The organism is Nannocystis bainbridge (genome assembly GCF_028368995.1).
Lineage (GTDB): Bacteria > Myxococcota_A > Polyangia > Nannocystales > Nannocystaceae > Nannocystis > Nannocystis bainbridge.
This window is the reverse complement of sequence record NZ_JAQNDL010000001.1, coordinates 173,014-230,201: the sequence shown is the minus strand read 5'-3', so window position 1 is coordinate 230,201 and position 57,188 is coordinate 173,014. Positions and strand designations below refer to the sequence as shown.

The following is a 57,188-nucleotide window of genomic DNA, read 5'->3' as shown; positions in this document are numbered from 1 at the left end:
GCCGGCGCGCTGCCGCTGGTGGCCCAGGGGTCCAAGTTCCAGGCCATCGTCCTCCGCCGCCACGGCGTCGAGCTCGGCCCGCTGGTGATGGACCCGAAGCTGGCCTCGTACACCCTCGACCCGGCGCGCGCGTCTCACAACCTCACCGAGCTGGCCAAGGACCTGTTCGCCTACACCGCCGGCGTCCAGGAGGACGTGCTCGGCAAGGGCAAGAAGGCCGTCACCTTCACCCGCGCCCCGGTCGATCGCACGATGGCCTACGCCTGCGAGCGCGCCGAGCTGGCCTTGAAGACAGGTGAGCACCTGCGCCCGCAGCTCGACGAGTCGAGCGCCCTGCGGTCCCTGTTCGACGAGCTCGAGATGCCGCTCGTGCGCGTGCTGCAGCGCATCGAGGAGACCGGCGTGCGCGTCGACGCCGAGGTCCTCTCGAAGCAGGGCGAGGCCATGGGCGTCGACATCGCCGCGCTGCGGGCCCAGATCGCCGAGCACGCCGGCTACGACCTCAACCCCGACTCGCCGACCCAGCTGCAGAAGCTGCTGTTCGAGGACCTCGGGCTCGAGGCCGGGCGCAAGACCAAGACCGGCTACTCGACCGACGCCGCAGTGCTCGAAGAGCTCGCCGCCTATCACCCGGTGGTCGGCCTCATCCTCGAGTACCGCGGCCTCACCAAGCTCAAGGGCACCTACCTCGACTCGCTGCCGAACGAGATCAACCCGGTCACCGGTCGCCTCCACACCAACTTCCGCCAGGCCGTGGCCCAGACCGGCCGGCTCTCGAGCAAGGACCCCAACCTGCAGAACATCCCGGTCCGCAGCGAGGTCGGCCGGCGCATCCGCGAGGGCTTCGTCGCCGGCCCCGGCAAGCTGCTGGTGGCGCTCGACTACTCGCAGATCGAGCTGCGGATCCTCGCCCACCTCTCGGGCGACAAGAACCTGGTGTCGTCATTCCACGACGGCGTCGACGTCCACCGCCGCACCGCCGCCGAGGTGTTCGGCGTGCCCGAGCCCGAGGTCACCGGCGAGCAGCGGCGCATCGCCAAGGCCGTCAACTTCGGCGTCATCTACGGCCAGTCGGCGTTCGGCCTCGCGCGCCAGCTCGGCATCCCGCGCGGCAAGGCCGGCAGCTACATCAAGGTCTACTTCGAGAAGATCCCTGGCGTGTCGCGCTACATGGAGGATCTCATCGACCTCGCCAGCGCGCGCGGCTACGCCGAGACCATCTTCGGTCGCAGGCGGCGGATCCCCGAGCTCGCGCGCAAGGGGGCCGCACGCGCCGCCGGCGAGCGGGTCGCTCGCAACACCCCGATCCAGGGCAGCGCCGCCGACATCATGAAGCGGGCCATGATCGCCGTCGACGCCGCGCTGGCCGACAAGCCGTGGGTGCAGATGCTGCTGACCGTGCACGACGAGCTCATCTTCGAGTGCGAGGCCGGCCGCGTCGAAGAGCTCATCGCCCTCGCGCGCCCGCTGATGGAGGGGGCCGCGGGCGACAAGCTGCAGGTGCCGCTGCACGTCGACGCTGGTCAGGGGCCCAACTGGGCCGCCTGCAAGGGCTGAGCGGGCGGCGTCCTATGCCGCGGCCATGTGGGCCTCGGCCTCGACGGTGGCGATGAAGCCGTCGGGGTCGTGGAGGGACAGGTAGAGCTCGCGGCAGCGCCACGGGAACGGCGCGCGGACGCGCTGGGGGCGGTTGAAGTGGACGCAGACCACCCCTTCGAGCGAACCGACGAGGCCCACGCGGCCGCGCGCGCCGAGCCGCAGACCGAGGCCGCTCCACCACGGCCAGGTCGAGCGGCTGACGTGCTCGATCTGCTCGAGCGCGAAGCTGCCGCGGAACAACACCCCGAACTCGACCTCGACCCGTCCGCCGCCGATCCGCACCGCCGCGCGCTCACCCGAGGCCCGGAGCGGGAAGAGCAGGGGTCGGAGGAGGGGCGTGATCCGGATCGGGAAGTCCATGGCCACGGTCAACCATAGCACCCCGGCGTGCGAACCCGGCCGCGTGAGTGATAACGTCGGTGGCATGACCCCCACGCCTTCGCAGGCGGCGGCCCTGCTGCGCGCCGCGCCCATCCCTGCCGCGCTCCGTGAGATCGCCCAGATCCTTCATGACGCCGGACACGAGGCCGTGCTGGTCGGCGGCGCCGTCCGCGACGTGCTCCTCGGCCGCACTCACGGCGACTGGGACCTCGCCAGCAGCGCCACGCCCGAAGAGGTCCAGACGCTGTTCAAGAAGACGATCCCGACCGGCGTCGCGCACGGCACGGTGACCGTCATCCACGGCCGCGGCGACGCCCGGATCCTCGCCGAGATCACGACCTTCCGCGGCGAGGGCCGCTACGACGACGGCCGGCGCCCCTCCGAGGTCCGGTTCCTCCGCGACCTCCGCGAGGACCTCGCGCGCCGCGACTTCACCATCAACGCCTTCGCCTGGAACCCCATCCGCGAGATCTTCACCGACTGCTTCGACGGCCTCGGCGACCTCGGCCGCGGGGTCATCCGCGCCGTCGGCGACCCGGCCCAACGCTTCCAGGAGGACGGCCTCCGGGCCATGCGTGCGGTCCGGCTGTGTGCTGTCCTCGAGTACAGGCTCGACCTCGACACCGCCGCGGCGATCGGCGGCGCGCTCGACGTCCTCGACAAGGTCAGCCGCGAGCGCGTCCACGTCGAGCTGTTCAAGCTGCTGGCGGCCGCGCGCCCGATCCTCGGCCTGCTGCCGATGGCCGAGACCGGCATCTGGGCCCGCGTGCTCGCCCCGCTGAGCTTCGAGGAGCAGTCCGCGGCGATCGAGCATGTGGACCGCATGCCGCGCGACCCGGTGACCCGCCTGGCCCGACTGCTGTGGCCGCTGCGCGGCGAGCGGGGGACGATCGAGAAGATCATCGACGACCTGCGCCCGAGCCGGGACGAGCGGGCGCGGGTCCTCGCGCTCACGAACCCGGCGCTCGAGCCGCTGGCGCGCTCGCACGACCCGCTGCTGCTGCGGCGCACGCTGGCCAAGCTCGGGCGCAAGTACGCCGCCGACGCCGCCGTCGTGCACGCGAGCGAGTGGGCCCAGGCGGTGACGATCGAGGAGGCCATCCGCGGCGCACCGCTGGCCGTCGGCGAGCTGGCCATCGGCGGCGACGACCTCGTGCGCGAGGGGCTGGCTACGCCCGGTCCCAAGCTCGGCAAGACGCTCGTCGATCTGCTCGACTGGGTCCTCGAAGATCCGCGTCGCAACACCGTCGAGCAACTGCTGGCCCACCTGCGCGGCTGAGCGACGACGGCGTCACTCCGACATCGCGCGGTCGGCCGGCGCAGTCACGGCCTGCGGCGACGCGCCGCCGGCTGGCGCCCTCGCGTCACCGGCGGTAGGCTGGTGGGCATGCGCGGTGTCCGGGCGGTCGCCTGTGGGCTCGTGGTGGCGCTGAGCGCCAGTTCCGTCGCGGCGCGGCCGGCCGAGGGCCCAGTCCACGAGAGCGTGCTGTGGAGCGACAACCTCACCGGTTACGCCGACGAGCGCGCCGCCGAGGGGGCCCACGCCAGCGCCGCCGAGTTTTACTTCCGCGCGCACGATCGCCTCACGGGCAGCGCCGCCCCGCAGCGGTTCCTCGGCAGCGCCCACGAGCCGCTCGAGAAGGGCGTGCAGGCGGCCGCCGAGGCCCAGGCCGACGATCCTTCGCGCACCGACCTGCTGTGCGCCGCCGACCTCCGGCTGGTCCGCCACGCGCGGCTGCTCGAGTCTGCCGGCGTGCTCACGCCCGCGGCCGTGGCCCTGCTGCGAGGCGCCCGCGTCCGCGTCGACGCCCGCCTGCGCGCTGCCGGCTCGGTGTGCACCGGCCCCGCGGCCCCGGCCCCCGCCTCGGTCACGCTCAGCGCGGTCATCGCCTATCCCGAAGGACATGTCTTCTCCGACCGGATCCTCGAGCCAGGCGCCCTGGCCCGCGCCGCCCCGCTCGATACTCCGTACGTGCCCGCCATCCCGCCGCGCTCGGGCAAGCGGGGCAAGCTGTGGACCAACCTCGGCGTCGCCTTGATGGCCGGTGGCCTGCTGGTGGTCGGCCTCGGCGTCGGCATGGCCGGCCGCGAGCGCGACGCCTCGGCCGCGCTCAGCATCGTCACCGGGGCGACGGCCTTCACCGCCGGCCTGCCGATGCTCATCATCGGCGACCAGCGCCGCCGCGCCGCCGCCGCGCTGGCGATCGGCGGCCGCGGGCTGTCGGTGGCGTTCTGACGCCCGGGGCGGGCGACGCACGCAGCGCATGTTCTCGAGGACATGTCCACGAGACCATGTGCGAAGCGACATGCTCGATCGAGCATGTCCGTGCGGTCATACGAACGGCGAGCGGTACGGCGGGCGCTTGGGCGTGTTGAGCCCGAGCTCGGCGTAGCTGGCGCGCAGGTAGACCGCGTCGACGGTGGCGACGTCGACCGGCGCCTCGTGCAGCGCCGCGCGGGCGGCCGCGGCCCACAGCCCGGGCGCGTCGGCGCCGGGGACCGCCAGCGAGCGCGCGAGCAGCTCGGAGGGCAGGGCGGAGGCGACCGCTACGCCGGGGCCGACCGCGCGCGCCTCGGCGACGAACGCCGGCGGCAGCTCGGCCAGCACCTGCTCCAAAGGACAGCAGCGATCCTCGCTCAGCCGCTCCGGCCCCGCGTCGCCGAGCTGAAACGCGGCCGCGTAGACATCGCCGCGGCGGGCGTCGAGCAGGGCCAGGACCGACCCGCGGACGCGCTCGGCACCGGCCACGATCGCCAGCGTGCTGAGGCCGAACAGCGGGCAGCCCAGGCCGAGCGCCAGCCCCTTGGCGGTGGCCAGGGCGACGCGGCTGCCGGTGAACATCCCGGGCCCGAGGCCGCAGGCGATCGCCCCGAGCTCGCGCGGCGCCACGCCGGCCGCTGCCAGCAGCGCCGAGATCCGGGTTGCCAGCTCGGCCGAGGCCGGGCGCCCGCGATCGTCATGCGTCGCCTCCGCCACCGCGTGCGCGCTGCCGGTCGCGGCGTCGATGTGACCGACCGCCAGCGCTGTCCGCGGCGTCGAGGTGTCGAGCGCGAGCAGCCAGGTCGTCACTAGTCCATCCAGAAGCGGGTGATGTCGTTGCGCAGGGCGATCAGCAGCAGCACCAGGATGATCACCAGGCCGACGGCGCTGGCCACCTCGCGCGCGCGCTGACCGAGCGGCCGGCGACGCAGCGCCTCGAGCGTGAAGAACATCAGGTGCCCGCCGTCGAGGATCGGGATCGGCAGCAGGTTGACGAAGCCGAGGTTGATGCTGAGCAGCGCCATCAGCAGCAGGAACTGACCCGGCCCTTGCTCGGCCGCGGTGCCGGCGACGTTGAAGATCCCGACCACGGAGCTGAGCTCGTCGACCCCGCGCTCGAGCGTCACCATCTGCCGCAAGCTCGTCCACATCATGCCGAGCATCGACAGCGTCTCGTCGATCGCCGAGCGCACGGCGTAGGTGACGCGGCCGCGGATCGGCTCGGGCGGCGGCACCTCGCGCTTGGCGTACGGATCGGCCCCGAAGAACAGGTAGCTGCGCTCTTGCTTGTAGATCCCGCGGTGGGTGCGGACCTCCTGCTCGACGCGGACCGTGCGCGGCGCCTCACCAGGCGACTGCACGCGCAGGTCGAGCGGCTTGGTGCCCTGACGATCGAGCATCACCGCGACCGTCTCCCAGCGGGTGACCGGGCGATCGTCGACCGCGAGCACGCGATCGCCGGGTGCGATCCCGGCGCGCGCCGCCGGCGAACCGGACGCGACCGTGCGGACGAACGTGTTGGCCGGCAGCAGGCCGGTCGCGCCGCCCTCGTGACGTGGCAGCAGCCGCGCGTGGTGCGACGCGTACCACCAGTACGTCCCGAACTCGCTGCGCACCGGCACCGCGCGCAGGTACGTCAAGCGCAGCAGCGCCGTACCCTGACGCGTCAGCTCGCGCTCGAGATCCTCGACCGTGGCGATCGGCTCGCCGTTGATCGACGTGATGATGTCGCCGGTCTGCAGGCCCTGCTCGTGCGCCGCCGAGCGGGTGTCGACGATGCCGATCTGCGGCGCGTACACCCACGGGAACACGCCCAGCATGCCGCGGGCCTCGGGCTCGTCGACGGCGTTCTTGACCACGCTGCGGCGCGGCGTGACGAAGCGGTCGAAGCGGACCCCGTCGCGCTCGATCTGCAGCTTCACCTCACGGTCGGGCGCCGCTCGCACGTGGTCCTGCATCTCGCCCCACGAGCGGATGTCGGTGCCGTCGATGGCGACGATCCGATCGCCGGACTGCAGCTCGCTGGTGGCCGCGGCCGAGTCGTCGAGCACGGTGCCGATCACCGGCGGCGGGATCACCGTGTGCCCGAGGTAGAACGTGAAGTAGAGCAGCAGCGGCAGCAGCAGGTTGAACAGCGGCCCGGCGCCGAGGACCAGGTAACGCGCCCACAGCGGGCGGTTGCGCAGCGCCCGGTGGGCCTCGTGCGGCGCCAGTGGTTCGTCGGGTGACTGGCCGAGCAGCGTCACGTAGCCGCCGAGCGGGATCGGAGCGATCCGATACTCGGTCTCGCCGAGCTGGACTCGCACCAGCGCCGGGCCGAAGCCGAGCGAGAAGCGCACGACCTTGACGTCGACCAGCTTCGCGGCCAGCAGGTGGCCGAGCTCATGCACGAAGATCAGCGGGCCGATCAGGAGGATGAACGCCAGGAATTGCGTCATCGGCCGCCTCCGCGGCGTTGTCCGGCGCGGTCGCGCCCGGCTGCCTCCGTCCTGGACATGGCTGACTGTGGATACTCGACCCGGGGCTCCTGGCCGAGCACGAGAGCAGTGATGCGGCTCACAGGTCGCACTGCGGCGCTGGGGTCGCGCGGACCCCGAACGTTTTCGCCACCGCGAATCAATACAGGGCCGTACACTCCCGGCGCGCAGACTCCCCGTTCTCGCGGGCCCATACCCGCCTGAATCCCTGCGCCGAAGGCGTCGTCACAGGCGCCACGTTCTGACCTCCAGAGGATTTTCATGCTTCGCACGTCCGTGATCCTGGTGGCGAGTTTTGGGCTGCTCGCTGGTTGTGCCTCTTCTTCGGCGAACGCGCCGCAATCGAACTCTCCCGACGCCGGCAAGGTGGACTACGACGTCGGCACGCCCAGCGGCGGCAACGGTGGCAGCAGCACGCCGGCCGACGGTGACGGCAGCGAGCCGGCCATCAAGGGCCGCGACTCCACCACCACGCGCGGCGCCTCCGTCGGTCCCAAGGTCGTCAAGCGCATCGCGGCGAGCAAGCCGCCCAAGGCCGAGGAGCCCGAGACGCCCGCGCCGGCCAAGCCCAAGCCGGGCCGCGTCGTCAGCCCCAACGGCCTGCTCGGCGAGGCCTTCACCATCCCGGCCACCACCGAGAAGCTGCCGGACTTCGCCGGTCTCTCGCCGTCCAAGCTGTTCATCGCCAACGGCCTCGACGCCTCGGCCGCCGCGCCCGTCGCCGGCCTGCCGAAGACCGTCGCCGCCCCGGTCGCGCTGCGCTTCACCGGCACGGTCAACGTCGTCAACGCCGCCGAGTACAAGCTGTGCACGTCGAGCGACGACGGCAGCCAGCTCTACATCGAGGACACGCTGATCGTCGACAACGACGGCGTCAAGACCGAGGCCGGCGAGGTCTGCGAGCTCGTCAGCCTCGACGCCGGCGAGTACAAGCTCGAGCTGCGCTCGTTCCACACCGCCGCCCCGATCGTGGTCGGCCTCTCGTGGGCCGAGGGCAAGGACGGCACCCCGTCCGCGATCCCGCTCAAGAGCCTCTACAAGCCCGACGGCGCGGACGCCCGCGTCAAGGCCGGCAAGTAGGCAGCCGCTCCGCGCAGGTCCTCGGGGCATGTCCCCGGGGACCTGGAGCGAAGGACATGTTCGAGAGGACATGTCTCCGAGACCATCGAGGCAGTTCAGCGGTCCTCGGCCGGCGCATCGTCGGCGCAGCCGATCTGGACGCGACGGCTCGGCGCCGACTCGGTGACCACGACGACCTGACCGCGTCCGGCGCGGAGGAGCGACGAGTGCTCGCCGACCTCGAGCGTGCCGACGATGTCCTCGTCGACGGTCGCGCCCTCGACCGGCGCGACGTACCAGTGCCGCTTCGGCAGCTGGCCGAGAGCGACCCGGCTGCCGAGCTGCAGCAGGTGCGAGTGAAGATCCTTGTTGAGCAGCGCGATCACGCCGCCCTCGTCGGTCGTGTCCGGGCCGAGCAGGTCGGCGCGGAACAGGTAGTCCGCGGGCGTCGCGTCGGCGCTCGATCCCTCCGGCCCGGGGACGAGCCCCGCGAGCACGTAGATCCCGAGCGGATCGGCGGCGATCTGCGCGGGGGAGGGCAGCACCGGCCCGTCGGTCGACCAGGCCACGTGATCGCGGCGCGTCACCACCGGTCGCTCGGTGGCCGGATCGCGCTGCAAGGTCAGGCTGATGATGTGCGTCTGCAGCATCGCCGGCGGGCTCTCGGGATCGGGCGCCACGTCGGGCAGCGAGGCGATCGAGATCAGCAGCGCGGCCCCGGCGACGCTGCCCGGCTCGGCGACGTCGAGCACCGCGAGCTCGCGCAGATCTTCCCACAGCAACGGGCAGTTGAGCTCGCTGAGCGGCGGGCAGGTCACCGTCGCCGACGACGTCCAGCGCTCGCCGAGCGCCAGCGCCGGGGTCACCGCCGCGATGTGCAAGGGCACCTCGCCGGCCTTCGTCTGCCGCGGCAGCGCCAGCAAGTGCGGGCTCTGGCCGAGGAACACCAGGCGGTAGAACCACTCCGTCGACCCGTCGCCGGGAAAGTCGCCGAGCGGCGGGCCGACCGACACCGCCGCTTCGTCCTCGTCGATGCGCCACAGCTGGGCCCCGTCGCCGCCGTCGAGCGTCAGCCAGATCTGGCCCTCGCTCGGCCCGCGCACCAGCGTGAACTCGTGCGCCGCGCCGACGGTCGTCAGGTCGACGCCGGGGATGTCCTCGGGGACACGTCGCAGCTCCAGCTCGCCCGGGTGCTCGCTGGCCAGCAGCCAGGTCGCGGCCCCGCCGCTGCGCGCGATCGCGGCCGCGTGGATCCGCCAGCCCGGCAGCACGTCGGGGTCGGCGACCACGAGCGCGATGTCCTCGCACGTGCGGCCGACGTCGAGCACCAGCCCGGGCGGCGTCACCGGGTTGCACGCGACGAGCAGCGCCGCGCCGACGAGTCCGCGAGCCCGCATCGCCGCGATCATACCCGCAACCCGCGCCGCCGCGTCACTCGACCACGGCGCGGATGGCCGCGATCGTCGCCGCGGCCAGGCGGTCGAGCTCGTCGTCGTCGATCACCAGCGGCGGGAACCAGTAGATCGTGTCGTGCAGCGGCCGCAGGAGCACCCCCTGGGCCAGCGCGGCCTCGCGCAACAGCAGCCCGATCCGGCCGTCGCGCGCCGCCGGGCTGCCGGCCGCCGGCACCACCTCGAGCGCCGCGATCATGCCCGCCTGGCGATGGGCCACCACCGCCGGGCAGGCCGCCGCGACCGCCCGGCGGCGCGCCGCCATCGCCTCGACGCGGGCCGGCAGGCGCGCCAGCAGGTCGGTCGAGCGAAACAGCTCGAGCCCCGCGATCGCGGCCGCGCAGGCGATCGGGTTGGCCGTGAACGTGTGGCTGTGGAGGAAGCTGCGGGTCGGCGCGCCGCGGAAGTCGACGTCGAAGCCGCCGCGGATCAGCACCGCCGCCAGCGGCAGGATGCCCGCCAGCCCCTTGCTGAGGCACAGGAGGTCCGGCTGAACTTCCGACCATGTACTTGCGAACATGTGACCCGTGCGGCCGAAGCCGACCGCGATCTCGTCGGCGATGACGTGGATCCCGAGGCGCTGGGCCGCGCGCGTCAGCTCGCGGTAGAAGCCCGCGCCGGTCATCGTCATCCGGCCCGCGCACTGCACCTGCGGCTCGATCACCACCGCCGTCAGCTCGTGCGCGTGCTCCTCGAGCGCGGCCACGGCGGCGGCCGTCTCGGGCGCGTCGTGGCCGAGGTCGGACGCCAGGTCGGCGTGCTCGTGCGTGGCGAAGCTCGGGGCCGGCAGCTCGAGCGGCGAGAACAGCAGCGGCGCGAACGTGTCGCGATAAGCGCTGGCGCCGCAGAGGGCCAGCGCGCCGAGGGTCTCGCCGTGGTAGCCGTTGCGCAGGGTGGCGAAGCGGCGGCGCTCGGGTTCGCCGCGCTGCTGGCGGGCCTGGAAGCTGAGCTTGAGCGCCACCTCGATCGCGGCCGAGCCGCAGTCGGCGTAGAACACCCGCTCGTAGCCGGGCGGCGCCGCGGCCACCAGCGCCTCGGCGAGCGCGACCGCGGGCTCGTGGGTGAAGCCGGCGAACATCACGTGGTCGAGGCGCTCGACCTGCTCGCGGACCGCGGCGACGATCGCCGGGTGGCCGTGGCCGTGCACGCACGTCCACCACGACGCGATCGCGTCGAGGATCGCCCGTCCGCCGGCCTCGTAAAGCCAGCACCCGCGGGCCCGCTCGACGGCGATCGGCGGCAGGCGGTCGAGGTCGGCGAAGTGCGTCGCCGGGTGCCAGACGTGCGCGCGATCGCGGTCGATGAGGCTCGCCACGGCGGCGAGGCTGACCTCGGAGGCGCGCGGTCGTCAAGCCCCGGCCGCCGCGCCCGGGCCGGTCGTCGCCGTCCGCGCCGGTTTGGGGCGCGGCAGCCCGCCTCCGTGCGGTCCCCATTGCGTCGGTCGGGCGGCTCGCGCAACCTTGCGGTGGGCGCCGCTCGCACGCCGTCGCGCCGCCTCGGGATTCGCCATGCAGCGCACGCTCTCGACCCTTCGTACCGCCCTCCGTTCGCTCCCCTTGTTCGCCGGGCTGTTCGCCGCCGCCGTCGCCGGCGGATGCGTGCTCTACGGCGAGCCTGACGACTACAAGACCTGCCAGGAGGTCGCCTGCGGCAACAATGCCAGCTGCGGCGACGGCAAGTGCTTCTGCGATCCGGGCTACGAGGGCAACCCGTACACCGGCTGTCAGGACGCGACGCCCGCCGTCGACAAGGAGTGCGCCAAGGACTGCGGGCAGAACGCCTACTGCTCCGAGGGCGAGTGTTACTGCGAGCTCGACCACGTCTACGTCTGCGGCGAGAACGCCGGCTGCATGCCCACCGATCGGCTGTGCGACAAGACGCCCGACTGCCCCAACGGCGCCGACGAGGCCCTCGCGGTCTGCTCGCAGCCGATCTTCCAGGAGTGGCTGCTGACGGACGACTGCGACGACGGCCTCGACATCGAGTGGAAGCTGTTCGCGCAGGACCGCGACTGGGCCTGGCCCGATGTCGACACCAGCTTCCGCACCGCCGGCCGCGGCATCGACGTCTACCAGACCATTCAATGCTTCAAGGACGAACGGATCTGCTTCGCCGGCGCGTCCGGTGACGTCACCTGGGGCTTCAACCTCGACGGCACCGGCCAATGCGACGCGTGCTGTGCTCCCTGCGGCTCGATGGATCTGCTGGATCTCGGGTTCCTCACCTGTGAGGGCTGAAGGCCAGCGAGGGCGCGGGGGTGCGCGGGCCCCTTGCTTTTGCGCCTGATTGCCGCTACGTCTCCCCCGACACGTGTGTGCCCACAAGGCTGCATGCGGCGTTCGTGGTGGGACTTCCATGACAGAGATCGCCCAGCTCTTCGAATCTGCCCTCCGACAGAACCGGGCCACCTTGCTCCGCAAGGCCGCGATCAACACGGTGGCGCGGATGCCGGCCATCACCAAGCTCAGCGAGCTGCTCAGCAGCGAGGCGGGCGCCTCGATCCGCCAGCTCAGCATCAGCGAGCTGCGCGAGGCCCTCGCGGCGCTGGTCCCGGCGCGGGCCGCCCGCCCGGCGCCGGCAGTGAGCGCGGCGAACGTCGAGGCCGAAGGCGCGGCCAACGGCGCCGGCGAGGCGCGCGAGGTCCAGGTCTACAAGCAGATCCTCACCGCCATCGAGGACGAGCCGCTCACCATCGGCCAGCTCGCCAAGCGCATCGACTGCGACATCGCCGAGCTGCGCGGCTACCTCGCGTGGATGAAGAAGATGGGCAAGATCGACAGCACGGGGCGCGCGCGCGCGACCCGCTATCACAAGCCGGCCGGGGCCTGAGCTCCGCGGGCGCTGGCACGCCATGACATTCGCGGTCGCCGACTTCCCCGAACAGGTCGCCGCGCTCAAGCACGACCTCGGCAAGTACGTCGCCTGGATGTCGGCCAACCTCGGCGACGACGCCTGGCACGGCCCGCTGCGCGACGAGCTGATCGAGGCGTTGCGACGCGACCTGCTGCGGACCCGCAGCGGCGGCGACGGCACCGTCGAGACCGCGTGGGAGCTGTGGTCGCGCTTCGCTGCTGCCTGGCCGCGCCCGTTGCCCGCGCCCGAGCTGCTCGAGGTCGAGGCCGCGGTCGAGGTCCTGCGCGCGCACGGGCCTGCGCTCGCCCGCGGCGATCGTGACGCCATCGCCGCCGCGCGCCCGCACGTCCGCGCCGCTCAGCAGACGATCCGCAGCGCGCTGCAGCAGCTGCATCGACGGCTCCAATCCCAGCGCGGGTGATTCGTGCCGTCGATCCTCATCATCGACGACGAGGACAACTACCTCGAGCTGTGCCGGCGCTACATGCCCGAGCACAGCTTCCTGCCGCCGGCCCGCAACTACCGCGAGACCGCGGCCGCGCTGCGGCGCTACGCCGGCCAGGTCGACCTCGTCCTGCTCGACGTCCACTTCGACATCCCCGACGTCGAGCTGCTGCCGCACGACAAGCAGCCGCTGCTGGCCCGCGGCGGTGACCCGGCCAAGGTGTTCGAGCGGCTGCGGCGCAGCCAGGGCCTCTACATCCTCGACCAGATCCGGCAGAGCCACCCCGACTTGCCGGTGATCGTCATGACCTCGCGCGACGACCTCCCGCTCGAGGCCGACGCCGAGCGCCTGCGGGCCGAGGATTACACCTACCTGCTCGCCGACGACTACCTCGACGCGCGCGCGCTCAAGCTGCAGATCGACGGCATCCTCGCCCAGCGCGAGCGGCACGTCGCCGCCGCCAGCGAGCCGTTTTATTGGGGCAACTCCGCCGCCATGATCGGCCTGCGTCGACGCCTCGGGATCCTCGCGCGCGGGCGCCTGCCGGTCATCATCCAGGGCGCCACCGGCACCGGCAAGAGCCTCGTCGCCCGCGAGTTCATCCACCCTCGCTCCGAGCGCGCCGGTCCGTTCGTCGCCGTCGACCTCTCGACCTTGCCGAACGACCTCATGGCCGCGCACCTGTTCGGCGTGGTCAAGGGCGCGTACACCGGCGCCACCAGCTCGCGCGAGGGCGTGCTCGCGCGGGCCAGCGGCGGCACCTTGTTCCTCGACGAGATCGGCAACCTCGGCCTCGAGCTGCAGAAATCGCTGCTGCTCGTGCTGCAGGAGGGCGCCTACCGGCCGATCGGCGCCACCAAGGAGCTGCAGACCGACATCAAGTTGGTCGTCGCCACCAACGAGAACCTCGCCGCCATGGTCCGCGCCGGCCGCTTCCGCGAGGATCTCTACATGCGCCTCAACCCCGCGACCGCGGTCACCTTGCCCGGTCTGCGCGAGCGTCGCGACGACTTTCAGGAGCTGCTCGAGTGGTTCATGCGCCGCGTCACCGGCGAGGCGTACAACCGCGACCTCCTGGCCCAGTACGCCGAGCAGCGCGACCTCCCGATCCCCGGCCCGAGCGACGTCCTCACCGTCACCGTCGGCCGCTCGATCCCCCCGCGCGGCGACGCCCGGCGCATGCACGTCATCTTGCATCCGAGCAGCTTCAAGCTGCTGCAGGAGTTCGACTGGCCCGGCAACTTCCGCCAGTTCGAGATGACCCTCTCGAACCTCCTCACCTTCACCCTCGTCGACCTCGTCGATCGGCCCGAGCGCATCGAGCCGGAAGATCTGGGCGAGGCCGGGCGTCCTGACATCATCCCGATCTTGCCGCGCACCGTCAGCGACCTGCTGCGGCCGATGACCGCCCCGAGCGTCACCGAGGCCCCGGACGACGACATCGCTATCGACGGCGCCGACCTCGCGCGCCTGGCGATCGTCCTCCGGCCTGGCGAGTCGCTCAACGCCGTCTCGTGCGCGGTCGAGCGCCAGTACCTGGAGCACCTCTACGAGCGCTGCGTCGGTGACCTCGGCAAGATGGGCGAGATCCTCCTCAACGACGCCGGCGCCGGGCGCAAGATCCAGCTCCGCATGAACCAGCTCGGCATCAAGCTGCGCCGGCTCAAGCGGCGCGGCGACGCCTGAGGGGGGCCCGCCGACCATGCGTCGCTGCTCGCCCGCGTCTGCTATCCTGACCGGGCCCCGTCACCCGGGCGCGCCAGCGACCATGCGCAAGGGACATGTCCGATCGGCAAGGCTCCTTGGGGCATGTCTCTTCGCACATGTCCTCATCGCCAGCCCGAGCCTCGCCGCGGCCGCGCCCGCCCCGACCGCCAGCAAGGCCGTCAAGAAGCCCGGCAAGGCCGAAGAGAGCACCATCAAGCCGGTCTACGACCCGCTGGCCGAGCTGCCGCTGCCACCCGAGGACGACAGCGCCGGCTTCGACGAGCCCGGCGGGCTGACCCCCGAGCAGCGGATGGAGCAGTTCGACATCAGCATGAGCCGGGCCACCCGGCTCGAGCGCGAGGGGCGGGCGGACGACGCCCTGCGCGAGTACAACAACGCGCTCAAGCTCCAGCCCGGCGACCCCGGGGCGCTGCGCGGGCGGGCCTACTTGCGGGCCCGTCGCGCGCGCGAGAACACCTGCCCGCGGCGGGCGATCGACGACCTCAAGCTGCTGCGCACCTACGACCCGCGCGGCTTGTGGCTGGCCGAGCGGCGCACCCTCGTCGAGTGGATGGGCCGCTGCGAGGAGCGCTACGACGACGAGCGCCTCAACCTCGCGCTCGAGATCGCCGAGCAGGACCCGCGCACCGAGGGTCGGCCGCCGGAGATCCGCTTCACCGTCGCCGCCTTGCTCAACCGCCAGGCCGAGAAGGCCGCCTCGACCCGCGAGCGCGACAGCCAGCGCGAGGCGGCGCTCAAGCAGCTCGACCTCTACCGCCGCGAGTGCGTCGCCGGCGGGCGCAAGCCGGGCGCCGACGCCCTGCGGTTGCAGGCCGACCTGCTGCTCGAGCAGAACGACATCGAGGCCGCGATCGCCATCAACGAGGAGCTCAGCGGCGCCTACCCGGGTACTCCGCTGGCCAAGCGGGCCAAGGAGCAGGTCGACGAGCTGCGGCTGCAGGTCGAGCTCAACAAGCTCGAGAAGGAGCAGGGCGGGCGGCCGAGCGAGTTCGCCGAGCAGAGCTACCGGCGCGCGCTCACCTCGATGCGCGGCGGCGACCTCGACGCCGCCGAGCGCGACCTGCTGGTCGCGATCGAGAACTCGCCGTGGTACCCCAAGGCGCACTACACCCTCGGCGTCATCTACGCCCGCAAGGGCCGGATCCCCAAGGCCGTCGATCAGCTCAAGCTCGCCGTGCGCATGGATCGCTTCGACTACGAGGCGCACATGGCTCTCGGCCTCGTCTACAAGAAGCAGTTCGCCGGCGCCGAGGACGTGCGGGCCATCGAGCACCTCGAGAAGGCGCTGCTGCTGCGGCCCGACCTGCATCACCTCCACATCTTGCTCGGCGAGCTCAACGCCCGCGAGAACCGCGAGGCCGCGCGGCGGCACTATGAGCGGTTCCTCCGCACCGCGCCCGACGACGACCCCGATCGTCCGCAGGCCGAGCGCGCGCTGAAGGACCTCACGCAGGAGGTCAGCCCCGAAGAGCCGCTCTACCTCAACGAGCCGCCCGACAACTTGCAGCGGCTCGATCCCTCGCTGCAGCGCATGATCAACGAGGCCTACCTGCGCGTCTCCGAAGAAGGCGACCTCAACCAGGCCGAGAAGATCCTGCAGCGCGCGCGCGAGCGGTTTCGCAGCGAGCCGGTCGTCTACAACGAGCTCGCCAAGGTCGTGTACGCCCAGGGCCGCACCGGCGACGCGCGTCAGTTCTGGGAGCAGAGCCTCGCGCTCGCCGAGGAGCAGATGGAGGTCCACGAGCGGCTCGGCATCCTGCTCGAGGGCGACCTGCCGGCGCAGTCGACCGTGCACCTGCGCCGCGCCGCCGAGCTCGGATCGGCCACCGCCCGCTTTCGCCTGGCCAAGCGGCTGTGGGACGACTACCACCTGATCGAGGCCTCGGAGCAGCTCGACCAGTTCTTGCGCGAGGCCGACGAGTACAACCTCCACTGGGACGCCGCGCACCGCCTGCGCGATCGCATGGACGCGACCTTCCTGCGCATCTACCTCGGCGCCGGGGCGCTCGCGCTGCTGCTGGTGGCGATCCCGGCGTGGCAGGTCTATCGCCGGCTGCGCGGCGCCTCGCTGACGCAGATGCTCGAGCGGGCGCCGAAGAGCTTCCCCGAGGTCGCGCGGATCTTGAGCCTCATTCGCCACGAGATCCTCAAGCACAACACCTCCTTCCTGGCCGACGTCGGCCGCGCGCTCGAGATGGACGAGCCCGACGCCGAGGCGCGCACCGCCGTCGTCGCCGCCCGCCTGTTCGGCGCCCCGCGCGATCGCAACGAGGCCACCCCGGTTCCGGGCCGCGTCTCGCTGCGCGAGCGCGGGATCCATGGGCGCTTCCTCGGCTACGTCGACGAGCTGCAGAAGGTCGGCCGCAGCCACAACATCAACCTCAACCTCTACCGCAAGGACCCGATCTTCAGCGCCATGATCGCCGCCTTCGAGGACCTGCGCGGGCTCGAGGGCCTGCAGCGGGCGCCGAGCCGCGAGCGTCACGCGCTCAAGCTGGAGTGGGCGCGCCGGCTCGGTCGCAGCGGCCACGTCCTCGGCCGCAAGGCGTTCGAGGAGCTGTCGGGCGTCATCCGTTCGCTGTGCATCGTCGCCGTCGATCCGGCCACGATCCGTGAGATCTTCGCCCAGGTGGTCGCCGAGCCGCAGTTCGCCACGGTCCAGATCGCCGAGCCGCAGATCGACGGCGAGGGCGCCAAGATCCGCGTGTTCCACAGCGACCTCGAGGACATCGTCACCAACGTGCTGCGCAACTCGCTGCAGTCGAGCGTGCTGTACGGGCCGAAGCCGATCGCCCTCGGCATCGACCTCGTCACCGAGATGGACGAGATCACTGGTTTGTCGACGCTGGCGATCCGCATCAAGGATCGCTCGACCGAGCAGCTCAGCAACGAGATGCTCCGCGGTCGCTACGTCGAGCGCGGCATGGGCATCACCGCCGACCTCCTGTCGCGCTACGACGGCTCGATCGCCGTCGAACCCGAGCGCGGCTGGCAGAAGGCCGTCGTGCTGCGGTTCTTCACCGTGGAGGAGGGGCCATGAGCGAGATCAAGGTCCTCGTCGTCGAGGACGGGGACGAATATCTGACCAACCTCTCGACCTTCGTGTCGCGGGGGATCCGCTACACGCAGGCCAAGAGCGGCGAGCAGGCGTGCGCGCTGCTGGCGTCGTTGCAGCCGGACCTCGTGTACCTCGACATGCGCTTCGACCGCACGCCGATCGAGGCGCTGCTCGGCGACCTCGTGGCGCTGACGGCCCGCTTCAACGGCGACGTCGCCCGCGCGCGCGCGTTCCAGCAGGACAACCAGGGCCTGTTCGTGCTCCGGGCCCTGCGCGACGCCGGCTTCCGCGGGCCGGTGATCCTGTCGTACGACTTCGGCGCGGAGGAGCGGCGCTTCCGCGCGCTGTCGGAGCGAGATCCAGCGCTCAGCTACTGCCCCGACTACGCCGACGCCGACACGATCCACGCCGCCATCCAGCGCGCCGTCGGGCGCCCGTCCGCGTGACAATCGGCGCCGTTTGGCGCATCGTCCGCCTCATGCAGCCCGCGATTCGGGTCATGATGATGCCGCGCGACACCAACGCGCACGGCACGATCTTCGGCGGTCACATCCTCAGCTTGCTCGACCAGGCCGGGGCGGTCGCGGCCCACGCCATCGGCGCGCGCAAGGTCGTTACGGTGGCGGTCCGCGAGGTCGTGTTCAAGGAGCCGGTGCACGTCGGCGACATCGTCAGCCTGTTCGCCGAGGTCACCGACGTCGGCTCGAGTTCGCTGACCATCCGCGTACGGGTCGAGGCGCAAGAGCCGATCGGCGGGCGCAGCGTCGAGGTCACCACCGCCGAGCTGGTCTACGTGCAGGTCGACGACCGCGGCCGTCCGGTGCCGATCCAGCGCGTACTTCCGCCGCGTGACGCGGAGTGCTAGCTTGCCGGCATGAAGCGTCTCACCTGGACCCTGTTGGCCCTGTGTCTCGGTTTTACCGCCGCGTGCGCCGAGCAGCCGGGCAAGAAGAAGGAAGAGGACACCAAGTCCGAGGCGAAGACCGTCGACGGCAAGAAGGTCGACGCGAAGCCCGAGGTCAAGCCGGCTGACGCCGCGCCTGCGCCCGCGCCCGAGGCCGCTCCCGCGCCCGCGCCCGCGCCCGAGGCGAAGTAGTCCGGTCCCGGCGATGCGGCTGCCGCTCCGCCACCCGCCGCACGGGCGCGACGCGCCGCTGCTGCGCTGCGCCTACCTCGAGGCGCTGGCCGAGCACGCGCGCGGCCTGGCTTTGGGGCCAGCCGCCGAGTTGGTCGCGCCTCGCGGCTCACGCGGGCGGTTCGGCAGCGCGCTGCAGTGGCACTTCGGCCTCGAGCCGCACGACGGCCTCGATCACCTCGACTGGGAGGACCGCATCGAGCTCAAGCTGGTGTCGGTCTGGCGCGCGCGCGAGGGGCTCGCGTGCGACAAGCTCAAGGTCTGCGACCTCAACATCGACCCCTGGCACAAGCTCAGCAACGTGCTGTGGGTGTTCGCCGACCGCCTCACGCGCGTGGTCGTCGGTCATCGCTTCACGCGCATGGGCGGGCCGATGCGCGAGCGGCTCGAGGCCTCGTGGTCGGTCGACCCGCACTTCGAGCGGCCGTCGCTGTTCGTCGAGGCCCGCGAGCAGGAGCAGCGGCAGGCCCCGGCGTACTACCTCAGCGCCGCGTGGTTCCGGGCCGAGGGGCTGCTCCCGCGCGAGCTGGCGGGCGTGCTGCCGTTCGACTCGCGCTGGTGGTCGGGCGCGCGGCCGGGCGGGCGCGATCCGTTGATCACACTGTGGCGCGGCGAGGCCCAGGGCGAGCTCGTGTGTCCGCGGTGTGGCGGGCCGATCCGGGCCGACCACGAGCGCCTGGCGCGCGACGGCTGGGCGCCCGCGGTCCACGCGATGCCGTTCGGCGAGCGCTGCGGGGTGCGCGGGCATTTCGCGGTCGCGGCTTCACACCTGGCCCTCGGGACAGGTGAACCCGGGCGCGCCGAGCTCGAATCGGCGCTGCAGGGGCTGCTCGGACGCGACCAGGTCGAGCGGCTGGCCGACCACGTGATCGAGCCCGACGACCACCTGCACTGAGCCGCGGGGCTGAGCCTGGCTGGTGCTGAGGTCCGCGAGCCTGGCGTTCGGGGGCTTAAAATCGAGAACCCGAGATGCCGACCAAAGCATCCCGGGTCCCCCCCCAGATCTAAGAAGTTGCTACTGCACCGACCAAGCGAAGCGCGACAAGCTCAAACGACTCGATACGTTAGGAGAAGCGGGTAAGTTGAGCGCGAAGGTTCAAGTCAGAAGAAGCCGAAGCCAAGCGATAAGCGACGTAAGGCAGGAAGCTAAAGAAGGCCAAGCAGAAGAGCTAAGGTAAGTAGGGTCGACGGCGTCATTCCGGCGACACCGACCCTGAGTGCAGGTCACGAGCCAGGTTGGCAAGTCGTCGAGATCATTGATGACAGGTTGTCATGAGCGGGCCCGCACCGCGCCGGTATGACACCGCTGTCAGTCCTGGCCCGCCGGCCGCCGCGACAGGCCATGACAGCGATGTCGTGCGCGGGCGAGGCCGGACATCGCGCGGGTCCCGGGCATCTGCTAGGAAGTCCCGCACAGAGCCCATGTCCACGAATTCGCGGCCACGCGTGACGATTATTGGCGGAACTGGCTACGGCGGCGCCGAGCTGATCCGGTTACTTCGTTGGCACCCCGGCGTCGACCTGGTCCGGGTGACCAGCATCGACCAGGTCGGGGAGCCGCTCGAGGCGGTGCACCGCAACCTGCCGAAGACCGGCCTGGTGTTCGAGAACATCCCCGCGGCCGAGGCCGCCCGCGATGTCGATGTGGTGTTCCTGGCGCTGCCGCACAAGGTCAGCGCGACCATGGCCGGCGAGCTCGCCGACGTGCCGGCGCGGGTGATCGACCTGTCGGGCGACTTTCGCCTGCGCAACAAGGACGACTACAAGACCTTCTACGGCGACGTTCACCCGCACCCCGAGCACCTCGGCACGTGGGCCTACGGCCTGCCGGAGCTGCACAAGGCGGCGATCCGCGAGGCCCGTCGGGTCGCCTCGCCGGGCTGCTTCGCCACCGCGATCGCGCTCGGTCTGCTGCCGCTGGCCCACGCGGGGCTGCTGCGCGGACCCATCCACACCGTGGCGATGACCGGCTCGTCCGGCTCGGGGGCCTACGCGCAGATCGGCACGCACCACCCGCTGCGCGCCGGCAACCTCAAGACGTACAAGGTGTTGAACCACCAGCACACGCCGGAGATCGAGCAGGCCCTGCGCGACGCGGCGGGCGGCCACGGGGAGGCGTTCTCGCTGGCATTCGTGCCAGTCTCGGCGCCGCTGGTGCGCGGGATCCTGGCGACCACCATCATCTCGGTGCCGGGCGACCTCGATGTCAAGGCGCTGTTCGGCGAGTACTACCGCGATGCCCCGTTCGTGCGCGTGCTCGGCAGCAAGGTCGGCGCCGAGGTGGTGGCGATCAAGGGCAGCATGTACGTCGACCTGTCCTGGACTTTGGGACAGGTCGATCCGGCGACCGGTCAGCGCCAGCTGGCGGTGGTCACCGCGCTCGACAACCTCGTCAAGGGCGGGGCAGGGCAGGCGGTGCAGTCGATGAACCTGATGCTCGGGCTCGCGGAGACGGCCGGCATCGACGCCCCGGGGCTGTGGCCATGACGACGGCGGTCCTCAAGTTCGGCGGCGAAGTCATCGCCGACGCGTCCGCCCTCGCGGCGGTGCTCGGCGACGTCGCCCGGCTCACCGCGGCCGGCTGGAAGTTCGCCATCTGCCACGGCGGCGGGCCGCAGGCCAACGCGCTGCAGGAGCGGCTCGGGCTGCAGCCCGTCAAGGTCGGCGGCCGTCGGGTCACCGACGCGGCGACCCTGCAGGTGATGAAGTACGTGCTCGCCGGCGAGCTCTCGGTCGACGTCGTCGCGGCCGCGCTCGCGGCCGGGCTCGGCGGCGCGCTCGGGATCTCGGGCGTGAGCGCGGGGCTGGTGACGGCGCGCCGACGTCCGCCCACGCGCGTCAGCGGCGGCGACGAGGAGCTGGTCGACTTCGGTCTGGTCGGCGACGTCGTCGAGATCCGCACCGCGCTCATCGAGCACCTGTGGGCCGGCGGTTACACGCCGGTGATCAACACGCTCGGCGTCGGGCTCGACACCGAGGGCTCCACCTGCCCGGTCTTCAACATCAACGCCGACACGGTGTCGTCGGCGATCGCGGGCGCGCTGAAGGTCGATCACCTGTTCCTCATGACCGGCGTGCCGGGGGTGCTGCGCGACAAGGACGACCCGAGCACGCGGATCGCCCGCCTCAGCGCGGCCGAGGCCCGCGGCGCGATCGAGATGAAGGGGATCGTCGGCGGCATGATCCCGAAGGTCGAGGAGGCGCTGGCCAACCTGGCCCTCGGGATCGGCGCAGTGCACATCCTCGGCGCCAACGCGGGCGCGCTGCAGGCCGAGGCGGCCGCGCCGGGCAGCGTCGGCACCGTGCTGGTCGGGTGACGCTGCTACACTCGCGGGCCATGCGCGACCCACTCCTCGGCGCCAGCCTGCGCGCTGCCGTCGACGCCGCCTTCGAGACCGACCAGGTGCCGCTGCTGCAGCGCCTGGTCGATCTCCCGAGCCACACCTACGCCCGCGACGATGTCGAGATCGCGGCCGCGGCGCTCGACGAGGCGGCCGCGGCCGTCGGACTCACCTGTACCAAAGTGCAGGACCCTTCGGCCAGGTTCGCCGACCACCGGATCTACGCCGATCCGAGCGTGGGCGACGGCCCGTCGCTGGCGTTGGTCGGGCACATCGACACCGTGTTCCCGCGCTCGCTCGGGTTCCTCAACTTCCGCCGCGACGGCGACGTCGCCCGCGGCCCGGGCGTGCTCGACATGAAGTCGGGGCTGACCTCGGTGATCTTCGCCCTGCGGGCGCTGCGAACGGTCGCACCGGGCCGCGGGGTGCCGGTGCGCTTCATCGTCGTCAGCGACGAGGAGGTCGGCTCGCCCAGCAGCGCGGTGATGTACCGCGAGCTGGCGCCGCGGCTGACGGGCGCGCTGGTGTTCGAGTCGGGTCGCGAGGGCGACACCATCGTCACCCGGCGCAAGGGCGGCGGGCTTTACACGATCACGGTCCGCGGCAAGGCGGCGCACGCGGGCAACAACCATCACAAGGGCGTCAACGCCATCCACGCGCTCGCGCTGCTGGTCGATCGCGTCGAGCGGCTCACCGACTACGCGCGCGGCGTCACCCTCAACGTCGGGCTCATCGAGGGCGGCACGGCCAAGAACACGGTGCCGGCGAGCGCCAAGTGCCAGATCGACGCGCGCTTCGAGACCGTGGCCGACGCCGAGCGCGTGGCGGGGTTCCTGCAGGCGCTGCAGCGCGATCCGTTCGCCGGGTTGGTGGACGTCCCCGAGCGGCTGCGCGGGGTCGTGGTCGAGATCACCGGCGGCATCACGCGCCCGCCGATGGAGGCGACAGCGGCGAGCCAGCGGCTGCGCGGGGTCTACGAGCCCTACGCCGCGGCGTGCGGCCTACGAGTCGGCGAGTGCCCGCTGCAGGGCGGCGGATCCGACGCCAACCTGCTCGCGGCCGACGGCGTGCCGTGCGTCGACGGCCTCGGGCCGTACGGGCAATATTTCCACGAGACCGAGGAGTGGTGCAGCCTCGACAGCTTGCGCCGGCGGACGGCGGCGCTGGCGTGCTTCCTCGCGGAAGAGGCCGGTACGTGCTTCCGTTGACGCCCGCTTGCGCGGCTCTCGCGACTCGTGAGAAATTCGGCGGGACGCGCCGATGAGCGATGCCGATGTCCTGGGGTTGTTGATCGTCGTCCTGTGCCTGGCCGCGAGCATGTTCTTCTCCGGCTCGGAGACCGCGATCACCAGCCTCGACGTGCACAAGGCCAAGCGCCTCGTCGAGGACGGGGGGCGGCAGGGCCGGGTCGCGGCGTTCTGGGTGCGCGAGCCGGTGCGGGTGCTGTCGACCATCCTGGTCGGCAACAACATCGCCAACACGCTGATGGGCGCGGTCGTGACGGCGCTGGCGATCCGTCACCTCGAGGGCGGGCCGTGGGGCGGCTGGGCGGTCGGCGGGGCGGTGTTCGTGACCACCGTGTTGCTGCTGATCCTCGGCGAGATCACCCCCAAGGCGATCGGCCGGATCTACAGCGATCGGCTGGCCCTGCCGGCGCTGTGGGTGCTGCGCGGGCTCAGCAAGCTCATGGCGCCGGCGCTGTGGCTGCTCACCGCGATCACCGGCGCGATCGTCAAGCGACTCGAGCGCAAGGCCGGCGCGGGGAGCAGCAACAAGGTCACGTCGGACGACATCGGCTACCTCGTCCAGGTCGGCCAGCGCGAGGGCTCGATCGATCCGGGGCAGGCCATGCTGCTCGCCGGCATCGTCCGCTTCGAGGCCAAGATCGTCCGCGACATCATGATCCCGGCCACCCGGATCACCGCGGTCAACCTGGCGTGGTCCGTGGCGAAGGTGCGCGAGGTGGCGCTGCGCTCCGGACACAGCCGGCTGCCGGTGTACGAGGGCCAGCTCAACAACATCAAGGGCATCCTGCACATCAAGCAGCTGGTCGACCTGGCCGACGACGAGCGGCTGTCCCGGGTGATCCGGCAGCCGGTGTTCGTCAGCCTGACGATGCGGCTCCATGACCTGCTGCAGCGGTTCAAGGAGCAGCGGGTTCACCTGGCGATCGTGGTCGACGACGCGGGCGATGCGATCGGCATCGTCAGCCTCGAGGACGTGCTCGAGCAGATCGTCGGCCAGATCTTCGACGAGAGCGACCGGGCGCCGCTGACCCCCGTGCCGGACGTGAGCGGCGCGGCGCTCGTCGACGGGCAGGAGAGCCTGACGCGGGTCGAAGAGCGGATGCACGTCGAGCTGCCCGACCTCGAAGGCGTCATCAGCGTCGGCGACCTGCTGACCTACCTGGCCGGCCAGATCCCCATCGCCGGCTCGGTGTTCGTGTGGGAGGGCCTGCGCTTCGGCGTGCTCGAGGCCGACGCGCGCCACGTGATCCGCGTCCGCATCGAGCCGACCGGCAGCGACGAGCCCGACGACGACGACTGAGCCTTCATGCTCGTAGAGGACATGCTCTCGAGGGCATGTTCGAAGGAACATGTCTTGAGTGGCATGTCCTCGAGGTCATGGCCGATCGAGCATGTCCTGGGAGCGGTGGCGGGAGCCCGAACCGGAGCAGGCGGGCTCACGTGAGCGGGCGCAGCTGGAGGATGACCGAGCCGTACTCGCCGCGGACGTCGACCTCGGGGGCCCAGGCGACGACGTCGGCCTCGCCGGCCGACGAGGCGCACCACAAGGCCAGCGTCTCCTTGAGCACGGGGTCGCCGGGGCTGCCGAGGCCCTTGCCGGTGACGATCCGGACGTAGCGGCTGCGGGCGGCGCGTTCGCGGGTGACAAAGGCGATCAGCGCCTCGAGGGCGGGCTCGCGTCGCAGGCCGCGCAGGCGCAGGGTCGGCAGACGACCGCGGCGGGCGCGGGCGACCAACTCGGCGGCCGTGCGGGCGGGATCGTGGGAGCGGCCCGGCTCGTCGCGCCAGCCGGCGCCGGCCCAGGCGCGCTGCTGCAGCGCGGCCACCGGCCGGCTCGGTTGAGGGTCGCGTGGGGCAGGGGCGGCGGGGTCCGTCGCCGTGGACGAGGCGGGGGCGCTCGTGGCGGGGGGCGAGGTCGTGGCAGGGGAGGCGCCGGCGCTCGCGGGGGCACTGTTCGCGGCGAGCGTGGTGGCGCCGGGGCTCGGCGCGCTGCCGGCTCGCGTCGCAGCCTTCGTCGGCTTCGCGGCGACGGACGGGCTGGTCGAAAGGACCTGTCGTTTGGGACCTGTCGCAGCGGCCAGGCTTGCGACCACGCGCATGGCCTCGAAGTCGAGCGCGTCGCCGGTGGCCAGGGCCGCGAACGCCCGCGCCATCAGCTCGCGCTCGCTGACGAGCCGCGGGGGCGGCGGGGCAGGCGGCGGGGGCGGCGGGGGCGAGGGCAGGCCGTCGGGGAACAGCGCGGCCAGCGGGGCGCGCAGCCGGCCCTCCGGCTCCGGCGGCGCGGACCGGGGCGGGGCTCCGGTCCGGCCGGGACGTCGGCGACGCGGCATGGCCGCGGGGTCAGGAGCGGCGCCGGCGAACGAGGCCGAGGCCGGCGAGCGCGAACATCCAAACGGACATGTCGCGAGAGACAGGCGCGGTGACGCAGTTGCAGCCGCTCTCGTCGCCGCCGGGATCGAGCGGCGAGGTGGCGGTGGCGGTGGCCGAGGTGCCGTTGGAGCCGCCCGAGACGTTGCCCTCGGTGTCGGTCTCGCTCGACGGGCCGTCGGTGGTGTCGCCGGTGTCGGAGGTGTCGCCGGTGGTCGGCTCGCCGGTGGTCGGGTCGGCCGGCTCGACGCCGACGTGGATCACGGCCTCGGCGAAGCCGATGTTGCCGTCGTGGTCGAGCGCCTCGACGCGGATCGTGTAGGTGCCCTTCGGCGGCTTGATCGACCACTCCTTCTCGCCGGAGTAGGCGGGCGCCTCGATGTCGGCCTCGGGGATCATCATGCGCCAGCCGTAGCCCTCGAAGTTGTCGCTGATCTCGGCCTCGACGAGGACGTCGGTGCCGGGCTCGATCACAGCGCCGTCGGCGGGCGACAGCAGCGTGACCGTCGGCGGCACGTCGTCGACCGAGTTGGCGCCGAAGAACGCCATCAGCTCGGCGACGTCGTTCTGCGCCCCGCCGTTCTCGCCGCAGAACTCGTCGTGCACGTACTCGCAGCCGATCGGCCCCGTAGCCGCGTTGTACGGCGTGCAGGTGTCGGCCCACACCTTCTTTCCGAAGGTGGCGTACGGGTACATGATGTTGTCCTCGCCGTCGATGTGGTCGAGGCCCCACGCGTGCGCGGCCTCCTGCAGCGCGGTGGTGCCGAGCACCTGGATGTCGCCGGCGACCTCGGTGAAGGCGAAGGTCGTGTCGCGCCACCATGTGTCGCCGCAGTCGAGGTTGCAGGCGACGCCGAGCACGCCGTTCGGCAGGCCGATCACCCCCGGCTTGCCGCCCATCATCACCATGCTGTACGGCAGGTGCTTCGGCGGCGCCTTCTCGTAGGCGATGCGCACGCCGAACGGGGTCATCGCGTCCTGGAACACCTGGATGATCGCCAGCGCCTCCTGCTCCGAGCGCAGGAACTGCGGGTACTGGACCTTGCCGCCCTGAATGCACGGCGACTCCATCAACGCCGAGTTGGTGCCGCCCGTCATCTCGCCGCCGAAGAAGTTGAGGAACACCGTGTGGCGCTTCGGCGGGGTGTCCCAGGCGTAGGTCGGCCGCGGGCCGGCCTGGAGATCGTCCTCGGCCATCGACCGCGGGACCACGAGCCCGCCGGCGTGGATGAGGTCGTTGTCGTCGAGGTACTTCTCGAAGGCGGCCCGCCGCTCCGCGATCTCCTCCTCGGTGAGCTCGGGCGCGGCCTGCACCGGCTGGCCGAACAGCGTCTGTTGACCGGGATCGGCCGCCGCGGCGAGCGGTGCGAGAGCGAGCGCGCAGGGGATCGAGATGTAGGCGATGAGGCGAGTCATGGAGGTCCGACCGCACGCTAACACAGCGGTGCGGCGGCGAACTCGACGGCGGCCAGCGGCGCGCGTGTGGCAGGACATGCGCCGCCGCGTGGGCCACGAGCGACAGGCGTGGGCGCTTTCCCGCGATTGCGGGCCGCGTGAACGCGGGCTCATGATCTCGCGGCGGGCGTCGCTAGATCGGCGGACGCGACGGCGGGTCCGCACCTCGCCGCGCGCCCTCCGCGGGCATGATTCATGCTGTCTCTTGGGCCAGGTCTCTCGGGACTGGTGACATGTCGGTCGCGACGACGGCGGGTGCGGGCTCGGCCGCGGTGGTCCGGCGCAGACGCAGGGGCTCGCGCGGCGGCGCGCCCGGGCCGCGAGCGCGTCCGTGGGCGCGCCCACACGGGAATTTGCTTCCGGCTGGCCCGCGTCGCGGGCGTGCCGTAGCCTGGAGGTTGTGCCTGCTGCGATCCGGATCCTGTCGCTGTGCGCCGCCCTCGTCGCCCTGGGCTGTGCCAGCCGCCCGATCGGCGACGTGAATTTGGAGCGCGGCAAGGCCGGGCGCGCCCTCCAGGACATCGCGGTGGCGCAGAAGGGGGCCGCGGCGGTCGCGGTGATCTCGACCGACGTCGGCCGCGGCCTCGCGTTCGTGGTCGACCCCGACGGCTATCTCATCACCAACCGCCACGTGATCGAGGACGCCGATCACATCGAGGACATCACGTTCCCGGCGCTGAAGCCCCCGCGCAGCTTCGCCGCGGTCCGCATCGTCTACATCGATCCGAGCCGCGACCTCGCGCTGATCAAGGTCGACGTCGACGCGCCGCTGCCGTCCTTGCCGCTTGCGACCGTCGGCTCGGCGCCGATCGAGGACTACCTGCAGGCCAAGGACCGCGTGCTGCTGCTGGCGCGCCCGGGCGAGGACGAGGCCACAGGTCCAGGCGGCAAGCCGACGACCGGGTTCGTGGCCCGCACCGGCGACGTCCGCGAGCTCGCGGTCTACAACCCTGCGGTCGGGCCGGGGGCGTTCTTCGGGCTGTCGCAGGCGGTGCGTCGCGGGCAGAGCGGCGGGCCGGTGCTCGACCGCTTCGGCCGCGTGGTCGGGGTGGTCAGCTGGACGTGGAAGCACCGCGTCGGCGGCTACGCGATCCCGATCTCCGAGGCGGCGCAGATGCTGAGCGAGCTGCCGGACATGGACACGCCGGCCGAGCAGAGCGCGCGCGCGACGGAGCGGGCCCGCGGCTTCCTCAAGGCGCTCGACGGCGGCGACCTCGAGGTCGCGCGGCGCATGATGTCGCCGACCTACAGCCGCAAGATCCGCCAGCGCACCATGACCACCATCGCCGAGCAGCTGCCGGGTGACGGGCGGGCGGCGGTCCAGCAGTTCGTGGCCGCGCTCGAGGACATCGTCGACTCCGAGCCCGAGGGCGCCGAGGAGCTGCCGTTCTCCAAGGTCCAGGACGTCGTCCTCCGCACCGGCACGCGCGGCTTCATGGAGGCGCTCGGGGTCGAGGGCGCGCTGTCCAAGGACCAGGTCATCAGCTTCTTCTTCGAGTTCGCCCAGGCCTACGTCGGCGCCCGCTTCTTCGCCGAGAGCGACGCCGACACGGCCATGAACGCGGCGATGATGCGCCTGCAGACGGTCGACGCCGCCCGCACCTTCGCGTTCGCCGAGGCCACCGGGCGGTTCAAGCGCGGCGCTCGCCTGGCGGTCGAGCGGCTCGAGATCGTGCCCGGGGCCTACGCCCCGCACGCGGTCGTCACCCTGCGCAACCAGGACCCCGACGGCAAGCAGCCGGCCACGCTGGTGATGCAGATGCGGCTCGAGTGGGGCGACTGGTACGTCGCCGAGCTGCAGACGGCCGGCGGGTAGGGCTGGCCCGAAGGACAGGTAGATTCGGGGGCGACGCGAGCGCCTGGTCGAGAGGGCATGTTCGAGACGACATGCCCGTACGGACATGTACCTGAGAGCATGCCCTCACGGGCATGCTCTCACGGACAGGCCGCTCAGCGCTCCATCAGCTGGGCGAGGGTGCGGCGGACCAGGTCGTCGATCGAGGCGGTGACGGGGCCGCCGGCGGTGAGCTTGGCCAGGGCCAGCTCGACCTCCTTGACGCGCCAGCCGAGGTCGACCAGCACCTGCTTGGCCTCCTCGACGATCGCGGGCGACTCCGGCTCGGCCTTGGCGGGGCTCGTGCTGCGCGGGCCGCCCTCGAGCTCGACGGCGAAGGCGGCGACCTTGTCGGCGATCGACAGCAGGATCTGCTCAGCGGTCTTCTTGCCGATGCCGGGGATCTTCGTCAGCATGATCTCGCGGCCCTGGGTGAGGTGGTCGACCAGCTCGGCCAGCGGGAAGCCGCCGAGGACCGCCATGGCGTGCTTGGGGCCGACCTTGGGCACGGCCGTCAGCAGCAAGAACAGCTGCTTCTCGGCCTGGGTGGCGAAGCCGAACAGCATCAGCGCGTCCTCGCGGGCGTGCGTGTGGACCCACAGGGCGCAGTGCTCGTCGGCGTCGCCGACGGCAGCGAGGGTCTGCAGCGAGACGCGCAGCTCGTAGCCGACGCCGCCGACGTTGAGGACGACGACGCCCTGCCTGGGGTCGCGATGGACGACGATGCCCGACAACCAGCCGATCATGGACCTGTCCTCCGGGGCAGCTTGGGCGCGTGCGCGTGGCACAGCGCGATGGCGAGGGCGTCAGCGGCGTCAGCCGTGGGGGCGCGCGCCAGGTTGAAGAGCAGTTGCATGCGCGCCATGACGTCCTGCTTGCTGGCGCGGCCGTGGCCGACGACGGCGCGCTTGACGTAGGCGGGCGGGTACTCGGCGACCTCGAGGCCGCGCTCGGCGGCGACGGCCATGACGGCGCCGCGGGCCTGGCCGAGCTTGAGCGCGGAGCTGGCGTTGACGCCGTGGAAGGCGGCCTCGAGCGAGAGGACGCGCGGGCCGAACTCGACGATGAGCTCGGCGATCGTGCGGGCGAGGACGGACAGGCGAACGGCCATCGGATCTTCTGCGCGCAGGCGGATGACGCCGCACTCGATATAGACGGGGCGCGCCCCGATCTGATGATCGAGGAGGCCGTAGCCGACGATCCGAGTTCCGGGATCGACGCCGAGGATCCGCGTGGCGCCCGTCAACAGGGTCCGCGGCCTACGGGCCGTGCTCCTCCATGACCTCGTCGGGCAAGGTGGCGTTGGTGTAGCAGCTCTGCACGTCGTCGTGCTCGTCGAGCTTGGCCCACAACTTCGCCACCGAGACCGCCACGTCGCCGTCGAGCGCCTTCTCGTTCTCGGGCTTGGCGATCCACTGCACGCCGCCGGCCGGCTCGAGGTCGGCGAGCTCGGTCTGCAGCCCGGCCAGATCGCTCGGCGACGACATGATGGCCCACGACTCGCCCCAGTCCTGGATGTCCTCGCCGCCGGCGCCGAGCGCCCGCTCCATCAGCGCCTCTTCGCTGATCTTGACCTTGGGGACCTCGAGCACGCCGCGGTGATCGAACATCCACGAGACCGCGCCGCTCGACACCATCTCGCCGCCGGACTTGCCGAAGGCGGTGCGGATCTCCGCGACGGTGCGGTTCTTGTTGTCGGTCAACACCTCGACGATGAAGCACGAGCCGCCGGGGCCGCGGCCCTCGTAGAGCACGTTCTCGAAGGTGACGCCGGCGAGCTCGCCGGTGCCCTTCTTGATCGCGCGCTCCTGATTCTCCTTGGGCATGTTGGCAGCCCGGGCGGCCAGCAGCGCGGTGCGCAGGCGCGGGTTGCCGGACGGGTCGCCGCCGCCGTCCTTCGCGGCGACCATGATCTCGCGGGCGATCTTGGTGAAGATCTTGCCGCGCTGGGCGTCGAGCGCCCCCTTCTTGCGCTTAATCGTGGACCATTTGCTGTGGCCGGACATCCTGACCGAGGTCAGTACCACACGCGCCTGGCGGAAAAAAGCACCCTCGCAGCGGGTGCGAGCGTGGGTTTTCGGGCGGGTCCGCGGCGGCCGTCGGGGTGCGCCGGTGGTGACCTCGGGACAGACGTTCGGACCGAGAGCTCCGCGCTTCGTGGGCCGGCGGTGATCGCGGCGGTGGGCGCTGTTTCGTCGCTCTCGCGGTTTCCACCGAGTCACCGGCCAGGCCGGCGCGAGCAGCAGCGGCGGGCCGGGACGAACACCGTGAAGGTCGGGCGGGGCGAGGGCCGAGGCGGCCCAGGCAGTGGTCAGCGGCGGGCACCGTCATGCCCGGCGCTGACGGCGTTCACGGCCGGTACACCGCCGGCGCGGCCTGCCGCAGCTGGTTTGGCGCGAGCTCCCGGCGTTCTCGGCTGCGAGGCGCGTGCGCATGCGTGTGGAGCTGCGCCCACAACGAGGGCCGCCTCGGCGAGCCGGGCGCGACGGCATGGGGCGCGGGGGCGACTGGCCGCCCGGACATGTCCAAGAGAACATGTCGCGAGCCAGCAGCGCTGTCGACCAGGCCTCTCGGACATGTCACCGAGGACATGTCCTGAAGGTCATGCGCCGTCGATGTGGCGGACGGTGCGGCGCTCGCCGAGGCGCTCGCGCAGGGCGGCGAGCAGGCGCTCGCGCAGGCCGGTGAACCGGCGGGCGGCGTCGCTGCGGTGGACGGCCTGGGTCAGCGCGCGCGGGTCGGCGACGAGGACGCACAGCCGGCGGGCGCGGGTGACGGCGGTGTAGAGCAGGTTTCGGCGCAGCATGACGTGGTGCTCGCTGAGCAGCGGCACGACCACGGCCGGGAACTCGCTGCCCTGGCTCTTGTGGATCGAGACGGCGTAGGCGAGCTGCAGCGCGTTGAGCTGCTTGGCGTCGTAAGGGACAGGATCGCCGTCGACCTCGACGGTGAGGGTCTGGCGGTCGGGGTCGACGGCGGTGACGAGGCCGATGTCGCCGTTGAAGACGCCGCGCTCGTGGTCGTTTTTGGTCTGCATCACGCGGTCGCCGACGCGGAAGACCCGCGGCGGACGGCCGGGCAGGACCAACTCGGGCGCGCCGGCGGTGTGGTGGGCCTGCAGCGCGGCGTTGAGGGCCTCGGTGCCGGCCTTGCCCTTGTGCATCGGGCACAGCACCTGGACCTCGGTGCGCGGGTCGAGGCCGTAAGCCTTGGGGATCCGCTCGGTGATGGCCTTGAGCACCAGCTCGTGGGCGCGCTCGCTGTCGCGGGCCTGGACGACGTAGAACTGGCCGCCGTCGCTGCGGTCGGACTCGGGGACCTTGCCGCGCAGGATCGCGTGGGCCGAGGTGACGATCGACGAGCCCTCGGCCTGGCGGAAGATCTGGGTCAGCCGCACCACCGGGATCGGCGAGTCGGCGCGGTCGGTGGCGGCGAGCACGTCGCGCAGGACGTTGCCGGGGCCGACCGAGGGCAGCTGGTCGGCGTCGCCGACGAGCAGCAGCCGGTGCTGGGGCGTGAGCGCGAGCAGCAGCGCCTCGGCCAGCGAGAGGTCGAGCATCGACGCCTCGTCGATCACGACCAGACCCTCGGGCAGCGGGTTGTGGGCGTTGTGGAAGAACTCGCCGGTGCCGCCCTCGATCTCGAGCAGGCGATGGATGGTGGTGGCGCGCTGGCCGGTGGCCTCGGCCAGGCGCTTGGCGGCGCGCCCGGTCGGCGCGGCCAGCAGCACCGGCGACTCGTTGGCGAGCGCGGTGTCGATGATCGCGCGGGTGACGGTGCTCTTGCCGGTGCCGGGGCCGCCGGTGAGGATGACGAGGCCGGCGTCGCGGATGGCCTCGATCGCGGCGAGCTGGCCGGCGGACAGGCCGGAGGGCGGCTCGACGGCGGTCCAGCGCCCGCGGCCCTTGCCGGCCCCGAGAGCGATGTCGGTGAGGATCTCGGCGACGTTGCGCTCGGCGTCGTAGAAGCGCGGCGGGTAGCACAGCGGCGGCATCGGCTCGCCGTCGTCACCCTCGCGCCGGTCGAGGACGAGCGCGCCGGAGTTGACGAGCTTCATCGCCTCGGCCTCGATGCGGACCGGCGGCAGCTCGAGCAGGCGCTCGGCGTTCTGCACGAGGATCGGCATGGGCAGGGCGCAGTGGCCGTTCTGCTCCGACTGCTCGAGGGTGTGGAACAGGCCGGCTTCGATGCGCTCGTCGCTCTCGAGGTCGACGCCGAGCGCGCGGGCGATCTTGTCGGCGGTGATGAAGCCGATGCCGCGGACCTCGCGGGCCAGGCGGTAGGGGTGCTGGCGCAGGACGGTCAGCGCGGTCTCCCCGAACCGCTGGCTGATCGCGTCGGCGAAGTGGGTCGGCAGGCCGAGCTCGAGCAGGTGATTCTCGATCTCCGCCGTCGGGCCGCCGCGCGCGGTGTGATGCGCGACGATCCGCTCGAGCGTCTTGGGGCCGATGCCCTCGACCTCGAGCAGGCGGCGCGGCGTCTTGTCGAGGATCGACAGGGTGTCGAGGCCGAAGCGCTGGACGATCCGCTCGGCCTTCTCGGCGCCGAGGCCGGGGTAGCGCTCGAGCCGGCGCTGGATGCCCGCCGGGGTGGTCGGGGCCTTGGCGGCGATGCGGGCGAAGTTGAATTGCTTGCCGTAGCTCGGGTGGTGCGTCCACTCGCCGGCGGCGGTGACCTGCATGCCCTCCTCGATGCCGGTCGAGCGGCCGACCCACGTCTGCGGCGCGACCTCGCCGGGCCGCACGACCCGCAGCACCGTGTAGCGGGTCTGCGGGTTGTGGTGCACGACGCGGAGCACGGCCCCCTCGATCCGCTCGCCAGCGGCCTCGTTGTCGGGGGTCTCGGGGGCGGCCATGCGGCGGCGGAGCATCGCCGATCGGGCGGCTTTCGGCAATCTCACGGGCCGAGGCCCGGGTTCGCGCGCCCGCTCGGGTGCGGCGCCCAGGCGGCGGGGGTGTCGCAGCCGCCGGGGTCGCGGGCGAGCGAGCGCCCCGGGAGATCGCCCGGGTCGTGCCAGCCGCCGTAGCTGTCCAATGCGACAGGGCCTTTCGCACCTGCCTCGAAGACCAGGAGGAGCGCCTCGCCGGGGCTGTTCTTGAGCCCACCCGCGGCCAGAGAGGCGTCGACGCGCAGGAGCGAGGTGCCCGGCGGCGGGCCCGGATCGTCGCCCTGATCGGGATCGTAAGCGGCCGGGACGATCAGGTGGCGCTGACCGGGGGCGCTGGTGAACGGGGGCAGCGGATCGCCGCCATCCAGCTCGACGGCGCCCGCGGGGCCGTCGACGAGGCGCAGGCCGCTGACGAGCAGCGGATCGCCGGTGGTGCGCAGATCGGCCAGCTCGACGAACTCCTGCGCGGGCTCGCGGCCGCGCGGGTTGGCCAGCACCTCGGCGAGCGCGAGCGGCGGGGCGCCGCGATCGAAGCTGTCCCCGAGGACATGTTCTTCGCTGCGCTCGGCGGTGCGACCGGCGAGGTCCCAGGCCTGCAAGGTGGCGGTGACGCGGGCGCCGGCGGGGGCGTCGAGGCGGAGGCCGAGGTCGACGGGGCCGGCCGGGGCGACGAGCTCGCGCGCTTCGGGGCCGACGACCAGGCGCAGGCGCAGCGGCTCGCGGGCGTGCAGGCGGGCGTGCAGGCAGCGGCCGATCTGGACGAAGGCGAGGCTCGCGAGATCGGGCGGGCTGAGGTCGGGGCCAGGGCCGGTGCGGAAGGCGGCGAACTCGCGCGGCGGGACCAACAGACGGCCGGCGCGGTCGCGCAGGCTGCCGCCGCCGAGCTCGTAGACGACGCCGGGGGCGAGCGGCTCGGATGTCCTGAAGGACAGGCAGAGGCCAGGCACCCAGCCGGGGCACGGGACCGGATCGCGCAGCTCACGGGGCGGGTCGGGGCTGCGCAGCTCCAGGGTATCGCTGGCGCGGGCGTCGACGGGGCGGGCGAAGGCGATGTCGACCCGGGCGAGATCGGTGGGCACGAGGTCGGCCCCGGGCGGCGGCGACACCAGCCGCGGCGCCGGGCCCGAGCTGGCCGGACCGGCCGTGACGAGGTCGCGCCGCCACACCGCGGCCTCGCCGTCGTCGTCGACCAGGGGGGCGCCGCGGCGGTCGCGGGCGAACACGAGGAGGCTGTGGCGGGCGTGTGGCGCGAGCGGACGGTCCGGGGTGATGCGCAGGGTCGTACCTGGCCGGGAGGGCAGGTCCTCGAGGTCGACGGTGATCGGGATGGCGTCGTCGAGCGGCTCGCCGCGCTCCACGGCGCGCAGGTCGGCGGTGGCGATGGGATCGGTCTGGCAGCGGCCGCGCTCGCAACTGCCCTCGTCGCACTCGGGGGTGAGCTCGCAGGCGCCGACAGTCTCCCAGGCGAGCAGGGCGAGCCGCAGCCGATGCGGGTCGAGCGGCTCGCTGAACTCGAGCTGCCACGGGCCCGCGACCGGGACCTCGAGGGCGCGCGGACCGGGGAGGTCGGTGGCGACGATCCGCGGGCCGTCGAGGTCGGCGTCGAGGACAAAATCGATGCAGGAGGGGACGAAGGCGAGGGGGAGGAGCAGCCGGAGTCGCACAAGGAGAGGTCGCGCGGCGGGCCCTGCGTTTTGCAAGCGGACGACGTGAGGAGAGGCGCCAACGACCGTTGGGGTCGAAGTTGCCGTGGGCGGGGAGTGAGACGGGCAGTGACATGTCTTTAAAAACATGTCCTTGAGGACATGCGGTTGCCCTCAGGACATGTCGCTTGGGCCATGTCAGCGCAGCAGCGGCATCACCTCGGCGGCGAAGCGCTCCATCTCCTCGAGCTGGGGGCTGCACTGCAGCAGCAGCAGGTCGACGCCGGCGGCCTCGAAGCGGCGGATCTGCTCCGCGACCTGCGCGGGGGTGCCGACGAGGCCGGCGCGCAGGCCCCGGTTCGAGACCGAGTAGTCCTCGCGGCTGACCTGCTGATCGAGCTGGGTGTTCTGCAAGAAGTCGCGGTAGTTGGCGTAGCCGGGCGAGCCCTCGGAGACGTCGGTGATGCGCGCGCGCTCGCTTTCGGCCTCGGCCTCGCTGGCGCGGACGATCACGTAGGCGGCCATGCCGAAGCTCATCGGCGGCAAGCCGAGGGCTTCACGGCGGCGGCGCATGTCGGCGACCTTGGGGGCGACGCGCTCGGGCGGGTCGCCGTGCATGACGTAGGCGTCGCAGGCGCGGGCGATCAGCGTCTTGGCGGCCTCCGACTCGCCGCCGGCGTAGAGGACGGGGCGACGCGCGGGCTTGGGCGCGAGCACGCAGCCCTCGACCTCGTAGAACTGGCCGCGGAAGCTGAACTCGGGCTCGCTCCAGGCGCCGGTGACGATCCGCAGCCACTCGTCGGTGCGGGCGTAGCGGTCGTCGTGGCGCTCGAAGCGGACGCCGTAGCGGCGGGCCTCGTCGGACCACCACGAGGAGACGACGTTGAGCGCGAGCCGGCCGCCGCTGATCTGATCGAGGTTGGCGGCCTGCTTGGCGAAGATCGCCGGGCTGTGGAAGGTCGGCCGGACCGCGACCATGAGCTCCAGGCGGGTGGTGACGGCGGCCAGGGCGGCGGCGGTGGTCCAGGCGTCGAGCGCGGGCGCGGCCGGGCCCTTGATGTCGTTGAGGAACAGCTCGGCGACGAGGGTGAGGTCGTAGCCGAGCTGCTCGCTGCGCACCGCGAGCCTGCGCGCGTAGTCCCAGGTGGCCGCCATGCCCTCGTCGGGCACGTTGCGTAGCCAGCCGCCGAACACGGGGAGCCAGTAGCCGAAGCGCATGGCGGGTCCTATACGGTCGCGCGGTCAGGCGCGGGAGCGGCGAGCAGTGGGCGGGGCATGGCTGCTCCTGCAGGGTCGCAGGACCCTCGGGACATGGTCGTTTCGACAGGATGGAAGGACATGGCCCCGAGAACATGGTCGAAAGGTCAGATACCGGCTTCCCAGCGGGCCTGCAGGTAGTCGACGCAGCGGGCGAAGGCGTCGAGGCCGACGACGCGCGGGGCGTCGGCGACGAAGTTCGAGAGGGCGTTGATGTCGTAGAAGTAGATCTCGCCGTCGCGGTCGTCGACGAGGTACTCGACGCCGCCGACGTCGAGCGCGGCGGCCTCGGCGATCGCCTCGACGGCGCGGATGACCTCGGGCGGGGGGTTGTAGCCCTGGACGCGCATGCCGGTCTTCGGGGCGTCGAGGGCACAGGCGGAGCGCTCGAGGTCACGGCCGTCGGCGGTCTGACAGGCGTCGGCCGGGCACAGGTTGAACGAGGCGGGCGGGGGGAACACCTCGATGGCGTAGAGGAACTTGCGGCCGACGACCTCGACCCGGACGATCTTGCCGCCGCGCAAGGGACACAGCTCCTGCACCAGCGCGGTGTGGTCGACGCCGAGGTCGAGCTCGCCGCGATCGGCGGCGGCGGCCAGCTCGGCCGGGGTGTCGAAGCGGCGGATGCCAGCCCCGCTGCCGCCGACGTTGGCCTTGACGAGGATCGGCCAGCGCAGACCGGCGGCGGCGGCGAGGGCCTGGCCGGGGTAGTTGATGACGTGGGCCCGCGGGTAGCCGAGGCCGAGGTCGTCGAGGAGGCCGAGTTGGTCGGCCTTGGAGACCTCGTAGCGGTAGACGGCGCTGCCGTTGACGACGGGGATCTTGCGCCGCTCCCAGTGCCGCAAAATTGCGAGGGTGTAATGCGTGGTCTGACCGCGACCGCGCAGATAGGCGGAGGGACTTGCGCGGTTGAACACGAGGCCGAAGGGCGGGTCGCGCTCGGCCGGGTCGAAGCGGCTCTGATCGGCGGCGAGTCGGACGACGGGCAATCCCCGACGTTCGAGCTCGGCGAACAGCGGGCGGAACCAATCGGGGTGTTCGTAGAAGATGGCGATCGGGGCGGGCATCTTCGCTGTAGGCGCAAGTTAGCGCGCGCGGCGCGGGACGAGCAAGCGAGTCCTTGCATCGGCTGCGAGCGCGGTCAACACTGCCGCGGACTCCGAATCCTTGTTCGCAGCCTGCGTCATCGCGCTCGCGCTCGCGCCGTCGCCCGTCCCCGGGGTGACTGTGGCGAACCCTCCGGGCGTTCCCGAAGGGCCGAAGCTGCCGCCCGGCTCGCCCCTGGCCGTGAGCGTCGACAACGGTCCGCCGAAGCCGGAGCTGCCGGAGGCGACGGTGCCCGTCACGCCGCCGGCGCGCTCGCGGTTCCGCAAGCGTACGCGCCGGCAACGCGACACCCGGCACCGCCTGCTGCCGCTGCCGCACCTCAGCTCGCAGCCGGCGACGGGGCTCACGCTGGGCGGCTCGCTCAACTACGCGTATCGCCTACCCAACGACAACTTCAACCGGGTGTACGGGCTGGCGTGGTCGCGCGTGTCGACCAAGCTGGTCCAGGACCACATCCTCAGCGCCCGCATGCGCGACATGCTGGGGCGCCGCGAGATCTTCAACTTCGGCTTCTTCGCCTCGCTCGACCCGGTCTTCACGTTCTACGGCATCAACAACAACCAGACGCTGTCGTCCGGCGAGCTGACGGCGCCCTACAACCTGATCCGGATGGACAACTGGGGCGGGTGGTTCACGTTCGAGCACCCGCTCTACACCCTCGAGCGGCCAGGGCGGGCGCCCGGGACGCTGCGCCACTACTCGGGGATCTTCTATTACGTCGACGTGATCAAGGGGGCGCCGAACTCCCGCCTGTTGGAGGAGCTGCCGAGCGCGGAGGGCACGTGGCGCCGCGGCTACGTCCGCCTCGGGGTGACGTGGGACAGCCGCGACAACGACTGGAGCCCGACCGAGGGCAGCCTCATCGACGTGACGTTCGACGCGTCGGGCAAGTGGACCGGGTCGTCGTCGAACTGGGGCCGCTTCCACGGGTCGATGCGCCACTACTGGACGCTCGGGCAGTCGAAGATCGTGCTGGCCCACCGGCTCACGTTCGACACGCTGTGGGGCGAGCCGCCGCTGATGACGCTCGGCGAGTTCGGCGGGCTGTTCCCGATGGAGGCCTACGGCGGGGCGTACGTCGGCCGCGGGTTCGGCCGCCGCCGCTTCATCGGCAAGCACAAGGCGACGGCGGGGTTCGAGCTGCGGTTCGCGCCGGTCGAGCTGAAGATCCGCCGCCACACGCTCGGGCTCGGGCTCGAGCTGTTCGCCGAGGCCGGCCTGGTGTCCCAGACGATGGCCGACATGCTCAAGCACTGGTACGTGTCCGGCGGGCCGGGCCTGCTGCTGATCTGGGACCGCTTCGTGGTGTTCCGCGTCGAGGGCGGCTTCGGCAAGGAAGGCGGAGCGCTGTACCTGCAGAGCGAGCACGCGTTCTGAGGACATGTCCTGCATGACATGTCCTCCAGGACATGTTATGCAGAACATGTTCTGCAACCTGTTCCAGGCGCGCGTGTCGGGCGAAGTGCGGCGGGCTGGCGCGCGGTGCTCCGCGGCAGCACGGACGGCCCGCCCCGCGTGAGGCCGGGGCGGACGCGCGGCCCGGTTTCCGCGGCGAGCGCCGCCGCCGGTGTGCTCCAATACGGCGATGGAAAGACGGGCAGGGAGGCATCGCGTCCCCTTCGTGGTGGTCGGCTTCGATCTGGAGCTGCGGATCGACGAGTGGAACGAGAGCGCCGAGCAGCTGCTGGGCGTGGCGCGCGACGAGGCGGTCGGACGCGTCGTCGCCGAGCTGGCGCCGACGCGCGGCGGTGATTGGCGAGCTGTCCTGGAGGACAGCTACGCGGGGCCGCTGCGGACGACGCTGACGGACGGGCGGGTGTTCGAGTGGTCGCCGGCGCCGGTGCACGACGAGGCGGGCACGCGCGTCGGGGTGGTCTGCTACGGGCGCGAGGTGACGGCGGCGGTGGCGGCCGAGAAGCGGGTGCAGATCGAGCAGGCGGCGCTGCGGGCGTTCCTCAGTCACTTGCCGACGGTGGTCAGCGTGTTCGACCGCGAGGGGACGTACCTGCTGGTCGAGGGCAAGGGGCTCGAGTCGGTCGGCATCGCGCCCAATCAATTCGTCGGTCAGAACGCGTTCGCGCTGTACGGCAACGCGGCCTCCGCGGAGTTCATCCGCCGCGGCCTGGCCGGCGAGATCATGCCGATGACGGCGCTCGAGGAGTTCGGAAAGATCTGGGAGAACTGGCACATCCCGGTGCTGCCGGGCAGCGACGCGGGTCTGGTGACGATCTCGCTCGAGGTCACGGCCACGCGCGCGCGCGAGCGGGAGCTGCTCGAGAAGCTCGAGCTGATCGAGCGGCAACAGCGGGTGATCCACGAGCTGTCGACGCCGATCATCGAGGTGTGGGAGGGCGTGCTGGCGCTGCCGATCATCGGCCTGGTCGACAGCGTGCGCACGGCGGAGATCATGGACAGCTTGCTGCAGCACGTGGCCCGCATGCGGGCGCGGCACGCGATCCTCGACATGACGGGGATCGAGGTGGTCGACACGTCGACGGCGAACCACTTGATCGGGATGATCCGCGCGATCCGCCTGCTCGGCGCCGAGGGCGTCATCACCGGCATCAACCCGAACATCGCCCAGACGATCGTCACTCTCGGCGTCGACATGCGCGGGATCCACGTGTTCGCCACGCTGCGCGAGGCGCTGAAGCACTGCATCGGCGCGGCCAGGGGCCTGACGCGCGCCGGCCCGCGGGGCGAGGGCGCCGCGGGCCGGTGAGAGGGCGCGGGGGTCCGCGCTCAGAAGCGGTAGTTGAGGCCGAGGCCGCCGCCGTCGAAGCGGGGCATCGGCTGGACCGCGAGGCCCGAATTGCCGAGCGGGATGCCGGCGAGGCCGCGCTCCCACCGCTTGAAGCGGGAGTAGCGGACGGCGCCGACGAGGCCCATGGCGAAGGTGGCGATCTGGATGCCGGACACGAGGAACAGGCCGAAGGTCTCGCGCGCGCTGTCGCTGTTCTGGGCGGCCAGCATCGGGCCGATGAACGGGACCATCAGCGCCTTGCCGGACTCGCGGCACTCGTACTTGGTGCGGTTGCAGCCGCCGTGGCCGTCGTGGCTCATGGCGCCGGCCCAGGCGGTGAGCAGGTAGGTGGTGCCGAACATCGAGAAGCCGGCGATCATCAGGCCGAGGCCGCGCTTGGGCGGCGGCGGCGGGCGGCGCGGCGCGACCGGGGCGGCCGGCGGCGGAGCGACGATCACGGTGGTGGTGGTCGGGCCGACCAGCGTCGGATCGACGTAGGGCTGGACCTCGGGGGTGGTGACGATCACCGCCTCGGCCACCACCGGGGTGGGCGGGGCCGGCGGCGCCTCGGGCACCGGGACGGCCTCGACGATCACCTCGTGCGTGCCGGCGGGGGCGTAACCCGCCGGGACTTCGCCGTCGGCGTGCAGCTGGACGATGTAAGGGCTGGCGACGGCGGTGTTCGGGACCAGCGGGATCCCGACGAGGCTGACGGCGGCGGTGAGGGCGGCGAGACGAGACGTGAACATGAGGACAGGTCCTTGAGTTCAGGTGACCGGAGGCGTGACGGGTGGGGCCGCGAGGCGTGGTCGAGACGCGAGGCGAGCGAGGCGATCAGAAGCGGGCGCCGAGGGTGAGGGTGCCGCCGTCGAGGAAGCGGGTGGGGGCGACGCCGAGGCGCAGCTTGTTGCCGAGCTTGAGGCCGTCGACGCCGACGTAGCGCGGCTCGCGGCCGTCGCGGACGAACTGCACGGTGCCGATGATGCCCATGGTGAGGCCGGCGATCTGGATCAGCGCCGGGAAGGCCATCAGGACCTTGGGCGTGATCGCGTCGGTCTCGATGTACGGGATGGCCAGGAACGGGCCGATCGCGGGGATCAGGGTGAAGGCCGCGGCGTTCTTGCAGTTGGGGTTGCGGGTCAGGTTGCAGGTGTCGTGGACGATGGCGGCGACGAAGGCGGTCGCCAGGTACGACGAGCCGAACATGACCCAGCCGCCGATCATCAGGCCCTTGCGGCGCTTGCGGGGCGTCGGCGGCGGCGGGGCGTAGCCCATCGTGGGCGTGCTGCCGGGGTCGGCGTAGGGCTGCGGGCCCTCGGCGACCGGCGGGGCGGCGGCCGACGGGTCGGCGTAGGGCTGGGGCGCGGCGACGGGCGCCGGAGCGGCGGGGGCAGGGCCGGTCTCGACGACGACGGTCGTCTCGGTGGGCTGCTGGACGCTGGAACGAAGGGACAGGTTCGCAGGGACATGTCCCCAAGGACTGGCGAACACCTCGGGACAGGCGAGCGTGACGACGAGGGCGGCGGCGAGCGGGGCGGCGCGGCGAATCATGCTGAGCTCCTCAATGGGGGCGAGCGAGCTTTAGTCTGCCCCCGGGTCCTGGCCTCAGCAAGACGCATACTTCCGCCCGGGACCGGGGGAGCGGGCGCAAGTCCGCGAGATCGCTGGAGGCCGGCCGGCTGCGCGCGGGCGCCGGGCGGCCGCGGTGTGGCGAGATGCCGCGCTGCCGCTGCAGGTCACGACGCGTCGATCAGGTCGCGGAGGCGGGGGCGGGGGCGAGCGGGAAGCGGACCTGGAGCTCGGCGCCGCCGCCGGGGCGCGCAAGAGCCACCGCCTCGCCGCCGTGCCCACGGGCCAGCTCGCGCACGAGGGCGAGGCCGAGGCCGGTGCCCGGGGTGTGGGCGTCGCGCTCGCGGGCGACGCGGAAGAAGCGGTCGAACACGCGGTCGCGGTCGGCCTCGGGGATGCCGGGGCCGCGGTCCTGGACGCGCAGGACGGCCGCTTCGCCCTCGACCGCGAGGGCCACGCGCAGGCCGGCCGCGCGCGCGTCGGCGGCGTACTTGAGGGCGTTGTCGAGGAGGTTGACGAGGATCTGCTCGACGGCTTGCGGGTCGTTTTGCACGGGCACGGGCTCGTCGGGGAGAGCGAGCTCGACCGGGGGGAAGCCGCGCCGCTCGACGTGGCGCGCCTGGTCGTCGACGATGTCGCGGATCTGCGCGGCGAGATCGCCCGGCCGCAGCTGCAGGACGCGCCGGCCCTCCTCGAGCTGGGCGACGGCGAGCACGTTCTCGACCAGGCGGCTCAGTCGCACGCTCTCGTGGGCGAGGTCGTCGTAGAAGACGGGCAGCCGCTCGGGCGCGACGAGGCCCTCCTGCAGCATCTCGGCGTGCATGCGCAGGGTGGTCAGCGGGGTCCGCAGCTCGTGCGAGACGGCCGACACGAAGGCGGTCTTCTGCGCCGACAGCTCGTCCGAGCGCCGGGCGGCGCGGGCGATGGCGGCGATCGCCGCCGCGACGACGCTGCCGAGGCCGAGCAGGACGCCGAGCTGCAGCGCGAGCGAGCCGCCGGGGGGGAGCGCGGGGGCGGGGAAGCAGAAGGAGAGGTCGGGCAGGACCTCGTCGTGGACCGGCCGCGCGAGGGCGCAGGCGGCGGTGGCGGAGGTGGCGGCGAGGGTCGGAGTGGCCTCGGGCAGGGCGTGGCGGGCGACCAGCGCGGTGAGCCAGGGGCCGGCCAGGACTTCGCGGTCGAGCACCGCGCCCTGGACCGAGCCGGCGCCGGCGTGGCTGACGACGCGCTGCAGGACCACGCTGTCGCCGAGCCGCAGCCAGGCCATCGGCGAGTAGTCGAGGCTCGGACCTGCCTCTTGGGGAATGTCCTCCTGGACATGTTTTTTGGGCAATGTCCCCGAGGACCTGTCCGAAGGGATATTTCCGTCGCTGTTGGGCGCGCGCTGCTGCAGGAGCGCGTCGAACACCGGCTCGGCGCTGGCCTGCTGCGGCGGCGAGGCGTTGGCGGCCTGCTGGCTCTGGATGGTGTCCCAGGTGACGAGGTTGCGGCTGGTCTGCGGCAGGCGGACCTTTTGGGCCCGCTCGGCGGCCAGAGCGTCGCCGCGACGGGCGTCGGCGAGGTCGCGGTAGGCGGCGTTGCCGAGGTCGTTGAGGGCGTAGGTGAGCGACTGATCGCCGGCGTCGGCCTTGCCGAAGCTGAGGGCGCGCAGAGGGGCGAACGAGGCGGCGGCGACGATCGCCTCGACCTCGACGGCGCGCGGCGAGCCGCCCGGCTCGAGCGCGTAGGGGGTGCGCACGCGGCCGTCGGGATCGAGCTGGAAGTAGGCGGAGATCCGCGGGTCGTCGGGCTGGCCGGCGAGCGGCGAGAGGGCGACGGCCTCGCCGAGCGCGAGCACCTCGGGCGGGCGGTAGAACCGGCCGTAGTGCTCGAACGGGCGCGCGTCCTCGCGGCGGCGCAGCTCCTCGAGGCTCTCGCGCGCGGCGGCCCGCAACAGCTCGGCGGCCTGGACCAGCTCGTCCGCGCGCTGCTCGGCGAGCATGGCCCGCTCGCGCAGGCCGGCGAACAGCCAGCCGAGGGCGAGGGCGAGGGTCGGCGCGGCGACGCCGAGGCCGAGCGCGAGCATGCGGCGGCGGGCGGGGCTCATCGCGCGTCCCAGCGGTAGCCGCGGCCGCGGACGGTGCCGATCCAGTCGTCGCCGCCGGCGATCTGGCGCAGCTTGCCGCGCAGCTGGAGGATGTGGACGTCGACGGTGCGGGTGCGCACTGTGCCGTCGTGGTAGCCCCACACCTGGGTGAGCAGCTCTTCGCGGGTGACGCCGACGCCGGGTCGGGCGCGCAGGAAGTCGAGGATCAGGCCCTCGCGGGCGGTGAGTTCGAGCTGTCCTTCGGGCCAGGTGATGGCGAGGCGGGCGAGGTCGACGAGGGCGTCGCCGACGCGGAACGAGCTGCTGGCGGGGGCCGGGCGGGCGCGGCGGAGCAGGCCGCGGGCGCGCGCGAGCAGCTCGCGGATGCCGAACGGCTTGGTGACGTAGTCGTCGGCGCCGGCGTCGAGCCCGGCGACGATGTCGGCCTCGGACCCGCGGGCGGTGAGGACGAGGACGGGCACGAGGTCGCCGCGGGCCCGGGTCTGCCGCAGCACGCCGAGGCCGTCGACGCCGGGCAGCATGATGTCGAGGAGGACGAGGTCGAACTCGGCGCAGGCGAGGCGCGCGAGCGCGGCGTGGCCGTCCTCGGCGACCTCGAGGGTGTAGCCCTGCGAGCGGAACAGCTCGACCAGGCCGTGACGGATCGCCGGCTCGTCCTCGACGATCAAGATCCGCGGGGCAGGCTCGGTCACGCCGACGATCGTGGCACAGATCGCGGCGGCGACGGTAAGAGGTCGGTAAAACCTCGTGGGAGGGCGCGCATGGCGGCTGCGGCGGCTGAGCGCGCGCCCGCGAGGGCTGTCCCGAGGGGCAGGTTGTTCGCGTCGGCCGGCGCGGTCCGGTCGCGACGAAGCCCGGCGGCGCGGAGGCGGCCGGGCTTCGCGGGGGCGCGCGATCAGTTGGAGGCGAAGGTCGGCAGCTCGACGCGGGGGCCGAGGGTGAGCTCGACGTGGCCGAGGCCGTGGAACTGCTCGCCGTCGATGACGGGATTCAGGACCTCGCCGTCCTCGGCGGTGATGCGCACGCGGCGGGCCCGGTCGTCGTAGACCTTGCGGCCGAGGATCGGGGTCCCGAGCACGATGTTGGGGACGTTGGCGACGACGCCGATCGGGGTGGTGTCGAGGGCCTGGAAGTGGAGCACGCCGCCCTCGCGGGCGTGGCGGAAGCAGCGGACGACGCCGGCCAGGTTGATGTCGATCGCGCCGACCTGCATGGAGGCGAAGCTGGCGAACGGGAGCTCGCGGCCGTCGACCTCGACGCGGGCGCGCGTGGGCCGGAAGAACTCGCTGGCGTTGCTGCGCATCTCGTCGGGGATGAAGCGCTGCAGCGGCGGGGCCAGGTTGCTGGCGAGGGCGCTGACGAGGGCTCCGCCGGCGGCGGCGCCGATGACCCCGGCGATGGCGAGCGCGCCGCGCTCCTTGGGCAGGGCGTAGAAGCGGTCGAAGAACGCCTGGGCGACGCCGCCGAGGGCCGCGGCCAGGCCGATGCGCTCGAACGCGGGGGCGGACGAGCTGTCCGAAAGGTCCTGTCCGATCGGCCTGCCGACGATCTTGCAGGTGTCGATGGTGACGGTCGGGATCGTCTCGCCGCGCTCGAGCCGGCCGACGAGGCGGCGCACGATCGAGTCGGCGTCGCCCTTGAGGCCGGCCTTGCGGGCGACGAAGTCGACGGTGCCGCCGTTGGTCGGGACGACGATCGGGAGGCGGGCCGCGCCGTGTTGGCGGGCGTCGGCGTGCAGCGTGTTGAGGACCCAGTGGAGGGTGCCGTCGCCGCCGTCGCACACGAAGTAGCGGCAGCCGGCCTCACGCAGGTTACGAATCGCCTTCGGCAGCTCGTCGAGCCGGCGGGTCTCGACGACCGCGCCGTAGCGTCCGACGGCCTGCTCGAGGGCGCGCCGACGCTGCGGCCGGCGATAGTTCTTCTTCGAGTTGGGGTTGGTGATGATGCCGACGTCCATTGCGACCTCGAAGTGCCGAGGGATGACGATACGCGCCCCGATCGGGGGCGACAAATTCTGACGCAGCGCTGCCGAGCACGCCGTGCAGCGCGACGCGGGCGGTGTGCAATCGAATGCGCAGTGCGTCACTCGAGCCGCGCGGCGCAGCGGCGATGGAACATCGATCTCGCGGCGTGCTCCGCCGGCGACGCGCCTGGCTGCGCAGGACGGTGCGCACGGCGATCACGGCGCTCGTGAGCGAAGGTCCGTCGCCGCGGCGCCCGCAAGCCCGCGGGCCCGGGCCGATCCCCCGGCGGCGGACGAGCTGCGCAGTGATGCGCGCCCGCGGGCAGCGGCGGATCCTGTCCCCAGAGTCAGGCGCCGAAGCCGGCGGGGGGGCCGCCCGCCGCCCGGCTGACGAGGCTGGCCTTGAGGACATGTCTGAGCGAGCATGTCCTGACAGTCGAGCTCCGGGGCGCGAGAGTCAGGCTCTCCGAGGTAATCCAGGCCGAGCAGAGTATGTCCGAGAGGACATGTCCCCTGGGACCTCCCGCCGATCTGCGGGCGTGTGGCTCTGCGAGACCCGCCGGGTCAGGACTCTTCGCCCGCGAGGTGGCGGCGAAACGCGGCCACCGCGACGGCGGCCCGCTCGCGCACGTCGGGGTCCGGGTCGTCGCTCGCCATCGCGGTCATCAGCGGCACGAACTCCGGCCAGGCGGGGTAGGCCGCGGCCGCGAGCGCCTTGCCGCGGAGCGACGGATCGGCGTCCGCCAGCAAGCGGGAGAACACGGCGAACACATGCGGTTCGAACGCCGGCGGGGCGAGCACCCCGAGCGCGGCGATCACCGGGAAGGCCCGCGCTGCGTCCGGATCGGCGGCCAGCGCGATGAGCAAGGTGGCGAGCGAGAGACCGTCGAGCTCGTCGATCGCCCGGGTGGTCAGGCTCGCCTCCTCCTCGCCGTCGAGGATGAGGTAGGCGAGCCCGGCGAAGCGATCCTCGAGCCGGTGCAGCCGGGTGGCGCCGTCGCGGCTGGCCCAGATGACCTCCTCGGGGTTGGCGTCGCTCTCGGGGACCTTGTCGTAGAAGACGAGCCCGTGGTCCGCCGCGAAGCAGGAGACCTTCCAGCGGGTGACGCGATCCTCGATGACGATGCGGGGCATGGCACGCCTTGAGCGGAGGGATGCGAGCGCGGCGGTGGCTGTCCTGGAGGACCTGGTCCGGAGGGCATGTCCCCGAGGGCATGCCCTGGAGGACCTGTCCCGCGGGGCTACTGCTTCTTGCGCGCGAACCAGGCGCGCACGCCGGCGAACAGGCCGACGATCGCCAGGACGATGAACTTGCCGCCCTTGGCGAGGAGGGCGAACAGGCCGGCCTTGACGGCCAGCTTGCCGGCGATGAGGCCGCCGATGCCGTAGGCGGCGACGGTGTCGATGTCGGGGTTGAAGTCGCTGTAGCGGTTGCCGTCGTCGAAGTCGACCAGGCCGTAGATCTTCTCCATCTCGGGCCGGATCTCGGGCAGCTGGGTCATGCCCGACACGGCGTTGAGCTCGAGCACGCCCTTGCGGCCGAGCACGCGCACGGCGTAGTTGAGCGAGTTCTCGCCGCCCTCGTCGCCGCCGAGCTCCTTGGCCCAGTAGAGGCTGTGGCGGGCCTGGTCGTAGCGCGGCGGCTCGGCCCAGCCGACCAGGTGCATCGAGGGGAAGCCCATGGCCTTGCGCGACTCGTTCTCCTTGGCGGTCGCTTCTTTCATCTGCGCCAGCAGCTCGTCGTAGTCGATGCTGGCGGCGTCGGCGTCGTCGACGTGGCCCTCCTCGACGTAGGAGACGACGACGCCCCAGCCGCGCGGGTCGGCCGGGCTCAGCTTGGCCGGCACGATCATGCCGAGCGGCTGCTCGCCGGGCGGGTTGTGCCAGGCCTCCTCGATGACGAGGCGGGCGTCGGCGGGCCCGAGGAAGCGGTAGTCCTGGCCGAGGCGGAGGGTGGCGAGGCCGTCGCCGACCTTGATGTCACCTGTCTGATAGGTCAGCTTGCCGTCGAACTCGGCGGTCATGAGGATCGCCAGCGCCTCGGCGACCAGCTGGTCGTCGGCGCTCAGCGGCTCGCCGCGGTCGATCTTGCCGGCGAGCGCCTGGATCCCGGCCTCGTCGATCTGGGCCAGCTTGTCCTGCTGGGCCGGGCTGAGCGCGTCCCAGCCGGGCGGGGGCGCGTCGCCCTGCGGCGCGGCGGCGCTGTTCCCGTCCTCGAACACGGTGGCGCGGGCGGTGAGCGGGGCGCCGGCCAGGAGCGCTCCGAGGACGAGGGCGACGTGCTTCATCGCCGCAGGCTAGCACCGGGCTCAACGGGCCGATAGAGGTCAGGGCCGGGCCGCGACGGCGCCGGCGAGCAGCTCGGCGATCTGGTTCTGGAGATCGCGCGCCTGCGGGGCGGCGAACACGTCGAGGTCGTTGAAGAGGATGGCGAAGGCGAGCGGCGGGCGTCCGACGGCGCCGGCGTAGCCGGAGAGGGTGGAGACGCCGTCGAGCGAGCCGGTCTTGGCGCGCACGAACCGGGCGGCGCGGCCCTCCTGCATGCGCGAACGCAGGGTGCCGTCGACGCCGGCGATCGGCAGCGAGGCGAGGAAGTCGGCGCCGTAGCGGAAGTCGCGGTGGACGGCGACGAGCAGCTGCACGAGCTGGGCGGCGCTGATCCGGTTGGCGTCGTAGAGGCCGGAGCCGTTGTTGTAGACGAAGCCGTCGACGCCGACGCCGAGGCCGGCGAGCCAGGTGCGGACGCGCGCGAGGCCGCCGGCGAAGCTGGCCGGGCTGTGGTCGTCCAGGCTCTTGAGGATGTGCTCGGCGACGTAGTTGTTGGACAGCTTGTTGACGCTGCGGACGAGCACGCTGAGCGGCTCGCTGCGGACGAGGGCCAGGCGCTCGCTGTCCTCGGGGACAGCTTCGAGCTTGACCGCGCTGCGCCCGAGGCCGACGCCGCGCTGCTTGAGGACCAGGCGGAACACCTCGCCGGCGTACTCGGACGGGCGCGCGACCGGGTAGCGGTACTCGGCGGGGGCGGCGTCCTTGCCGATCGTGCCGTCGACGGCGATCTCGACCACGCCGGCGTCGGTGGTGCCGATGGCGAGCTTGAGCTGGTTGCGCGCGCCGGTGGCGGTGGTGGCGGTGTTGGCCTTGAGCTTGAGCGAGGGGACCGGCGGATCGATGGCCACGATCGCGGGGTCGCCCTCGCCGGCGCCGGGGCGCGCGAGGACCACGTAGGTGCCGAAGTTGACGGCCGTGGCGCCGCCGGGGGCGCGGAAGGAGGCCAGCTCGTCCTTTTGATCGAAGAGCGGCGGCAGCTCGTCGCGATCGTAGGCGGTGCTGTCCAGCACGAGGCCGCCGGTGACCTTGGTGATGCCGAGCGCGCGCAAGTCGCTGGCCAATTGATAGAGGTCGGCGGTGACGAGCGAGGGGTCGCCGCCGCCCTTGAGGTAGAGGTCGCCGTCGACGGTGTGACCCTTGAGCGCGCCCTTCTTGGTGTAGACGCGGGTGACGTAGCGGTGCTCGGGACCCAGCAGCGACAGCGCGGCAGCGGTGGTGACGAGCTTGATGTTGCTGGCGGGGTTGAGGCCGAGGTCGGGGTTCTTCTCGTAGAGGCGAGCGCCGGTGGCCATGTCGACGACGAGCAGGCTGACGCGCGCGCGGGCCAGGAATTTGGCCTGCAGCAGGAGGTCGATCTGGGCCGCGAGGTCGGCAGGGGCGGCGGCAGGTGCGGAGTCAGCGACCGGGGCCGCGGCCGACGTGGGCGGAGCGAGGCAGCACACGCCGAGCGCGAGGGCGAGGGCGAGGCGCTGGCCGGACGAGGGGCGCACCGGGCCAGGCTACGTGATTTGCCGGGCGCAGGTCCAATTTGCGTCGCACGGCGCGCCGAGGCCGGCTCCAGCTCGGGGTGCGCGGGCGGCCGTCTTCGTCGCCGCCGGCCCGGGGATCTTCGGTATGCTGATGACCTCGGCAGGAGCGTTCATGACGGTCGCGCGGAGCTTGCGGTGGATCGGGTTCGGGTTGGGGCTGTGCGTCGCGTGGCCGCGCGCCTTCGCCGGGCCGCCAGAGCTGGCCGCAGAGGCCCGCACGTTGCCGATGGCGCTGCGCGATCGGTCGCTCACGGTCGCGCACAAGGCGTACACGCTGCACGGGATCCCGGTGCGCGGGGCGTTCGCGACGGTGCTGTCCGACAAGACAGGTGAACGCGAGGTCGCGTCGGCGCGGCCGCTCGCGGGTCCGCAGCTGCGGCCGGACGAGGCGCGGATCGAGGTCGGCGAGGCGGAGGAGCTGGCGGCCGCGCACGCGCACGCGGAGGGGCCCGAGGAGCCGGGCAAGCTGGTCTACAAGCTGATCCTCGGCGAGCCGGTGCTGGCCTACGAGGTCGACCTGCCGCTGCAGTGGGACCCGGAGCCGAGCAAGAAGACGATCTGGGTGTCGGCCAGCTCGGGCATCGTGCTCGACGAGTGGGAGCACGTGCGGTCGTCGCGGGCGCGGGTGTTCCAGACCAATCCGGCGTCGACGCCGGTGCCGGTCGAGGTCGAGCTGGCGGGGATCCACGCGACGGGGCCAGGACAGCCGCTCGAGGGCGACCGGATCCGCTCGTTCAACTGCACGCTCGAGGCGCCGACCGAGGACGAGATCCAGCCGTGGTGGGCCGAGGGCAAGTGCTACGCGGTCCACCGCGCGGTGTCGGACGACAACGGCGATTACTTCCTGCCGCTGCCCGACGTCATCTTCCCCGAGGACAACGCGGACGACGACGACCTCTACGCCGAGCTGTCGATGTACTACCACGCGGAGCGCTTCATCGACGAGATGCGGCGGTTCGGGGTCGACGCGTTCAAGTGCGCGCTGTCGACGATGCTCGCCAACTACCGCACGACCGAGCTCTCGACGGCCTACCCGGACCTCGACTACACGCCGCTCAACAATGCCTACTGGACCAACACGTGCGACCCGGAGAAGGGGCCGACGATGATCTTCGGCCAGGGCGCGGCGGTCGATTTCGGCTACGACGGCGACGTGGTCTATCACGAGCTCGGCCACGGGATGGTGTCGCTGCTGACGCCGAACGGGCTCGGCGACCGGACGCTGCGCAGCGACGGCGTGCTCAACGACGCCGGCGGGATCAACGAGGCGATCGCCGACTACTTCTCGGTGATCCTCACCAACGAGCCGCTGCTCGGCGACTACGTGGCCCGCTTCTGGCCGGGCTACGGCAACGCGATCCGCAACGCCGAGAACACCAAGCGCTGCCCGGACAACACCGTCGGCCAGGTGCACAACGACGGCGAGCCGTTCATGGGCGCGATGTGGGCGGCCCGCAAGCGGATCGGGCGCGAGAAGATGGACCCGGTGGTGTTCGAGCTGCTGCCGCGCTTGCCGAGCGACGCGGACCTCGAGACGGCGAGCTTGACGGTGCTCGACATCGCCGAGGAGGCGCTGGCGCGCGGCGAGTGGACAGAGGCCGACATCGATCAGCTGGTCCGCAGCTTCGATGCGCGCGGGCTGTACGACTGCCCGCGCGTCCACGTCGATCCGGCGAAGGTGGCCGGCGGGGCGTCGCTGTACCTGCGCGGCAAGACGACCGGGGTCACGCCGTTCTTCCCGGGGCCGATGCAGCTGCGCCACGAGGTGCCGGCCGGCAGCGACAACGTGATCGTGCGCTTCCGCCTCGGCGGCGACGCGGGGCCGCCGGGCAACCCGACCGGGGTGGCGGTGCTGCTCAAGCGGGCCGACGAGCCGATCGAGTTCAAGTACACGCTGACGGCGGTCGACAGGAACCCCGACGGCTCGAGCAAGGGGGCGGTGCGCGAGGTGATCCAGGTGTCGGGCGACTGGGATCATCAGCTGGTGGCGAGCCGCCTCGGCGAGTCGGACAATCAATTGGTGCTGCGCGGGTTCCGGCCCGGCGAGGTGGTCCACGTGGCGCTGGCCAACCTGACGACCGGCGAGCAGGTCGCCAGCGGGACCTCGATCGTCAGCGTGCCGCCGGAGTTCCTCGACGAGGGCACGGTGACGGTCGAGATCGGGCCGCCGGAGGTGGTGACCGACGGGCAAGGGGTGGACGAGTCGGAGGTCCACACGTCCGATCCCGCAGCCAGCTGCGCCTGCCGCAGCGACGGCGCACCGGCGCCGCTGGCGGTGCTGGCCCTGCTCGCGCTGCGGCGCGGGCGGAGGCGGCGCTAGCGGATGCCTGGCCTGCGGGACAGGTTGTCGACGATCTGGAACACGCTGCTGCCGCTGGCGCTGGTGGTGCTGATCGTCGGGCCGTCGCTGCCGAAGGCGGCGCTCGGCGAGGTGCCGTCGAAGCTGGCGCAGTGGCAGAAGAAGATCAGCGTGGTCCAGACGTGGAACATGTACGCGCCCGATCCGACGCGGGCGCACACGTACCTCGCGGTGTACGCCGAGTTCGAGGACGGCCGCCGCGTGGCGCTGCCCGAGGCGGCGCAGGCGTCCGCGGGCTGGGGCACGACCTGGGCGTGGCAGAAGACGCGGGTCGACATCTGGCGCTACTACGCGGTCCTGAACCCCGACAAGCCCAACAACAACCGCACGTGGTACCTGCGCTCGCTGTGCGTGCGCGAGGCGCTGGCCGGGGCCGAGCCACCGCGCCGGATCGTGGCCGAACGGGTGCGCCGCCGCTTCACGCCGCCCGACCGGGTGCGGACCGGCAAGCCGGGGCTGGGGCCGGTCGAGCGCAAGCCGCTGGCGACGATCGACTGCAAGAGCTGGCCGGTGCGCGACATGCTGGCCGACGCGCAGGCGCGACATGGCTGAAGGAGCAGGTCCGGAGGGACAGGGCGAGGCCGACGGGCGGGCGCAGGCGGCGGCGCTGGTCGTGGGCGCGGCCGGCGGGGCGGATGGCCTGACGGAAGGGACAGGTCCGGAGGGACAGGTCGTTTCGGACGGCGGCGCGGGGCGCGGGGCCGAGGAGCGCGGGCCGTCCGGAGTGGCCGATGGGACAGGTCCAGAGGGACAGGTTTCGAAGGACAGGCGCGGGCGGCTGGCCCGGCTGCGCGACGGCCTGCTGACGGGACAGGAAGATCCGGCGGCGCTCGGGCTGCTGCGGATCGGGCTGGTGGCGGTGTTCCTCGCCAGCCTGCTGTCGCACGTCGGAGCGGTGGCGGAGTACTTCTCGAGCGCGGCGCCGCTGGCCGGGCAGTACGCGCGCCAGGCGTTCCCGACCCGCTGGTCGCTGTTCTTCACGATCGACGATCCGCTGGCGGTGCAGGCGATCTTCGCCGTCGGGGTGGTGGCGCACGTCTTGTGGCTGGTGGGGCTGTTCACGCGCGCAGCGGCGCTGTTCAGCGCGCTGGTGTGGGTCAGCATGATCGGCCGCAACCCGCTGCTCTACGCGATGCCGGATCAGCTGCACTCGGCGCTGATCGTGTGGCTGGCGCTGATGCCGAGCGGCCGCGGGCTCAGCCTCGACGCGCGCTGGCGCGGCAAGGGCGGGCCGGTGCCGGTGTGGTGCCGGCGGATCGTGCAGCTGCAGCTGGCGGTGATGTACACGTGCACGGGGCTGGCGAAGCACGGGGCGACGTGGAAGACCGACGGGACGGCGATCTACTTCTCGCTGGTGAGCCCGTACAACCGCCACTTCGATCTGTCGCGCACGCTGGCGCTGCTGCAGCCGTACGTGCTGCGGCCGATCACGTGGCTGGTGCTGGTGTGGGAGGTCGGGTTCGCCGGGTTCGTGCTGACGCACTGGCTGCGCGAGCGCTGGCGCCGGCTGCCCGATCTGCGGTGGCTGTTCCTCGGCTGGGGCGTGGCGATGCACGTCGGCATCCAGCTGATGATGTACGTCGAGTGGTTCACGCCGCTGACGCTGGCCAGCTACCTGGCGTTCCTGCGCCCGGACGAGGTGCGGCGGCTGCTGCGGCGGTTCGCGCGGGCGTGAGCGCAGGCGCGGCGTGGCCGAGCACGTGGGCGCCGGTCCGCGCGGCGAGGCTCTGAAGCGACGTGGGCGCGAGGGGCGGCGGCCACCGGATGTGTACGAGAGAGCATGCTCGAAGGAGCATGTCCGAACGAGCATGTCCGGGTGAACATGCTCGTTCGGGCATGCCTCAAGGGGCAGGCGGTGCGGCGGACTCGGCGGGCTCGGGCTCGCCGGCGTCGGGCTGGGCGCGGCGCCAGGCCTCCTCGGCGGCCAGGCGCTCGCGCGGGTGGTGGATGACGCCGACCACGTCGCCGCGGCAGCGCGGGCAGACCTGGTCGCCGGCGGCCAGCGATGCGCCGCAGCGCGGCTCGGAGCAGCGGGACTCGCGGAGGAAGCGGCCGAGGATCAGGCCGCTGACGCCGAGGCCGAGCGCGATCATGGGGATCGTGCCGGCGTTGAGCTGGAGGCCGCCCTTCATGCCGGCGACGACGCCGCCGAGCATGAGCGCGCCCATGCCGAGGGTGCGGCCGAGCCGGGCGGCCATGCTGCGCTCGACGCGGAACACGGGCTTGCCGGCGTTGACGCCGGCGACGCCGATCTCCTCGTCGCGTCGGGCCTCGGGGGCGGCGTCGGGATCGTCGGTGAAGGGGATGGTGAGCGCGGCGAGGTCGGGCGCGGGCGGCCACTGCTCGGGCGCCGGCAGGCCGAGCTGCGCAGCGACCGGCGGCTCGGCGCGGTCGAGGGCGGCGTACGCGTGGCGCAGAAAGGCGGCCTGGTTGGCCTGCAAGAGCTTGCCGATCCGCTGCCGCTCGGCCCGCGGGAGGCCGCGCGCGTGCAGCTGGGCGGCGAGGAGGAAGCAGAGCGACTGCGGCGAGAGCACGCCGAGCCGGGCGGGGGTGCGCCGGGTCTGCATCGGTCCGGCGGCGGTGCGGGTGGTGTAGCGCAGGGCGGCGTCGGCCGTGAGCACGCCGAAGCCGAGGTAGACGCCGGTGAGGTCGATGCGCGGGTCGAAGGCGTCGGTGGTGGGGAGGCCGAAGTGGCGGCGATAGACGTGGGCGACCACGCGCGCGGCGGCGGCGACGATGGTGTGCGGGTCGATCATGGCGGAGCTCTCGGCGCCGACCTTGACGAGGTCGCGCTCGAGCGCGGCGAGCCAGACGACGAGGTCGTGGCCGCGCGGCGAGCTGGGCTTGCCGAGGACCTCGCCGCGATGCGAGGGGTCGGCGTCGTAGATGACGACCTCGACCCGCAGCTGGCCGAGGCCGGCGTAGCCGAGCAGCCGCCGCACGAGCCGGCGCAGGCTGCCCTCACCGGCCTGCCAGCGATCGGGGAAGAAGCGGGCGCTGGGCTCGACGAGCGGCGCGACGAGCAGCGGGGCCGGGCCGCGCGCCTTGACGAGGGCGGTCAGCTGGTCGAGCAGCGTGCGGCGCTCGTCCAGGGGCGGCAACATCAGGCCGTCGTCGTCTCGCTCGGTCGACACGGCGTGGAGGTGTAGCACAGGCGCCTGTACGCCTGACGAGCGGGGCGCGCGGCCTGCAGGAGCAGCCGAGGCGGACGGGCGACCGCTCCACTCCAGGATGGTTTCTTCGTTTGAGAAGGGTGGTCGGCGTCGCTCGTCGCGTCGCCGGAGTGAGCGGCGTCGCTGGCGAGGTCGTCGCGCGGCGCTGCGTCACGTCGCGTCGCGGGCTCGGCTGCGTCGCCGGGAGCGAGGGCAGGATGGCGAGCGTGTCGGCACGGTGCGTCGACGGGGAGCTCGGGGGCGCGAGGTCAAGTCCGCGGCGGCACGGACGGGGATGTCCTCGGGGACAGGTTGATGCGATGCCTCCCGCGCCGGGACGCGGGCCTGTCTCTTCGGACAGGCCCGCGTCCCGGCGGCGGGGCTGTCCTCGCGGACAGGCGATCGCGGGCCCGCGGGCGAGCGGGCGCTCAGCCCTTGGACTTGCCGCTCGGCGGAGCGCCTGCCGGCGGCTGGGCGTCGGCGGGGGGCTTGGCAGCGGGCTGTCCTTTGGGACTGGTAGCCTCGGGCTTGGCGGCGGGCTGTCCCTGGGGACTGGTGGCCTCGGTCTTGGCGGCGGGCTGTCCCTTGGGACTGGTGGTGCCTTTGGCGGCGGGCGGGTCCTGCGGCTTTCCGGGCGGGTTCGTGGCCTTGCCGGAGGGCTGGCCCGCGCCGCTCGGGGTCGGCTCCACGGGTTGATTCTTGGTCTTGGCGGGCGCCTTGGCCGGCTGTCCCTTGGGACCTGTCGGCGGCGCGAGCTCGGGCTCGGGTTCGGGCTCCGGCTCGGGCGCTGCGGGCGGCTCGGGCGGGGCCTCGAACTCTTCGGGCAGGGCGGCCTCTTCCGGCGGCGGCGGCACGTAGGGTCCGGGTACGGCCGGGAACACCTTGCTCTCGCCGCCGAGCACGTGCTCGAGCAGGAGCGGCTCGCCGCCGGTTCGGCGGGCGCGCAGGACCACGACGGCGCGCTCGCCCTCGCCGAGGCCGGTGGGGATGCCGGTGACGCGGTTGCGTTCGCCGGGCCGCAGCGCGACCTTGCGGACGATCGTGCGCGCGCCGGCGGCGTCCTGGCGGAGGACCAGAACCACCGCGTCGACGAGGCCGGGCGGGACCACGAAGTCGAGGTTGCCGGCGGTCGCATCGAACCGGAGCTCGGGCCAGGTCGGCCAGATCCAGTCGAGCAGCGAGCGGGTCACCTCGATCGCGCGCGGGGCCAGGTGGACGAACTGCTCGCGGTAGACGGCCTCGTCGACGTAGGGGCGGACGCGGCCGTCGTCGTCGGTGTCGAAGGCGGCCAGCGGGCGGCCGGTGCCGCTCTGGATGTAGCCGCGCGTCGCCGGCCACGGGTGCAGGCGGGCGCCCTCGAGCTCGGCGGGGTCGAGGCGGCTGCCCTGCAGCAGCTCGGCGGCGGCGGCCTCGGGCGTGAGGTCGTCGGCGAGGAAGCGCGCGGCCGGGACGGTGGCCTCGGACAGGAAGCGGCGGGCGGTGAAGGTCGCCAGGCCCTCGTAACCTGTCCCTTCGGGCATGACCAATGCGCCAGGCTCCTTGCTCGCCGCGGCGCCGCCGAACAGGTGCTCGGCGAGCGAGGCGGCCAGCGGGATCCCGCGCGCCTGGGCGACGGCGTCGGCGGTCGGGCGGCCGGGCAGGGCGCTGCGGCCGAAGGCGAGGCGGGCCAGCTCGGCGAACGGCAGGCCGCGATCGCCGGGGTTGGGCGACAGCGGGCTGAAGAAGCCGCTGACGTCGCCGCGGGCGTGGGCCGGCACGGCGAGGTCCTGGACGACGTGGAGCAGGGCGCCGAGGCCGACCAGCGCCAGCGCGAGGTGGTGGGCCCGCGCCTGCGCGTCGGGCAGGGTCGAGGACAGCTCGAGGTGGCGCCACATCTG

Annotated in this window: 47 protein-coding genes (2 of these 47 only partly in view); 23 read left to right on the top strand and 24 right to left on the bottom strand. The window is 72.5% G+C overall.

Annotated elements, in window-relative coordinates:
* Positions 1 to 1,557, top strand: the 3' portion of a protein-coding gene (gene polA / locus POL25_RS00930; RefSeq protein WP_272083786.1) for a DNA polymerase I. Its footprint begins 1,224 nt before the window's first position; 1,557 of the gene's 2,781 nt are visible here — the last part of the coding sequence; its start codon lies off the left edge, out of view; the stop codon is at positions 1,555 to 1,557.
* Between the two features lie 12 nt (positions 1,558 to 1,569).
* Here polA and POL25_RS00925 read toward each other — a convergent pair whose 3' ends face one another.
* Positions 1,570 to 1,959 (bottom strand): hypothetical protein, encoded by a 390-nt coding sequence (locus tag POL25_RS00925; protein ID WP_272083784.1) that lies wholly within the window; start codon positions 1,957 to 1,959, stop codon positions 1,570 to 1,572.
* Between the two features lie 64 nt (positions 1,960 to 2,023).
* Here POL25_RS00925 and POL25_RS00920 point away from each other — a divergent pair, with 64 nt between their 5' ends.
* Complete coding sequence (locus POL25_RS00920; protein WP_272083782.1) at positions 2,024 to 3,259, top strand: tRNA nucleotidyltransferase/poly(A) polymerase-related protein; 1,236 nt, start codon at positions 2,024 to 2,026, stop codon at positions 3,257 to 3,259.
* A 108-nt stretch (positions 3,260 to 3,367) separates the two neighbouring features.
* Positions 3,368 to 4,216, top strand: a complete 849-nt coding sequence (locus POL25_RS00915) for a hypothetical protein (protein WP_272083780.1) — start codon at positions 3,368 to 3,370, stop codon at positions 4,214 to 4,216.
* Positions 4,217 to 4,312: 96 nt separating this feature from the next.
* Here the strand turns inward: POL25_RS00915 and tsaB are convergent, their stop codons facing one another.
* Together tsaB and rseP are read right to left on the bottom strand one after the other, a co-directional pair.
* On the bottom strand, positions 4,313 to 5,050 hold the full coding sequence (gene tsaB, locus POL25_RS00910; RefSeq protein WP_272083778.1) for a tRNA (adenosine(37)-N6)-threonylcarbamoyltransferase complex dimerization subunit type 1 TsaB: 738 nt from the start codon (positions 5,048 to 5,050) through the stop codon (positions 4,313 to 4,315).
* A complete protein-coding gene (gene rseP / locus POL25_RS00905) occupies positions 5,050 to 6,678 on the bottom strand; it encodes an RIP metalloprotease RseP (RefSeq protein ID WP_272083776.1) in 1,629 nt (542 codons plus the stop codon). Before rseP ends, tsaB begins: the two co-directional genes overlap by 1 nt.
* Positions 6,679 to 6,978: 300 nt before the next feature.
* Between rseP and POL25_RS00900 the strand changes: the two genes are divergently transcribed.
* On the top strand, positions 6,979 to 7,797 hold the full coding sequence (locus tag POL25_RS00900) for a PA14 domain-containing protein (RefSeq protein WP_272083774.1): 819 nt from the start codon (positions 6,979 to 6,981) through the stop codon (positions 7,795 to 7,797).
* A 95-nt stretch (positions 7,798 to 7,892) separates the two neighbouring features.
* On the opposite strand, the gene POL25_RS00895 is transcribed toward POL25_RS00900, so the two are convergent.
* Positions 7,893 to 9,173, bottom strand: coding sequence for a hypothetical protein (locus tag POL25_RS00895; protein WP_272083772.1), 1,281 nt, complete (start codon positions 9,171 to 9,173; stop codon positions 7,893 to 7,895).
* Between the two features lie 34 nt (positions 9,174 to 9,207).
* Positions 9,208 to 10,542 (bottom strand): adenosylmethionine--8-amino-7-oxononanoate transaminase, encoded by a 1,335-nt coding sequence (bioA, locus tag POL25_RS00890; RefSeq protein WP_272083770.1) that lies wholly within the window; start codon positions 10,540 to 10,542, stop codon positions 9,208 to 9,210.
* 193 nt (positions 10,543 to 10,735) lie between these two features.
* Between bioA and POL25_RS00885 the strand changes: the two genes are divergently transcribed.
* From POL25_RS00885 to POL25_RS00825, 13 genes are all read left to right on the top strand, one after another.
* Positions 10,736 to 11,464 carry a hypothetical protein gene (locus tag POL25_RS00885; protein WP_272083768.1) on the top strand — a complete coding sequence of 243 codons (729 nt, stop codon included), beginning with the start codon at positions 10,736 to 10,738 and terminating at the stop codon, positions 11,462 to 11,464.
* A 118-nt stretch (positions 11,465 to 11,582) separates the two neighbouring features.
* Positions 11,583 to 12,056 (top strand): hypothetical protein, encoded by a 474-nt coding sequence (locus tag POL25_RS00880; protein WP_272083767.1) that lies wholly within the window; start codon positions 11,583 to 11,585, stop codon positions 12,054 to 12,056.
* Positions 12,057 to 12,078: 22 nt separating this feature from the next.
* Positions 12,079 to 12,501 carry a hypothetical protein gene (locus POL25_RS00875; RefSeq protein WP_272083765.1) on the top strand — a complete coding sequence of 141 codons (423 nt, stop codon included), beginning with the start codon at positions 12,079 to 12,081 and terminating at the stop codon, positions 12,499 to 12,501.
* A 3-nt stretch (positions 12,502 to 12,504) separates the two neighbouring features.
* Entirely contained in the window at positions 12,505 to 14,211 is a 1,707-nt protein-coding gene (locus POL25_RS00870) for a sigma-54-dependent transcriptional regulator (RefSeq protein ID WP_272083763.1), read from the top strand.
* A gap of 82 nt (positions 14,212 to 14,293) precedes the next feature.
* On the top strand, positions 14,294 to 17,293 hold the full coding sequence (locus tag POL25_RS00865; RefSeq protein WP_272083761.1) for a tetratricopeptide repeat protein: 3,000 nt from the start codon (positions 14,294 to 14,296) through the stop codon (positions 17,291 to 17,293).
* The gene (locus tag POL25_RS00860) at positions 17,290 to 17,757 is read left to right on the top strand and encodes a hypothetical protein (protein ID WP_272083759.1); all 468 of its coding nucleotides are present in this window, start codon (positions 17,290 to 17,292) and stop codon (positions 17,755 to 17,757) included. The genes POL25_RS00865 and POL25_RS00860 overlap by 4 nt, the downstream gene beginning before the upstream one ends.
* Before the next feature lie 32 nt (positions 17,758 to 17,789).
* On the top strand, positions 17,790 to 18,176 hold the full coding sequence (locus POL25_RS00855; protein WP_272083757.1) for an acyl-CoA thioesterase: 387 nt from the start codon (positions 17,790 to 17,792) through the stop codon (positions 18,174 to 18,176).
* Between the two features lie 9 nt (positions 18,177 to 18,185).
* Positions 18,186 to 18,407: a hypothetical protein gene (locus POL25_RS00850; protein WP_272083754.1), complete on the top strand. Its 222-nt coding sequence runs from the start codon at positions 18,186 to 18,188 to the stop codon at positions 18,405 to 18,407.
* Between the two features lie 13 nt (positions 18,408 to 18,420).
* Positions 18,421 to 19,341: a hypothetical protein gene (locus POL25_RS00845; RefSeq protein WP_272083752.1), complete on the top strand. Its 921-nt coding sequence runs from the start codon at positions 18,421 to 18,423 to the stop codon at positions 19,339 to 19,341.
* A gap of 551 nt (positions 19,342 to 19,892) precedes the next feature.
* Positions 19,893 to 20,933 carry an N-acetyl-gamma-glutamyl-phosphate reductase gene (gene argC / locus POL25_RS00840; RefSeq protein WP_272083749.1) on the top strand — a complete coding sequence of 347 codons (1,041 nt, stop codon included), beginning with the start codon at positions 19,893 to 19,895 and terminating at the stop codon, positions 20,931 to 20,933.
* A complete protein-coding gene (gene argB / locus POL25_RS00835) occupies positions 20,930 to 21,763 on the top strand; it encodes an acetylglutamate kinase (protein ID WP_272083747.1) in 834 nt (277 codons plus the stop codon). Before argC ends, argB begins: the two co-directional genes overlap by 4 nt.
* Positions 21,764 to 21,783: 20 nt before the next feature.
* Complete coding sequence (locus tag POL25_RS00830; protein ID WP_272083746.1) at positions 21,784 to 22,995, top strand: M20/M25/M40 family metallo-hydrolase; 1,212 nt, start codon at positions 21,784 to 21,786, stop codon at positions 22,993 to 22,995.
* 52 nt (positions 22,996 to 23,047) lie between these two features.
* Positions 23,048 to 24,334, top strand: coding sequence for a hemolysin family protein (locus POL25_RS00825; RefSeq protein ID WP_272083744.1), 1,287 nt, complete (start codon positions 23,048 to 23,050; stop codon positions 24,332 to 24,334).
* 136 nt (positions 24,335 to 24,470) lie between these two features.
* On the opposite strand, the gene POL25_RS00820 is transcribed toward POL25_RS00825, so the two are convergent.
* Together POL25_RS00820 and POL25_RS00815 are read right to left on the bottom strand one after the other, a co-directional pair.
* Complete coding sequence (locus tag POL25_RS00820; RefSeq protein WP_272083743.1) at positions 24,471 to 25,364, bottom strand: Smr/MutS family protein; 894 nt, start codon at positions 25,362 to 25,364, stop codon at positions 24,471 to 24,473.
* A 10-nt stretch (positions 25,365 to 25,374) separates the two neighbouring features.
* The gene (locus tag POL25_RS00815; protein ID WP_272083741.1) at positions 25,375 to 26,817 is read right to left on the bottom strand and encodes an MYXO-CTERM sorting domain-containing protein; all 1,443 of its coding nucleotides are present in this window, start codon (positions 26,815 to 26,817) and stop codon (positions 25,375 to 25,377) included.
* 439 nt (positions 26,818 to 27,256) lie between these two features.
* Here POL25_RS00815 and POL25_RS00810 point away from each other — a divergent pair, with 439 nt between their 5' ends.
* Complete coding sequence (locus POL25_RS00810; protein WP_272083740.1) at positions 27,257 to 28,672, top strand: S1C family serine protease; 1,416 nt, start codon at positions 27,257 to 27,259, stop codon at positions 28,670 to 28,672.
* A gap of 134 nt (positions 28,673 to 28,806) precedes the next feature.
* On the opposite strand, the gene ruvA is transcribed toward POL25_RS00810, so the two are convergent.
* From ruvA to POL25_RS00775, 7 genes are all read right to left on the bottom strand, one after another.
* Complete coding sequence (gene ruvA, locus POL25_RS00805; RefSeq protein WP_272083739.1) at positions 28,807 to 29,436, bottom strand: Holliday junction branch migration protein RuvA; 630 nt, start codon at positions 29,434 to 29,436, stop codon at positions 28,807 to 28,809.
* A complete protein-coding gene (gene ruvC, locus POL25_RS00800; protein WP_272083738.1) occupies positions 29,433 to 29,936 on the bottom strand; it encodes a crossover junction endodeoxyribonuclease RuvC in 504 nt (167 codons plus the stop codon). The genes ruvA and ruvC overlap by 4 nt, the downstream gene beginning before the upstream one ends.
* 13 nt (positions 29,937 to 29,949) lie before the next feature.
* Complete coding sequence (locus POL25_RS00795; RefSeq protein WP_272083736.1) at positions 29,950 to 30,696, bottom strand: YebC/PmpR family DNA-binding transcriptional regulator; 747 nt, start codon at positions 30,694 to 30,696, stop codon at positions 29,950 to 29,952.
* A gap of 596 nt (positions 30,697 to 31,292) precedes the next feature.
* On the bottom strand, positions 31,293 to 33,545 hold the full coding sequence (recD2, locus tag POL25_RS00790; protein ID WP_272083734.1) for an SF1B family DNA helicase RecD2: 2,253 nt from the start codon (positions 33,543 to 33,545) through the stop codon (positions 31,293 to 31,295).
* Positions 33,546 to 33,586: 41 nt separating this feature from the next.
* Positions 33,587 to 35,242 carry a hypothetical protein gene (locus POL25_RS00785; RefSeq protein WP_272083732.1) on the bottom strand — a complete coding sequence of 552 codons (1,656 nt, stop codon included), beginning with the start codon at positions 35,240 to 35,242 and terminating at the stop codon, positions 33,587 to 33,589.
* 177 nt (positions 35,243 to 35,419) lie between these two features.
* Entirely contained in the window at positions 35,420 to 36,439 is a 1,020-nt protein-coding gene (locus POL25_RS00780) for an LLM class flavin-dependent oxidoreductase (protein ID WP_272083731.1), read from the bottom strand.
* 146 nt (positions 36,440 to 36,585) lie between these two features.
* On the bottom strand, positions 36,586 to 37,545 hold the full coding sequence (locus POL25_RS00775; RefSeq protein ID WP_272083730.1) for an ATP-grasp domain-containing protein: 960 nt from the start codon (positions 37,543 to 37,545) through the stop codon (positions 36,586 to 36,588).
* 220 nt (positions 37,546 to 37,765) lie between these two features.
* On the opposite strand from POL25_RS00775, the gene POL25_RS44080 reads away from it, so the two are divergent.
* Positions 37,766 to 38,962 (top strand): BamA/TamA family outer membrane protein, encoded by a 1,197-nt coding sequence (locus tag POL25_RS44080; RefSeq protein ID WP_272083728.1) that lies wholly within the window; start codon positions 37,766 to 37,768, stop codon positions 38,960 to 38,962.
* A gap of 208 nt (positions 38,963 to 39,170) precedes the next feature.
* On the top strand, positions 39,171 to 40,307 hold the full coding sequence (locus POL25_RS00765) for a PAS domain-containing protein (protein WP_272083727.1): 1,137 nt from the start codon (positions 39,171 to 39,173) through the stop codon (positions 40,305 to 40,307).
* 20 nt (positions 40,308 to 40,327) lie between these two features.
* Here POL25_RS00765 and POL25_RS00760 read toward each other — a convergent pair whose 3' ends face one another.
* The 8 genes from POL25_RS00760 to dacB all read right to left on the bottom strand — a co-directional run bounded on the left by POL25_RS00760 (position 40,328) and on the right by dacB (position 49,761).
* The gene (locus POL25_RS00760) at positions 40,328 to 41,077 is read right to left on the bottom strand and encodes a hypothetical protein (protein ID WP_272083725.1); all 750 of its coding nucleotides are present in this window, start codon (positions 41,075 to 41,077) and stop codon (positions 40,328 to 40,330) included.
* 85 nt (positions 41,078 to 41,162) lie between these two features.
* Positions 41,163 to 41,879 (bottom strand): hypothetical protein, encoded by a 717-nt coding sequence (locus POL25_RS00755; RefSeq protein ID WP_272083723.1) that lies wholly within the window; start codon positions 41,877 to 41,879, stop codon positions 41,163 to 41,165.
* A 199-nt stretch (positions 41,880 to 42,078) separates the two neighbouring features.
* Entirely contained in the window at positions 42,079 to 43,980 is a 1,902-nt protein-coding gene (locus tag POL25_RS00750) for a sensor histidine kinase (RefSeq protein WP_272083722.1), read from the bottom strand.
* A complete protein-coding gene (locus POL25_RS00745; RefSeq protein ID WP_272083721.1) occupies positions 43,977 to 44,672 on the bottom strand; it encodes a response regulator transcription factor in 696 nt (231 codons plus the stop codon). Before POL25_RS00745 ends, POL25_RS00750 begins: the two co-directional genes overlap by 4 nt.
* A 203-nt stretch (positions 44,673 to 44,875) precedes the next feature.
* Positions 44,876 to 45,937 carry a diacylglycerol/lipid kinase family protein gene (locus POL25_RS00740; protein WP_272083719.1) on the bottom strand — a complete coding sequence of 354 codons (1,062 nt, stop codon included), beginning with the start codon at positions 45,935 to 45,937 and terminating at the stop codon, positions 44,876 to 44,878.
* Between the two features lie 570 nt (positions 45,938 to 46,507).
* Positions 46,508 to 47,077 (bottom strand): HEAT repeat domain-containing protein, encoded by a 570-nt coding sequence (locus POL25_RS00735; RefSeq protein WP_272083717.1) that lies wholly within the window; start codon positions 47,075 to 47,077, stop codon positions 46,508 to 46,510.
* 107 nt (positions 47,078 to 47,184) lie between these two features.
* Entirely contained in the window at positions 47,185 to 48,231 is a 1,047-nt protein-coding gene (locus POL25_RS00730) for a DUF2167 domain-containing protein (protein WP_272083715.1), read from the bottom strand.
* Between the two features lie 39 nt (positions 48,232 to 48,270).
* On the bottom strand, positions 48,271 to 49,761 hold the full coding sequence (gene dacB / locus POL25_RS00725; protein ID WP_272083713.1) for a D-alanyl-D-alanine carboxypeptidase/D-alanyl-D-alanine endopeptidase: 1,491 nt from the start codon (positions 49,759 to 49,761) through the stop codon (positions 48,271 to 48,273).
* A 151-nt stretch (positions 49,762 to 49,912) separates the two neighbouring features.
* Here dacB and POL25_RS00720 point away from each other — a divergent pair, with 151 nt between their 5' ends.
* The 3 genes from POL25_RS00720 to POL25_RS00710 are packed head-to-tail and all read left to right on the top strand — an operon-like array spanning position 49,913 to position 53,834.
* Positions 49,913 to 52,120, top strand: coding sequence for a gluzincin family metallopeptidase (locus POL25_RS00720; protein WP_272083711.1), 2,208 nt, complete (start codon positions 49,913 to 49,915; stop codon positions 52,118 to 52,120).
* 3 nt (positions 52,121 to 52,123) lie between these two features.
* Positions 52,124 to 52,711: a hypothetical protein gene (locus POL25_RS00715; protein ID WP_272083709.1), complete on the top strand. Its 588-nt coding sequence runs from the start codon at positions 52,124 to 52,126 to the stop codon at positions 52,709 to 52,711.
* Complete coding sequence (locus POL25_RS00710; protein ID WP_272083708.1) at positions 52,704 to 53,834, top strand: HTTM domain-containing protein; 1,131 nt, start codon at positions 52,704 to 52,706, stop codon at positions 53,832 to 53,834. The genes POL25_RS00715 and POL25_RS00710 overlap by 8 nt, the downstream gene beginning before the upstream one ends.
* A gap of 166 nt (positions 53,835 to 54,000) precedes the next feature.
* On the opposite strand, the gene POL25_RS00705 is transcribed toward POL25_RS00710, so the two are convergent.
* Both POL25_RS00705 and POL25_RS00700 read right to left on the bottom strand, forming a co-directional pair.
* On the bottom strand, positions 54,001 to 55,293 hold the full coding sequence (locus POL25_RS00705; protein WP_272083706.1) for a hypothetical protein: 1,293 nt from the start codon (positions 55,291 to 55,293) through the stop codon (positions 54,001 to 54,003).
* Between the two features lie 446 nt (positions 55,294 to 55,739).
* Positions 55,740 to 57,188, bottom strand: the 3' portion of a protein-coding gene (locus POL25_RS00700) for a hypothetical protein (RefSeq protein WP_272083704.1). 732 nt of this gene lie beyond the right edge of the window; only the last 1,449 of its 2,181 coding nucleotides appear in the window; the start codon falls outside the window, past its right edge — the gene reads right to left on this strand; its stop codon occupies positions 55,740 to 55,742.

Excerpts from the sequence above, each read along its gene's own strand:
- POL25_RS00925 (WP_272083784.1), bottom strand. The coding sequence starts at position 1,959 with ATGGACTTCCCGATCCGGATCACGCCCCTCCTCCGACCCCTGCTCTTC.
- POL25_RS00920 (WP_272083782.1), top strand. The coding sequence starts at position 2,024 with ATGACCCCCACGCCTTCGCAGGCGGCGGCCCTGCTGCGCGCCGCGCCC.
- POL25_RS00915 (WP_272083780.1), top strand. The coding sequence starts at position 3,368 with ATGCGCGGTGTCCGGGCGGTCGCCTGTGGGCTCGTGGTGGCGCTGAGC.
- rseP (WP_272083776.1), bottom strand. The coding sequence starts at position 6,678 with ATGACGCAATTCCTGGCGTTCATCCTCCTGATCGGCCCGCTGATCTTC.
- POL25_RS00900 (WP_272083774.1), top strand. The coding sequence starts at position 6,979 with ATGCTTCGCACGTCCGTGATCCTGGTGGCGAGTTTTGGGCTGCTCGCT.
- POL25_RS00895 (WP_272083772.1), bottom strand. The coding sequence starts at position 9,173 with ATGCGGGCTCGCGGACTCGTCGGCGCGGCGCTGCTCGTCGCGTGCAAC.
- POL25_RS00885 (WP_272083768.1), top strand. The coding sequence starts at position 10,736 with ATGCAGCGCACGCTCTCGACCCTTCGTACCGCCCTCCGTTCGCTCCCC.
- POL25_RS00880 (WP_272083767.1), top strand. The coding sequence starts at position 11,583 with ATGACAGAGATCGCCCAGCTCTTCGAATCTGCCCTCCGACAGAACCGG.
- POL25_RS00875 (WP_272083765.1), top strand. The coding sequence starts at position 12,079 with ATGACATTCGCGGTCGCCGACTTCCCCGAACAGGTCGCCGCGCTCAAG.
- POL25_RS00865 (WP_272083761.1), top strand. The coding sequence starts at position 14,294 with ATGCGCAAGGGACATGTCCGATCGGCAAGGCTCCTTGGGGCATGTCTC.
- POL25_RS00860 (WP_272083759.1), top strand. The coding sequence starts at position 17,290 with ATGAGCGAGATCAAGGTCCTCGTCGTCGAGGACGGGGACGAATATCTG.
- POL25_RS00855 (WP_272083757.1), top strand. The coding sequence starts at position 17,790 with ATGCAGCCCGCGATTCGGGTCATGATGATGCCGCGCGACACCAACGCG.
- POL25_RS00850 (WP_272083754.1), top strand. The coding sequence starts at position 18,186 with ATGAAGCGTCTCACCTGGACCCTGTTGGCCCTGTGTCTCGGTTTTACC.
- POL25_RS00845 (WP_272083752.1), top strand. The coding sequence starts at position 18,421 with ATGCGGCTGCCGCTCCGCCACCCGCCGCACGGGCGCGACGCGCCGCTG.
- argB (WP_272083747.1), top strand. The coding sequence starts at position 20,930 with ATGACGACGGCGGTCCTCAAGTTCGGCGGCGAAGTCATCGCCGACGCG.
- POL25_RS00830 (WP_272083746.1), top strand. The coding sequence starts at position 21,784 with ATGCGCGACCCACTCCTCGGCGCCAGCCTGCGCGCTGCCGTCGACGCC.
- POL25_RS00825 (WP_272083744.1), top strand. The coding sequence starts at position 23,048 with ATGAGCGATGCCGATGTCCTGGGGTTGTTGATCGTCGTCCTGTGCCTG.
- POL25_RS00820 (WP_272083743.1), bottom strand. The coding sequence starts at position 25,364 with ATGCCGCGTCGCCGACGTCCCGGCCGGACCGGAGCCCCGCCCCGGTCC.
- POL25_RS00815 (WP_272083741.1), bottom strand. The coding sequence starts at position 26,817 with ATGACTCGCCTCATCGCCTACATCTCGATCCCCTGCGCGCTCGCTCTC.
- ruvA (WP_272083739.1), bottom strand. The coding sequence starts at position 29,436 with ATGATCGGCTGGTTGTCGGGCATCGTCGTCCATCGCGACCCCAGGCAG.
- POL25_RS00795 (WP_272083736.1), bottom strand. The coding sequence starts at position 30,696 with ATGTCCGGCCACAGCAAATGGTCCACGATTAAGCGCAAGAAGGGGGCG.
- recD2 (WP_272083734.1), bottom strand. The coding sequence starts at position 33,545 with ATGGCCGCCCCCGAGACCCCCGACAACGAGGCCGCTGGCGAGCGGATC.
- POL25_RS00780 (WP_272083731.1), bottom strand. The coding sequence starts at position 36,439 with ATGCGCTTCGGCTACTGGCTCCCCGTGTTCGGCGGCTGGCTACGCAAC.
- POL25_RS00775 (WP_272083730.1), bottom strand. The coding sequence starts at position 37,545 with ATGCCCGCCCCGATCGCCATCTTCTACGAACACCCCGATTGGTTCCGC.
- POL25_RS00765 (WP_272083727.1), top strand. The coding sequence starts at position 39,171 with ATGGAAAGACGGGCAGGGAGGCATCGCGTCCCCTTCGTGGTGGTCGGC.
- POL25_RS00760 (WP_272083725.1), bottom strand. The coding sequence starts at position 41,077 with ATGTTCACGTCTCGTCTCGCCGCCCTCACCGCCGCCGTCAGCCTCGTC.
- POL25_RS00755 (WP_272083723.1), bottom strand. The coding sequence starts at position 41,879 with ATGATTCGCCGCGCCGCCCCGCTCGCCGCCGCCCTCGTCGTCACGCTC.
- POL25_RS00750 (WP_272083722.1), bottom strand. The coding sequence starts at position 43,980 with ATGAGCCCCGCCCGCCGCCGCATGCTCGCGCTCGGCCTCGGCGTCGCC.
- POL25_RS00740 (WP_272083719.1), bottom strand. The coding sequence starts at position 45,937 with ATGGACGTCGGCATCATCACCAACCCCAACTCGAAGAAGAACTATCGC.
- POL25_RS00735 (WP_272083717.1), bottom strand. The coding sequence starts at position 47,077 with ATGCCCCGCATCGTCATCGAGGATCGCGTCACCCGCTGGAAGGTCTCC.
- POL25_RS00730 (WP_272083715.1), bottom strand. The coding sequence starts at position 48,231 with ATGAAGCACGTCGCCCTCGTCCTCGGAGCGCTCCTGGCCGGCGCCCCG.
- POL25_RS00720 (WP_272083711.1), top strand. The coding sequence starts at position 49,913 with ATGACGGTCGCGCGGAGCTTGCGGTGGATCGGGTTCGGGTTGGGGCTG.
- POL25_RS00715 (WP_272083709.1), top strand. The coding sequence starts at position 52,124 with ATGCCTGGCCTGCGGGACAGGTTGTCGACGATCTGGAACACGCTGCTG.
- POL25_RS00710 (WP_272083708.1), top strand. The coding sequence starts at position 52,704 with ATGGCTGAAGGAGCAGGTCCGGAGGGACAGGGCGAGGCCGACGGGCGG.